Raw genomic sequence first — 55,702 nt, forward strand, 5'->3', positions numbered from 1 at the left:
TTTCGTGGTGGCTGGCAATCAGCGCCAGCGATTCCGGGTTCCAGCACCAGTTTTCCAGGAACTGGCTGGGCAGCTCCACCGCATCCCAGGCCACGCCGTTAATGCCCGACACGTCCATCACCTCCACCTGGGTGAGCATGTGGTGCAGGCCGTGGCCGAATTCGTGGAACAGCGTGGTGACTTCGTCGTGGGTCAGCAGCGACGGCTTGCCGTCCACCGGCGGGGTAAAGTTACAGGTCAGGAACGCCACCGGCAGCTGCAGCTTGCCGCGCATATCGCGCCAGCGCACCCGGCAGTCGGCCATCCAGGCACCGCCGCGCTTGCCTTGGCGGGCGAACAGGTCCAGATAGAACCAGGCAATGGGCTGGCCGTTACGGCTGATGCAGTAAGCTTTGGCGTCTTCGTGCCAGGTTTCTACGTCTGCGTGCTCTTCAATTTGCACATCAAACAACTTCTCCGCCACCCGAAACAGGCCCGGCACCACTTTATCCACCGGGAACCAAGGGCGCAGGGTTTCCGGGGAGATGTCGTACTGCTTCTGGCGCAGCTTTTCGCTGTAGTAGCCGATATCCCAGGCCTGCAGGTCGTCTACACCGTATTCATCTTTCACAAACGCCTTCAACTCGGCAAACTCTTTCTCTGCCTGGGGCTTGGACTTGGCCGCCAGCTGGTTCAGGAACGCCAGCACCTCGTCGACACTCCGGGCCATCTTGGTGGCCAGGGAACGCTCGGCGTAGTTATCAAAACCCAGCAGCTGGGCCAGCGCATGACGCCGCTTGAGGATCTCTGCCATTACCGGTGTGTTGTCCCAGGTAGCCGCATCCGGGCCCTGGTCTGAGGCGCGGGTCACAAACGCCTCGTAAACCTCCCGGCGCAGTTCCCGGTTGTTGCAGTAGGTCATCACCGGGTAGAAACTGGGGAAATCCAGGGTGATCACGTAGCCATCCAGGTCCTTCTGCCGCGCCGCCTGCCTGGCGCCCTCAATGGCGGTTTCCGGCAGGCCGGACAGCTCGTCTACGTCGGTAATCTGCTTGAACCAGTGCTGAGTGGCATCCAGCACGTTATCACTGAACTTGTTGGACAACTCCGCCAGCTCCCGGGACAGGTCCGCGTAACGCTTCTTCTTGTCTTCCGGCAAGTCGACCCCGCCCAGGCGGAAATCCCGCAGCACGTTCTCGATGGATTTACGCTGAGGTTCACTCAGATCTTTGAAGTCGTCCCTTGTGGCCAGTTTCTTGTATGCCTCACACAGGGCACCGTTCTGGCTGACTTCGGTACTGTACTCGGTCAGCTTCTCCAGACAGTTCTTGTACACCTTGCGCAGGTCGTCGTTGTTCATCACGCCGTTCAGGTGTGAAATGACTGACCAGGCGTTGCTGAGCTTGTTCTCTAACGCTTGCATCGGCTGGGCCAGGGTGTCCCAGGTGGGATCTTCCTGCTGGGACAGCTCGGCAATTTTCATTCGATTCTCGCTGAGAATCTGGTCAATCGCCGTTTCCATGTGCTCGGTGCGAATGTGGCCGAACTTCGGCAGCAGATCGTCAGTCAGTAGCGGGTTATTCATAAGTCCCCTTCTCAGCTGTTCGTGAATAAGATAGCTTGCACCAAGCTACGGGGTGCCGGTGGGGGATGGCTTTCAGAAACTGTGCGGAGCCATGGATGGCGGAGCCCAAGCGCCACATGGATGTGCCGAAGGAGCGTGTTTCTGAAAGCCATCCCCCACCGGCGCCTTGCACCGTATTTGGACAGCATTGAGGTATATGTAATGGCAAATGTACGAACTCACAAGGGTATCACACCACAATTTGGTGAACGGACCTGGGTAGATGAGAGCGCCGTGGTCATCGGTGATGTGGTCATGGGCGAAGACTGCTCGGTCTGGCCCATGACCGTCATCCGCGGTGACATGCACAAAATCCGCATCGGCGACCGCTGCAGCATTCAGGATGGCTCCGTTCTGCATATCACCCATGCCAGCGACTTCAACCCTGGCGGCTGGCCGTTGATCATTGGTGATGACGTGACCGTTGGCCATAAAGCCCTTTTGCATGGCTGCACCATTGGCAGCCGGGTGCTGGTGGGTATGGGCTGCACCGTTATGGACGGCGCAGTGGTGGAGGACGACGTGATTATCGGGGCCGGCACCCTGGTGCCACCGGGCAAACGGTTGGAATCCGGCTACCTTTACGTGGGCTCGCCTTGTAAGCAGGCCCGGGCACTGTCAGACAAGGAACGCACGTTCTTCAAATACACCGCAGCCAACTACGTTAAGCTCAAGGACCAGTATCTTAATGACGCGTCATAAAGTGGTCTGAATACCGGGACGCTTCCGTATGTTTCCGAGCCGTTACAAGCCGGGAGACAACCGTGGATCTGACAGACACCACCCATCAACGTGCATTGCTTTATCTTCATGCCATGCGGCACGACGCCTGCCCCGTTGGTCTGTCCCGCCTGCAACACGTGGTTGACCGGTACTGTTACGGGGCAGGCAATGCAAATCTGAGCCATGTTCTGCCTGCCATTCAGCGTTCTCTTTCGACAGACACTGACAAGCACCAGGCTACCCCGCCGAAACTTACCCGCAGCCGGATCGGGTACCAGGGTGACTGAACCCCGTTGGCAGACTGTCGCCTACAAGCGGCGCGCTTTGCTCGCACTGCTGGTGCTGGGGCAGACAACTTTCGGCGTTTGGCTGCTTTCCCATAGCCTGTCCATGACCCAGCAGGGGTGGCCCGCGGTACTGTTGGTTGTTCTGTTTTCCATTCTGTTTACCTGGATAGGCCTCGGGTTCTGGACCGCGGTGTTCGGCTTTGCAATGCTCAGGCGCGGGGGCGATCCCCACAGCCTCAGCCGCCGGTTCTCAGGGTGTGCGGGCGCCGGGTCGTTCAAAGGCCGGCTGGCGTTGGTGATGCCAGTCTGTCACGAACCGGTGCAACGTTCCCTCGGTAATCTTCAGGCTGTGTATCAAGAGCTTGAAGACAAGGGCTGGCACAACCAACTTGATGTCTATGTGTTGTCCGACAGTCAGGACCCGGAAGTCTGGCTTGAGGAGCAGGCAACCTGCGCTGAATTGAGCGCCGGTATGGCTGCCGGCAACCGGCTTTTTTACCGCCGCCGGCGAGTGAACCTGAACTTTAAAAGCGGCAACATCGCCGATTTCCTCCGACGATGGGGTGCCCGATACCGTTACATGGTGGTGCTGGACGCCGACAGCCTGCTCACAGCCTCAGCGATTGAAAAACTCGTTCAGTTGATGGAACAGCGTCCCCGGGCCGGCATTATCCAGACCGCACCCAGGCTGGTACGGGCAGATACCCGCTTTGCCCGGCTGCAACAGTTCGCCAATCGGTGCTATGGCCGAATCCACAGTGCCGGCCTGGCAGCCATTCAACTGGGTGATGCCAATTACTGGGGCCACAATGCCATTATCCGGGTAGCACCGTTCATGGCCCACTGCGGTTTGCGAAAGTTACGGGGTTGGGGGCTTTTTCGTGGCCCGATATTGAGTCACGACTATCTCGAATCTGCGCTTATGGGCCGCGCCGGTTTCGAGGTGTGGCTGGAACCGGCCATCGCCGGCAGCTATGAGGAATCACCGCCCACCCTCGGAGACGACCTGATTCGCGACCGTCGCTGGTGCCGGGGCAACCTGCAGCACCTGGTCCCCTTGCTCACGATGACCAAGCTGCGTTTTGCCCACCGCCTGGCGCTACTCACCGGCATTCTGGCTTATCTGGCCTCACCCCTGTGGTTGGCGTTTCTTGCCTTGTCTGGCTACCTCGCCATGGCGGGAACACCGGTTAGCCAACCGTTGCCCGGGCTGATCGGGGTGTCGTCCACAGGCTGGAACCTGGCTGGTGCCTGCCTGATCGGGCTCACCGTAACAACGCTGCTGGGCCCGCGGATTCTGGCACTGGTAGACCAGTGCCTTGCCCGGCGCGAGAGGCTGTTTGGTGGCCGGTGGCGGATGGCAGCCAGCACGGTCATTGAAACCCTGATATCACTGATACTGGCACCCATCCGAATGATCGCCCATAGCGGCCATGTCGCCGGTGCAGTCGTGAATAGCAGCTTGCGTTGGCAGGGGCAGAATCGAACCGGTGCCGGTGGGCTGGAGGAAGCGCTTCAGCACTTTGCCCGGCCCGCACTGGTGTGCGCCGGCGTACTGATTTTGATCCAGTGGTTCAGCCCGAACCTGACGCTCTGGGCCCTGCCGGTCACGATTCCGGTGCTGATTGCGCCGTTACTCACGGTGTGGCTAGCGGGCAAGCGCACCGGCCAACAAATGGTCATTCCCGAACAGGCATCCCCTGTGCCAGTCATCGCTCGCGCTTCGATGGACCACCCGCAGAACAATCGCCTGCCATCACTGAGCTGGTTCGAACAGACAGTGCTATCTCCCCGTTACCACTGTTGGCGGCAACGCCAACCCGGCCCCTCCGGGGGGAGCAAGCAACGGGTGTTGAATGCCCTGGTCAACCAGTGTGCAGCACAAGGCCCCGACGCACTCACCAGCAGCCAGATCAGCCTGCTCTGCGACCACCCTAAAGCCATGCAATCTCTGCATCTCAAGGCTTGGCAGTCTGAGCCCGACTCACCTTGGGGTAGGGCACTTGCCCGACTGAGCCTGAACCTGAGCCCGATACAAACCGCTACTCACACCCACAGAAACCAACCGGAGCACTCCCCATGGATCGGCGTCGCCTCCTGAAATTCGGACTGGCACTGGCCGCTGGTGCCCCCCTTGCCCTGTCCGGCACCGGGCGAGTACTGGCCAGCGTTGCCGGCTCCGACGGGCAGGTTTTTAGTGCCCGTTGGCTCCGGGAACACGCCCGGATATTGGCGGCCCAACCTTATCGCGCCCCCCAGAGCCCCCTGCCGCCAAGCCTGCAATCCCTCAATTGGGACCAATATCAAGCCATACGCTACCGGCCAGAACAGGCACTTTGGCGGGAACGAGACAGCGCCTTTCAGCTCCAGTTCTTTCATTTGGGCCTCTACTTCCAGGAGCCCGTGCACTTCTACGAAGTGGTCAATGGCAGGGCCCACGCCTTGCCCTACCGGAACGAAAACTTCGACTATGGCGACAACGACGCGTTTGATGACCTGCCAGACAGCCTCGGCTATGCCGGATTCCGCGTGCATTTTCACCAGGACTTCAGCCGAGACATCGCCGCATTCCTGGGAGCTAGCTATTTCCGGGCAGTAGGCGAGTCCCGCCAATACGGCTTGTCTGCCCGGGGCCTGGCGATCAATACCGGGCTGCCGCAGCCAGAGGAGTTTCCTCGCTTCACCACCTTCTGGCTGGAGCGCCCCGGCGCAGGCGACCTGTCACTGACGGTCCATGCCCTGCTGGATTCGCCGAGTGTGACCGGCGCCTACCGGTTTGTGATTCATCCCGGTGCCAACCTGAACATGGACGTGGAGGCCACCCTGTACCCGCGCAGGGAGCTGACACGCTTCGGGCTTGCGCCGCTCACCAGCATGTACCAGACCGGTGAGAATGATCGGCGCATGGCCAATGACTGGCGCCCGGAAATCCACGATTCCGATGGCCTGGCCATCTGGACCGGCGACGGTGAGCGCATCTGGCGCCCGCTGACCAACCCGGAGCAGGTGACGGTCAGCCATTTTATCGATAACCAACCCCGGGGCTTTGGCCTGCTTCAACGGGATCGGGATTTCAGCAACTACCAGGATGACGGTGTGTTTTACGAATTGCGGCCCAGTCTTTGGGTAACCCCCCGAGGTAACTGGGGCGAGGGCGCCGTGATGCTGGTGGAGATCCCGACGCTCGATGAAACCTTTGACAACATCGTGGCCTTCTGGAATCCGAAGGAGTCCTGGCGGCCCGGAGAAGCCTATCCCATAGGGTACCGCCTCACCTGGGGCGAAACCATGCCGGATCAAAATCCGGAGCTTGGCGCGGTGGTCGCCACGCGCACCGGTATTGGAGGTGTTATTGGCCAGCCCCGAACCTACTTTTCCCGGCGCTTTGCGGTGGACTTTACCGGCGGGAGCCTTTCAATGATGGACCGTCATGCCGGGGTCGAGGCAGTCGTGAGTGCCAGCCGGGGCAAAGTAGAACTGGTATCGGCCAGGCCGCTGCACGCCATCAACGGCTTCCGCGCCATGTTTGATCTAATTCCGGATGATGACACCAGCCCGATAGACCTGCGCCTTTACCTGAGAATAGGCTCCCAGGCACTGACTGAAACCTGGCTGTACCAGTACGCGCCACCGCCGCCAGAGGCCCGATCGCTTTGATGCTGGCCGCCTTTGTATTGCTTAACGGGCTGTTGCTGCTACCCGCCCTGGCACTTCCGGGCCCGGCGCCCTGGCTGGCGCTGGAAGCCCTGATTATCTGGTGGCTGTTACACCAACTACCCAACCAACGTGACCGACTGGCGATGCTGTTTTCAGGCATTTACGCCCTGATGGTCTGGCTGATTGCGGCCGATGCGCTGGTCCGTCAGAGCCTGGGGCGGGGCCTGAATCTGTATCTGGAAGTGAGCTTGCTGGATGCCGCCTGGCATCTGCTCCGCACCAACCTGGGTATCCCGGGGGCCGTACTGGTTGTGGTCGCGCTGATCCTGACGGCGGCGCTCGTGGCCTGGGTGTTTCGCCGGCTCGGACTGCACCTCGCCCGAACGCTGCCGTTACGGGGGCGGGCCCTGGGGCTCAGCGCCACGGCATTGCTCACGCTGGCCATACTGACCCCTTGGGTAGGGAGCCCGGCCCTGGCCTTCGTCGCCAATCAGGGATCGTTGATCAAACACACGCATCAGGCCACCTCGGCTTTTCGTGCCGGCCTGGAACAACAACCAACCGCCAGCCGGCAACCGCGCGCACTGCCGGGCCTGGCCAATACCGATGTGGTATTGGCCTTCGTGGAATCCTACGGCATCTCCGGGCTTACCGATGAACGTTACCGGCCGGTATTGGGCCCCAGGCTGGCCACCTTGGCCGAACAGCTGGATAGTGCCGGCCTGACCGTCGCCACCGGCCGCCTGAAAGCACCCATCCAGGGCGGGCAATCCTGGCTCGGCCATCTCTCGGTGCTCAGTGGGCAGTGGATCAACACCCAGATTGCCTATGAAGCGCTGCTGAGCAGCAACTACGCCACGTTGATCGATGATTTCCGGGTGACCGGGCATCAGACCATGGCGGTGATGCCCGCCATCACCCGGGAATGGCCGGAAGGTCAGCTATTTGGCTACCACCGCATTTATGATCAAGACGCGCTCGGTTACCAGGGGCCAGCGTTCAACTGGGTCACCATGCCCGATCAGTATACCTGGCACCGGTTCGAACAGCTGCGACAGGCAACGCCGTCCCCGGTGTTCGCGGAGCTGGCACTGATCAGCAGCCACGCTCCCTGGGTGCCGATACTGCCAGTGCTGGACGATTGGGACAGCATTGGAGATGGCCAGATTTTCCAGCAATGGGAAGGCGCTGGCGAGGCGCCCGCCTCGCTCTGGCGGGATCCGGAGCGGGTTCGGGAACATTATATTCAGGCCATCGATTACGCCCTGGCCGTTGCCGGAGACTACGCGGCTCGCTATCTCACTGACGGGTCACTGCTGTTCATACTGGGTGATCACCAGCCGGCGCCACTGATCACTGGAGACGATGCCAGCAGAGATGTGATCATCCATGTGATCAGCCGCAACCCGACACTGGTAAAGCCTTTTCTGAACGGAGACCTGCCAGGATTCCGGCCAGGTACCCTGCCGGATGAGCACACCGATGGCGCCCCCATGAGCCGATTTCGGGCATTTCTGCTCGCGCAGTTTGGCGAACCCTCAAGGCCCTTGATGCAGGTCAAAAAGTAAACAGAGGGGTGCTTGAAAACAAACCGGGCGATCCTATATTCGTGAATAGCAGAAGTTCACGGAGTCCATCCGGCTGGCGCCACCGGTATGGAGCTGTTCCGCGAGCGAAGCTGATGAAAATCTCAGGTTCGACATCGTTAAAGGAGGAGTTCCCTATGAGCAATCTGACCCGCTGGAATCCGATCGGCGAATTCGAAGACATGATGAACCGCTACAACCGGGTGTTCGGGCTCGCACGCACCAATGGCGAACGGGAAGGTAAAGACCTGTTCAGTCGCAGCGACTGGGCCCCGGCTGTGGATATCAAGGAAACGGCCGAAGCCTTCACTGTGGAAGCCGAATTACCCGGCATGAACAAGGACGATGTGAAGGTGACAGTGCACGATGGCGTGCTCACCATTCAGGGCGAGCGCAAGCACGAGGAAGAGACCAGTGACAAGAAGCACCACCGCATCGAGCGGGTCTACGGTAGCTTCCTGCGCCGGTTCACGTTGCCGGACAATGTGGACGAGAACAGTGTGAAAGCCAACTTCAAGGACGGCCTGCTGACTTTGAGCATCCAAAAGGCCGAACCCAAAGAGCCCAAAGCCATCGAAGTAGAAGTGCAGTAAGGCGATGTTCGGGCCGGGGCTCAGTTCCCGGCCGTTGCCTTTTGTTTTGCGCCGGCTTTTTCCAGAGCCCGGGCGTAGTCGCTGCTGCGACGGTGCTGTGACACCCGGTCCAGGATGGTCTGGCCGTGCTCATCTTCGGCGTTTAGATCGCGTCCGGCTTCCACAAAGAACGCCAAAAACCGTTCGAAATCACCTGCCCGCATGGACTCATAGGCGCGAATCAGCACGAAATGATCCGGGTTCAGGTTCTTGTCCCAGGGTGACAGATCGAGAAAGCTTTTAACCCGCTCGTCACTCCACTCTTCTCCAATAACCTTCGGTTTATCTGGTCCGCTCATGCTGAAAACTCCCGTTATCTGCCAAGGTTTGAGCGGCACAGTATAAGGCTTTGAATCTGCATCACTTATATAAATGCACTATGAGAATCTGCACTCAGGCTATAAGCGTTCAGGGGATGATTTCCACAGGCAAGTCGCGGGTGGGCACGGCATCGTCACACTCGGGATTACGAACCGATATTTCAACCCGCCGGTTCACCGCCCGGTTCTCCGCGCTATCATTGGCCACCAACGGCCGGGTTTCGGCACGGCCGGCCGCCACAACCCGCTCAGCCGGTACCTGGCGGTTCAGCACCAGTTCGTGGACGACAGATACCGCCCGGGCAGCAGACAAATCCCAGTTTGAGCGATACACGCTGCTGGATATGGGCACATCGTCGGTGTGGCCAGACACCACCACATCCCCGGTACAGGCCGACAGCACGGTAACCACCCGTTCGATGATCGGAATCATACCCGGCATGATGGCGGCATCGCCAGAACGAAAGGTGGCTTCTTCGGAGAAACGGATAACCACCTGGTCTTCATCGTAATTGATGTGCAAGGTATCGGAGGCAACTTCGGTTTCCAGCTCCTGGATCAACCGGCTGGCCAAGTCCAGGACACCACCGGGAATCTGTCGGGTTTCCGAGCGCTCGGTTCGCTCGTCAATGAACTCCGGCTGATCCTGCAGGTTTTCAGAAGGCTCCGGCAGCGATACGGTATCGGCTTCAATCAGGGTCAGAGGTGTACCGCCGATGTCCTCGGCCACCACATTGCTGGAGCCAAACGCCAGGGACATGGAGTTCGCCATGGCCCGGTACTTCTCGATATCCATCTCGGCGAACGACAACAGCAGGATAAAAAACGTCAGCAACAGGGTTGCCAGATCCGCGAAGGTGACAATCCAGTCGGGCGTACGCTTTTTGAGTGCGTTTTTTTTCAGTGGCCGCGCCGGTTGCAAACCTCAGGCCTCCCGCTCCGGTTCCAGGTTGGTCCGGTGCTCTGGTGTTACGTAAGACGACAGCAGCTCCGTCATAACCCGGGGGTTCTCGCCACGCATGATGCTCTTGATGGAGGTGATAATGAGCATCTGGTTGCGGGAATCGTCTTCCGCCTTGAGTTGCAGTTTATCGGCCAGGGGCAAGGCAATGAGCTGGGCAATAAAGGCGCCGTAGAGTGTGGTCAGCAGGGCAATGGCCATGGCCGGGCCAATGGACGAAGGGTCATCCAGAGTGTTCAGCATCTGCACCAGCCCCACCAGCGTACCCAGCATACCGATGGCCGGCGCGGATTCACCAATACCCCGAAACACTCGCTCAGCCACTTCATAGCGCTCTGCGGTTTGCTGGGTTTCCTGAAGCAGGGCTTCCTCCACCAATTCCGGCGGGTGGCCATCTACACACAGGTTGATGGCTTTTTGCAGAAATTCATCGTCGGTTTCGTGGTTTTCCAGGCCCAGGATGCCCTCTTTGCGAACCACCCGAGCCAGTACACCCACTTCCCGGATCAGTTCCGCCGGACGGGGCAACCGGTCAGTAAAAGCCGAACGAAAAGCCAACCGGAAGGCGCTGACTACCGAGGGCATTCGGAACTTGATCAGTGTCACTGCGAAGGTGCCACCCAGAACAATCGCCAGTCCGGGCAGATTCAGGAAGGTGATGACCGTGGCGTTGGCCAGCATCGCCAGGACAACAATCAGGATTCCGGCAAGCAATCCGACAAGCGTGAGAATGTCCATGAACAACCCTTATGAAACGGCCGGAACCCGCGGCCTCAATCGGTTCGCAATTCTTCAATCACCGGCGCGGTTTCCGGACGCACACCCCGCCACACAAAAAACGATTCTGCGGCCTGTTCCACCAGCATTCCCAGGCCGTCATGCACCCGACGGGCACCGTTATCCAGGGCCCACTGATTGAAGGTGGTGGTCTGCAGAGAATACATCATGTCGTACACCACCGTAGCCGGCCCGATCACATTTGCAGACACCGGGGGCAAGTCTCCCTGCAGGCTGGCGCTGGTGCCATTGATGATCAGGTCAAACGGTTGATCCGGTGCCTCGAATCCACAGGCACTCAACACCGTTGTGCCGGCTTCTTTCGCAAACAGCCTGACCAGTGCCTCCGCCTTGGCCACCGTCCGGTTGGCGATGGTGAGCGCTGCCGGCTGTTCGGCCAGTATCGGGCCAATGACGCCCCGAACGGCACCGCCAGCGCCAAGTACCAGTACCTTCAAGCCTTTCAGCGCCACCCCGTGATTGTTCTGCAGATCACGGACTATACCGACGCCATCTGTATTATCGGCCACCAGCTCGTTTTCTTGATCCAGGTAAAGGGTATTGGCGGCACCGGCTTTCTCTGCCCGAGGCGTCCGGTGGTCCGCCAGGGTCCAGGCCTGCTCCTTGAAGGGCACCGTTACATTCAGGCCCTTACCGCCCCGTTCAAAAAAATGCCGCACGGTGCCGGAAAACTCATCAATCGGAGCCTGAATGGCGGTGTACTCCACCGGTTCGCCAGTCTGGCAGGCAAACAGGCTGTGAATCCTGGGCGACTTGCTATGGCTGATGGGGTTACCCACCACCGCGTAGAGTTCATTGGTCATTGGCGCCCTCCAGCCAGTTATGGCCCGTCAGGAAGTAGTCTGTCAGCCTGGCTTCTTCGCTGCCGGGCTCCGGCTGCCGGTCATAATCCCAGCGCACCAGCGGCGGCAGTGACATCAGAATGGACTCCGTGCGACCACCAGACTGCAGGCCAAACAGGGTGCCCCGGTCATATACGAGGTTGAACTCCACATACCGACCGCGGCGGTAGAGTTGGAATTCCCGTTCCCGCTCGCCCCAGGGCTGGGCCATCCGGCGCCGCACAATCGGCTCGTAGGCTTCTATGTAACTGTCGCCTACCGCCTGCATAAAGGCAAAGTCCCGGGCAAAATCACCGGTATTGAGATCGTCAAAGAACAATCCACCCACACCCCGGGGCTCCTGTCGGTGTTTCAGATAAAAATAGTCGTCACACCATTGCTTGAACCGGGGGTAAACGTCATCACCAAACGGGGCACAGGCGTTGCGGGCGGTCTGGTGCCAGTGCACGCAGTCTTCCTCGTTGCCGTAGTAGGGCGTCAGGTCATAGCCACCGCCAAACCAGTACACCGGCTCGGCATCTTTTGGCGTGGCGATGAAGAATCTCACATTGGCGTGCGAGGTCGGCACGTAGGGGTTTTCCGGATGGATCACCAGTGACACGCCCATGGCCTGCCAGGGTGCCCCGGCCAGCTGGGGCCGATGCGCGGTGGCGGAAGCCGGCATGGTGTCGCCCATCACATGGGAGAAATTCACACCCCCCTTCTCGATCACCTTGCCACCGCTGATCACCCGGCTGATACCGCCACCGCCTTCCGGTCGCTGCCAGCTGTCACGGATAAACGTTGCCCCGCCATCGACCGCCTCAAGCCGCTGACAGATGCGTTCCTGAAGCCCAATCAGATAGTCTTTGACGGCTTGGGTATCCGGCTGCTGTGACATGCACTCTCCTAGCGAAACTGTTTTCCAGTGACAATATCGATGATTCGGCTGGGCTTGCGGTTGCCACCCAGTGCTCCGGGCACAATGCGGTCCAGCTCATCACCGAAGTAACGGCGTACGTGCCAGATGCTGCGGGCCGGCGCCCGGCCAGCGGGGTTGCAGGACGTGGACACCAGCGGCATACCGGTGGCATTACACAGAGCCTGAACAACCGGATGGTCACTGACACGAACCGCAATGGTGCGGTGCTTGCCGCGCACCCAGTCCGGTACCTGCTCGAGCACATCCGGTACCAGGCAGGTGATTGGGCCCGGCCAGTGCTGCTCGGCTTCCCATTGCAGCACCCGGGGCAAAGGGTCCAGCAGAAAGCGCACCTGATCAATAGACGCAGCCACCAGAATCATGCCCTTGTGCATCGGGCGCTGCTTTAATTCGAGGATGCGCTCAACCGCCTCGCGGTTCCAGGGATCACATCCCAGCCCCCAGACGGCCTCGGTGGGATAGGCAATAACGCCGCCGGCCAGAACGGTGCGGCGGGCACAATGGAGCTGCCATGAATGCAGGGGAGACGTCGCTGACATAACGAAATTGTACTATCCGGTTGGTCGAACCCAAATAATGCACCGTCAGCCCGCCCGGAGATAACCACCGGGAGCGGAATTAGCCAGCCCTTCCAGCTCCAGCAGCAACAAAGACTGCATCAGCTGATCGGCTGGCAGGCCCGTGGCCTGGCTCAGTGCATCGGTAGATTGTGGATCATACCCCAAAGCCTCAAGCACCGCGATTTCCCGACTGTCCAACCCGGACAAATCCCGCTCTGCAGGGCCGGTTTGATCACATTCCGATGCGGGCTGCATCGACCACCAGGTGCCCAGTTCCTCCAGAACGTCATCAGCGGTCTCCACCAGCCTTGCGCCCTGTTTGATCAACTGGTGACAACCCCGAGCCACCGGGCTGTGCACCGAGCCGGGAATGGCGAACACCTCGCGCCCCTGTTCCAGCGCGGTTCTCGCGGTGATCAGCGAGCCACTGCGCAGGCTGGCCTCAACCACCAGCACGCCACGGCTCAGGCCACTGATAATCCGGTTCCGTTGCGGAAAGTGGGCGGCCCGTGCCTGTGTTCCGGGCGGGTATTCCGAGACAATAAGCCCCTGCTCAATGATGCGCCCCGCCAGCTTTCGGTGTTGTGCGGGATACAACCTGTCGAGACCGCAGCCCACCACGGCAATGGTCGGAAAACCGGCATCCAGGGCGCCGGCATGGGCGGCACCGTCAATCCCCAGGGCAAGGCCACTGGTGATCAGAAGCCCGCGCCGGCTCAGTTCGGCGGCAAACTGCCGGGCGTGCTCCAGGCCAGCCCGGGTGGCATTGCGACTGCCGACAACGCCAAGCTGGTCCTTGTGTAGTAAGTCGGGATCACCCCGACCGTACAGCAACAACGGGGCGTTATGAATATGCCTGAGTGCATCCGGATATCCGGCTTCACCATACCCCATCAGGAAAATTCCGGACGCCCGGCAGGCCGAGCGTATCCGGTCTGCCTCCACCAACACTGGGTGGCCGGCATCGTCAGCCTGCCAGGCCATCACCGCATCGATGGCATCGGTGGCCAACCCCAGGGCTTTCAGGGTGGCGGCGTTCATTTCGAGGATATCAGTCAGCTGGTCGGTGTTGGCGAGTACCCGCTCACGCAGGCGAAGGCCAAACCGGGGCAGTAGAGACAACAGGAGCCAGCGGTCGCTGGCCGAATCCAGACAGTTACGTACAGACATCTTTTTTCATCCTTGAAAACGACAATGGCCGGGCGCTCCGGCCCGGCCATTCTACCTCATTACAGACAAGCCCATGCAGGGGTGATCAGGGGTTCTTGACCCGATCACCCACCGCCAGCGGGCGAGTCGCCTGAAGAATCAGGCCATAGCTCATCTTTTCGTAAGACTGGAACACCATCAGCAGGCCAGCCCGCTCGGACGGCAGCTCAATGGTTTCACCGGTGACCGGGTCACGGACCAGGTTACCGCTCTTCATAACTGCCAGCACGTGGCCCGGCATCAAGCCCTCACGTTCGCCGCGGTTGATGGCCACCACGTTGTACTGACCGATCTGGTTAACACCACCATCCACGGAAATCATCCGGCCCTCAATCTCCTCGTCCGGAGAGCTGGGCACGAAGTTCGTGGTCAGGCGACGATCTTCGTTGACCAGCAGGCGGTCACCGATGCGCACTTCCTCGCTGGAACGGGTCAGGGTCATGGTCAGTACATCACCGTTTTCCGCGGTAATGTTACCCTTGGCGATGCTGCGCGCTTCCAGCCCCAGGAATTCACCGGTTTCAGGATCCACAAATTCCTTGCTGCGACGGAAAACGCCAACCCGGTCAGCCGGCTTCTGGCCACGGGCATAAACCCGGTCACCGGCACCGGTGATGATGCGACCATCTTCGCCTTCCAGCACGTAAGGTGCGCCGTTGATTTCAGCCGGAGAGACAATGCGGGTGTCGGTCAGGAAGCTGCTGATGGCATCCAGCGGGATGGCTGGAATCGGGGTATCGATCGCTTCGGAACGGATTTGCGGTGACAGCTTGACGACATCGCTGGTAGACACCTTGGTAATACGGGGCTTGCCATCGATGTACACCAGCGCCAGGCGATCACCCGGGTAAATCAGGTGGGGGTTGGCAACCTGCGGATTAACGTGCCAGATTTCCGGCCAGTACCAGGGGTTGTTCAGGAATCGCGCTGAAATGTCCCAGAGGGTGTCCCCTTTGACGACAGTGTAACGCTCAGGATGATCAGACCTGAGCTCGGGTTGTGCCTGGGCCCAGGAGGTAAACAGCAGCGCCGTCGCTGCCAGAGCGTACAACAATTTCCTCATTGTCTATATCCTTGATCGCGTGCCTTGAATCTTTGCGTTGGGTAACGTCGCAGCGGTATCCCCGCAGCTTATTACGTTGTTATTCCCGTTACTATAGAAGATGTTCGGGTATTTGTGATGTTATCTTTTGTTCTTCCAGTAAATTCTTCAGTATGGCTGAAAGATTTTAACTATTAACTGATCAGTTTGTACTCAATCGACAATTTATCGGATAATAGAGCCATTACGTTCTCCCCATCATAGATTCGTGGAGAAAATTTGCGCAGACCGCCGTCGCATTTCAGAGAAGCCAAAGCATTATGATTTTAGAGATTCTTGAGTACCCGGACCCGCGCCTTCGCACCATCGCCAAGCCGGTGGACGAGGTGACCGACGACATCCGCAAGCTGATCGACGACATGTTCGAGACCATGTACGATGCCCCCGGCATTGGCCTGGCGGCTACTCAGGTCAACGTGCACAAACAGATCATCGTGATGGACCTGTCGGAAGACAAGAGCGAGCCCCGGGTGTTCATCAACCCGAAAGTGGAAGTACTGGATGGCGAACTGGAAGCCATGCAGGAAGGCTGCCTGTCGGTACCCGGCTTTTATGAAGACGTAAAGCGCATCGAGCACTGCCGGATTACCGCCAAAGACCGTAACGGCGAAGAATTCGTGCTCGAGGCTACCGGCCTGCTGGCGGTGTGCATCCAGCATGAAATGGACCACCTGAACGGCAAGCTGTTCGTGGATTACCTCAGCTCGCTCAAGCGTAACCGCATTCGCAAGAAGCTGGAAAAGCTCCACAAGCAAAGCGCCTGAGGCGCCAACAGCACAGAACCGAATTCAGACCGGGTTACGACCCGGTTTTTTCGTATCAACGACACAGAGAAGCAACCACCGTGCGCATTGTTTTTGCCGGAACGCCGGATTTTGCCGCCACTGCCCTGAAAGCCCTTCTGGAAGCCGGCTATAACCTGGTGGGCGTGTACAGCCAGCCAGACCGCCCCGCCGGCCGGGGCCGCAAACTGATGCCCAGCCCGGTCAAACAGGTCGCCCTGGACGCCGGCATTCCTGTATTCCAACCGGTCAGCCTGAAACCGGAAGACGCCCAGCGGGAACTGGCTGCGTTAAAGCCAGATGTGATGATTGTGGCCGCTTACGGCCTGATCCTGCCCAAAGCCGTGCTGGATATCCCCACCCACGGCTGCCTGAACATCCATGCCTCCTTACTGCCACGGTGGCGCGGTGCCGCTCCAATTCAACGGTCTATTGCCGCCGGCGATGCCGAAACCGGCATTACCATCATGCAGATGGACGAAGGCCTGGATACAGGCGATATGCTGTTGAAAACCAGCACCCCGATCCACGCCGACGACACCGGCGGCAGCCTGCATGACCGCCTGGCGGACATGGGCGGCAAAGCGATTGTGGAAGCCCTGGTGCAACTGGCAAACAGCGAACTGGCCCCTGAGCCACAGAATGATGCCGACGCCAACTACGCCCACAAACTGTCCAAGGAAGAAGGCCACATCGACTGGTCCCGCAGCGCCATCGAGATCGAACGCTTGATTCGTGCCTTTAACCCCTGGCCCGGCACCTTTACCGATCTCGGCGAACAACGCATCCGCCTTCATCACGCCACCGCACTGGAGCATAGCAGTGACAAGGAGCCAGGCACCGTGATCAGTCGCGAGAGAGAAGGCGTTGACGTCGCCTGCGGCACCGGTACCCTGAAGATTACCTCGGTGCAGTTACCCGGCAGCAAAGCCCAGAGCATCAGCGACCTGATCAACGGCGGCAAGCAGGTGCTGCTGCCCGGCCAGGAGCTGAACTGACCATGGCCTACCAGCCCCTGCCATTCCGTGCCGTCGCTGCCAATGTGTTGCTGGCAGTGGAAAGCGGCCAGTCATTGACCCAATGCCTGCCGCCAGCCCTGAACCAGTTACCCCCGGAACAACGGCCGCAGCTACAAGCGATCTGCTACGGCACCTGCCGCTGGTTTCACCGGCTTGAGGGTGAGCTGAACCAGCGCCTGAAAAAGCCCCTGCGCAAACCGGACCGCGTTGTTCATCACCTGATGCTGGTGGCCCTGTTCCAACTGCGGTTCAGTGAACAGGCCACCTACGCCGTGCTGAACGAAACCGTGGAAGCCTGCCGGGCGCTGGACAAACCGCACCTCACCGGCCTGGTCAACGGCGTGTTGCGGGCTGCGGAAAGGGAAGGTGCGCCGGAGCCGAAAGACGACAGCAGCCGCTACAGCCATCCGGTGTGGATGGTGGAAAAGCTGCGCCACAACTGGCCGGAAGACTGGCAGGCCATTCTTGGCGCCAACAACACCCAGGCGCCCATGACCCTGCGGGTAAACGCGCTGCGTTTCAGCCGTGATGAGTACCTGAAGCTACTGTCTGAGGCAGGTATCGAGGCCAAACCTACCCGTTTCGCCCCCCACGGCATCCAACTGGATCGCCCGGTGCCGGTAGAACGTCTGCCCTGGTTTGAAGACGGCGGCGCCAGCGTTCAGGACGAAGCCGCGCAACTGTGCACCACTCTGCTGGACCTGCAACCAGGCCAACGTGTACTGGACGCCTGCGCAGCTCCCGGCGGCAAAACCTGCGCCATTCTGGAGGCCTGTGGCGAACTGGACGAAGTGATTGCCATCGACGAATCCGCCGAGCGCCTGCCCCGGGTGCAGGAGAACCTGGACCGGCTCGACCTGCACGCCACCCTGACACAGGCCGACGCCGCCGATATCGACAGCTGGTGGGATGGCAACCCGTTTGACCGCATCCTGCTGGACGTACCCTGCAGCGCCACCGGCGTGATCCGCCGGCACCCGGACATCAAGCTGCTGCGCCGCGAATCCGACATCGTACCGTTGGCCAGCATCCAGCTTGGCCTGCTGGACGCCATGTGGTCTATCCTGAAACCCGGCGGCAGGCTGGTGTACGCCACCTGCTCGGTGTTTCCTCAAGAGAACCACCGTATAATCCAGCGATTCCTGAAACAACAGACTCAGGCAAAGCTGATCAGCATCGACGCAGACTGGGGCAGGGATATGACCACCGGGCGCCAATTGCTGCCAGACCCGGACAGCCACGACGGCTTTTTCTATGCCGTGCTGGAGAAACCTGAACTATGAAAATCCTGATACTCGGTGCGGGCCAGGTAGGCGGCACCCTGGCGGAAAACCTCGCCAATGAAGCCAACGACATCACGGTGATTGACAGCGACAGCGCCCGCCTTCGTGAGCTTCAGGACCGGCTGGACATTCGCACCATGCACGGCCGCGCCTCCTACCCCACGGTACTGCGCCAGGCCGGCGCCGAAGACGCCGACATGGTGATCGCCGTAACCAACAGCGACGAAACCAATATGGTGGCCTGCCAGGTGTCCAAGCTGTTGTACAAGACACCCACCACCATCTGCCGAGTGCGGGCCAATGCCTATCTGGCCAAATCCGAGCTGTTCTACCGTCGTGACATGGACAAAGACCTGGACAGCCTCCGGGGCTTTCCCATCGACGTACTGATCAGCCCCGAACACCTGGTCACCAAACACATTACCCGGCTGATCGAGTACCCGGGCACCCTGCAGGTGCTCGAGTTCTCCAAGGGCCTGGTCAGGCTGGTGGCCATACGGGCGACCAAAGGCGGGCCACTGGTCGGCCATGAGCTGTCCTACCTGCGCACCCACATGCCCAAGATCGATACCCGGGTGGCCGCGATTTTCCGGAAAGACCGGGCCATCATGCCCCAGGGCGACACCGTCATCGAAGACGGCGACGAGGTGTTCTTTATTGCCGCCTCCGATCACATTCGCTCGGTCATGAGCGAGCTTCAACCCCTGTCCAAACCCTACAAACGCATTTTTATCTGCGGTGGCGGCAACATTGGTTACCGGCTGGCCAACACCCTGGAAAGCCGATACCAGGTGAAGATTCTTGAGCGTGACCATGACCGCTGCGTGATGTTGTCCGAACGTTTACGCAAAACCGTGGTGCTGGAAGGCAACGCCGCCGACAAGGACATCCTGCTGGAAGAGAACATCGAAAACACCGATGTGTTCTGCGCCGTCACCAACGACGACGAAGCCAACATCATGGCATCCCTGCTCGCCAAGCGGCTGGGTGCCCGCAAGGTGCTGACCCTGATCAACAACCCGGACTACGTCGACCTGATCCAGGGCGGTGATATCGATGTCGCCATCTCGCCCCAGCAGACCACCATCGGCAGCCTGCTCACCCACGTGCGCCGGGGCGATGTGGTGAACGTTCACTCGCTGCGCCGGGGCGCCGCGGAAGCCATTGAGGCCATCGCCCATGGTGATCACCGGTCATCCAAGGTGGTCGGCAAGCGCCTGGACGAAATCAATCTGCCACCAGGCACCACCATCGGCGCCATCGTTCGCCACAACGAGGTACTGATTGCCCACGACCATATCCGGGTGCAGCCCGATGACCACGTGATCCTGTTCCTGGTGGACAAAACCCGTATCCGGGACGTGGAAAAGCTGTTCCAGGTGGGCCTCACCTTCTTCTGATTGATCTCAAGCAAAACAACACCCTGGCTGGCACTTAGAAATGCAACGCCAGCCAGCGTATAATGCGCGTTTTCAAATTTCGGAGTGCCCCGCAAACCGGGGCGCCACACACAGACTGACCAGCAGGCAAACGTCGTGACAGACAAGGCAACCAACAACTCCGCGCCGGACATCAAGACCTTCCAGGGTCTGATCCTGGCACTGCAGAATTTCTGGGCGCAGCACGGCTGCGTGGTTCTCCAGCCCCTGGACATGGAAGTGGGCGCCGGTACTTTTCACCCGGCCACCTTCCTGCGTTCCATCGGCCCGGAAACCTGGAACTCCGCCTACGTCCAGCCCAGCCGCCGACCCACAGACGGACGCTACGGCGAGAACCCGAACCGCCTGCAGCACTACTATCAGTTCCAGGTGGTTCTGAAACCGTCACCGGACAACATCCAGGAGCTGTACCTGGATTCCCTGCGCGCCCTGGGCCTGGACCCGCTGGTACACGACATCCGCTTTGTCGAAGACAACTGGGAATCCCCCACGCTCGGCGCCTGGGGCCTGGGTTGGGAAATCTGGCTGAACGGCATGGAAGTGACCCAGTTCACCTACTTCCAGCAGGTGGGCGGCCTGGAATGCTACCCGGTCACCGGCGAGCTGACCTACGGGCTTGAGCGTATCGCCATGTACCTGCAAGGCGTGGACAGCGTGTACGACCTGGTGTGGACCAAAGGCCCGGACGGCGTGGTCACCTACGGCGACGTGTTCCATCAGAATGAGGTGGAGCAATCCACCTACAACTTCGAACACGCCGACACCGAATTCCTGTTCCACAGCTTCGACGTGTACGAGCGGGAAAGCGCCCGCCTGATCGAAGCCGGCCTGCCACTGCCTGCCTACGAACAGGTACTCAAGGCCTCTCACACCTTTAACCTGCTGGACGCCCGCCACGCCATTTCCGTGACCGAGCGCCAGCGTTTCATCCTGCGTGTACGTACCCTGGCTCGCTCCGTTGCCCAGGCCTACTTCGAGAGCCGTCGCAAACTTGGCTTCCCGCTGGCACCCGAGCATCTTCGCAAGGAAGTGCTGGCCGCCGCCGAGGCTGCTGACGCCAAAGCCAACAAGAAGGGCAAGAAAGCCAACAAGGCACCGCAGGAACAGGGGAACGCATAATGGCAACACAGGATTTTCTGGTCGAACTGGGCACCGAAGAGCTGCCTCCGAAAGCCCTCAAACCGCTGTCTGACGCCTTCACCCAGGGCATCGTCAAAGGCCTGGAAGAGGCGGGCGTGGCCTTCGGCAAGGTCGAAGCCTTCGCCGCCCCCCGTCGCCTGGCTGTGCGCATTCGCGACCTGGCCGATGCCCAGCCAGACAAGCCGGTAGAGAAGCGTGGCCCGGCGGTGAAAGCCGCCTTTGATGACGCCGGCAACCCCACCCGGGCCCTGACCGGCTTTGCCACCTCACTGGGCATCACCCCGGACCAGCTTGATACCCTGGAAACCGACAAGGGTGCCTGGCTGGTGTATCGCACCGTGGAGCAGGGCAAGCCAACCGTAGAGCTGATGCCCGAACTGGTGGATAAATCCCTGGCGGCGCTGCCGATTCCCAAGCGCATGCGCTGGGGCGCCCACAAAACCGAATTCGTGCGCCCGGTACACTGGCTGATCCTGCTGTTCGGCAACAAAGTGATCGACACCCCAGTCATGAACCTGAAGCCCGGCAACAAAACCCGTGGCCACCGCTTCCACTGCCCGAAAGAGCTGATAGTGCCGACCCCGGCCGACTACGAAGTGGTGCTGAAGCAGGAAGGCTACGTACTGGCCGACTTCGCCGAACGCCGCGAACAGATCCGCCAGGGCGTTGCCCAACTGGCAGAGAAAGAAGCCAGCGGCAAAGCCGTGATCGACGAAGACCTGCTGGACGAAGTTACCGCCCTGAACGAGTGGCCGGTGCCACTGATGGGCCGCTTCGAGGAGCGCTTCCTGGATGTGCCCGCCGAGGCGCTGATTTCCTCCATGAAGGAGCACCAGAAGTACTTCCATGTGGTGGACGCCAGCGACAACATGCTGCCGCTGTTCATCACCGTGGCCAATCTGGAAAGCAAAGACCCGGCCCAGGTGATTTCCGGTAATGAGAAGGTGATTCGCCCGCGCCTGTCCGACGCCGCGTTCTTCTACGAGACGGATCGCAAGACCAAGCTGGAAGACCGCATCGAGGCCCTCAAGCCCATCGTGTTCCAGGACAAACTCGGCAGTATTTACGACAAATCCGTGCGGGTGGCTGCGCTGGCGAAGAAGATCGCCGACGCCATCAACAGCGACCCGGCCCTGGCCGAGCGTGCGGCCATGCTGGCCAAGACCGACCTGGTCACCGAGATGGTGCTGGAGTTCACCGATCTGCAGGGCATCATGGGCCAGTACTACGCCACCAATGACGGCGAACACGCCGACGTGGCCAAGGCCTTGAACGAGCAGTACATGCCACGCTTTGCCGGCGACGACCTGCCCACCACCCTGACCGGCTGCGCCGTGGCCATCGCCGACCGCATTGATTCCCTGGTGGGCCTGTTCGGCATCAACCAACCGCCGTCCGGCACCCGGGATCCGTTCGCCCTGCGCCGGGCATCCCTGGGTGTGCTGCGTATCATCATCGAGCGCCAGCTGCCCCTGGACCTGCAAACCGTGTGTGAGTGGGCCGAGCAGAACTTCACCGTGCTGACCGAGAAGAATACCGCCAGCACCGTGGTGGACTACATGCTAGAGCGCTTCCGTGCCCACTACGACGAGCAGGGCATCGGCGCCGAAGTGTACCTGGCCGTACACGCCCGCCGCCCAACCCGCCCGCTGGACTTCGACCGCCGGGTGAAGGCCGTGGAAGCCTTCCGCCAGCTGCCGGAAGCCCTGGCCCTGGCCGGCGCCAACAAACGGGTGTCCAACATCCTCACCAAGCAGGGTGGCGACAGCATCGGCGAGACGGTGGATAACACACTGTTGCAGGATACCGCCGAGAAGACCCTGGCCGCGAAAGTAGAAGAGCAGGCGCAGAAAGTACTGCCGCTGTTCGAGCAGGGCGACTACGCCAGCGCGTTGACCTCCCTGGCCAGCCTGCGCGAGCCGGTCGACACCTTCTTTGACGACGTGATGGTGATGGCAGACGACGAAGCCGTGCGCGATAACCGCCTGGCACTGCTCAACCGCCTGCGCAACCTGTTCCTGCGAGTGGCCGATATCTCCCTGCTGCCAACGGCCAGCTGAAGAACCGCTCCGCAGTTATACGGATAAATTTCCCCAGGGACGGGGGTAGTAAAACGGCCGGCAATCCGTATAATACCGGCCGTTGATCGGCGTGTAGCGCAGCTTGGTAGCGCACTTCGTTCGGGACGAAGGGGTCGGAGGTTCGAATCCTCTCACGCCGACCATTTTCCCTCCTAAAAGCTCGTGCCCGTTATTTCTCTTTCGCCTGTAGCGGATCTTGACAACATCACTCACTCGGCATACATTTCGCGAAAAGGCGAAGTGAATGGTATGACCCTCTCAAACGATATACAGAAGTTCTTACAGGCACTGAGCAACCCGAACCGCCAGCGCATCATGCTGCTGTTCGCGGAGCAACCCGTACTCACGGTGGGCGACGTCGCATCTCGCACCGACCTGGGTATGTCGACGGTGTCTGAACACCTGAAGCAACTACGGGAAGCGGGCTTGCTCAACGCCGAAAAGGTCGGAAAGGAAGTGGAGTATCGGGTAAACGTTGCCCGGATTCAGGATCTGCTTAACCAACTGAACGGATTTCTTGGCCAGTGCTGTTAATAGGACATTGTTTTTGACATTACATTTCGTAATTTCCCGAATTAAAGGATTAATAACAGGAGAAGCAGCATGTATGACGTTATCGTGGTTGGCGCAGGACAAGCCGGGCTAGCCGCCGGTTATGCCCTTGATCGCACCAGTCTTGATTATCTTATTGTCGAGGCCAGCCAAAAGGCCTCGGGCTCCTGGCCCCATTATTACAACAGTCTGAAACTGTTCTCACCGGCCAGGTATTCCAGCTTGCCTGGCCTGCCTTTCCCGGGTAACCCGGCACGATACCCCAGTCGAGACGAGGTGGTAAGTTACCTGCAAAGCTACGCCCGCCATTTCGATTTTCCGATACGTTTCAATACCTCGGTCACCCGGGTTGAACGGCAGGGCAATGGCTTCAAACTGCACACTTCAACCGGTGATTGCCTGGCAACCCGGGCAGTGATCGTCGCCAGCGGCCCCTACAGCCAGCCCAATATCCCGGACTTCCCGGGGCTCGAGCACTACCACGGCAAGCTTCTGCATTCCTCGGCCTATCACTCGCCGTCCGATATCGCAGGGGAGCGGGTCGCCGTTATCGGGGCGGGAAACTCAGCCGTGCAAATTGCCCATGAACTGTCGGCGACCCACAAGGTGACCCTGATATCACGCAACCCGCCCAGGTTCCTGTCCCAGCGACCATTGGGTGTTGATATACATACATGGATGACCTATAGCGGCATCGATACGCTGCCAGTAGGGCGTTGGCTGAACCGGCAACCGGCAACGCCGGTGCTGGACAACGGCGAATACCGCGCGGCACTGACCAGCGGGCGGCTGGCCCAGCGGAGTCTGTTTGATGCGGTGACAAACCACGGATTGCGCTGGCAAGACGACATCGTCCCGTTCGATACCTTGTTGCTGGCCACCGGTTTTCATTCCGCACCCCGGTTTCTGGAAGGACTGGACGGCCTCGACCGAGCAACGGCCAGCAGGCACAAAGGTGGCGTGGCCACCCACATTTCCGGCCTCTATTTCGTGGGCCAGCCCTGGCAACGATCACATGCCTCCGCCACGCTTCGGGGAGTTGGTGCCGATGCCGCCTTTGTCGTAAAAAACATTCTATCGAGCCTTGAACAACCCATACGGGGCGCCAAGCAAGCCAAGGGATGCTGCGCATGAGCGCGTTGTCAGAGTACTGGGCAATGGTCAACACCGCCGTGATCATGCTCGCGCTGGGCATGCGAGCACCAGCGCCTGTTAATATTCCCGTTGCTGGCTTGTTGCGTGCCGTCGTGCTCTACAACATTGCACTACCGTCGGTGGCCCTGGCCGTATTCTATGCATACGGAATATTCGGCACGAATACCCTGGCAGCCCTGTCACTTTGCGTTGCTGCCGCGGGCGGCACGTCTGCAGGTGCGTTTGTCGGTGCTGTTCAAGGTATGCCCGGGCTCGCCGTTCGGCTGTTCATCCTATTACTGATCGCAAGCCTGATAATGATTGGCGCGTTCACCCAACTCGGTTTGGTTCCGCTCGGCAACGGGTCATTGGCATCACTCGGCTTCATTCTGTTCGCACTAACCCTGTTACCCCTGTTAACCGGTAAAGCCCTGCTTTTTCTGTTGCCAAACGTCACCGCAACCTGGCAACCCAAGATAGAAACGCTGGGCAGCCTTTTGGTAATACTGCTGGTGATTTCATTGGCGGCCCGCTACGGAGCAGGCATCCTCAGCGGCCCGGGTGAGCCTCTTCTGGCGGGCGTGATACTGACACTGATCCTGGTGCTGCCACCATTACTTGAGCCAGACTGGCGCTTTCGACGAACCATAACCCTGATCACCGTGGTTCGAAACCTGAGCCTGGCGCTGAGTTTGTTGGCACTCACGTCATCATCAACCGCTGGTCTGAACACCCTGTTGGCATTTGGCTTGTTCATGTACCTTGCTGCGGGGTTGCTGGTTTGGCGTTGGAAGACATCTCTGCTGACGTCCAAACCCTTTCCTCCTCCTGAGCCTTGACTCTGTCCAGTAGATCAGCGAGCACTTGATTCCCTTCGAATAGCGCCCGGCCTGAGCGGAGTGCCTGAAAAGAGCGTCTGCGGGAACGAGGTTTATCATATCGACACTGACCCAGGCTATGTCGATTTTAGTCAACTTTTTCGACATAGATACTTGCTATGTTTACCGCATAAACATAGACTGCCCAGAATGCGCACCTGTGTCGAAATTTTAAAGGAATTTGAACATGGCCTGGCGACCGGATCAGCCATACAACCAGTTACCGCCACTTCCACCTGCCAAAGAAGCAACAGAAACTCTGGATATTCTCAGAGCCTGCATCCCCGCCCGGGCCGCACTGGCTGAGCTTAAACAGGCAGGTGAACTGATTCCGAACCAATCACTGCTTGTAAACCTCCTGCCACTGCTGGAAGCCAAAGACAGTTCTGAAATCGAGAACATTGTCACCACCACCGACAAGCTGTTTCAGTATTCGCAGGAAGATCAGGGTGCCGACCCGGCTACCAAAGAAGCGCTCCGATATCGCTCCGCACTATACGATGGCTTCGTCCATCTTCAGCGTAAACCGCTATGCGCCAGTACAGCCATTGACGTGTGCAGCACTTTGAAGGGCGTAGATATGGATGTGCGTATGGTGCCCGGGACCATTATTGGTAATCAGGCGACCGGTGAAACCATCTACACCCCTCCTGTTGGCGAGACGGTTATTCGCAACCTGCTCACCAACTGGGAAAACTATCTGCATGAAGACGATGGCACCGACCCACTGATCAAGATGGCCATCAGCCATTACCAGTTTGAAGCCATTCACCCGTTCCACGATGGAAATGGCAGGACCGGCCGTATCGTCAACGTGCTTTACCTGATTGAACAGCAGCTACTCACACTGCCCATTCTGTACCTGAGCCGTTACATTGTTCAGCACAAGAATGATTACTACCGGTTACTGACACAAGTTACACGCACCGGAGACTGGCAGGAGTGGATCATCTTTATGCTTAACGGTGTAGAACATGTATCGTCCTGGACCTGCGCGAAAATCGCCGCCATGCGGAAGCTAATTACCGAAACAGAAGACCATGTCAGGCGGGCACTGCCCAAGATATACAGCCACGAGCTGGTCCAGACGATCTTTGAGCAGCCCTATTGCCGCATCAGCCACCTGGTAGAGAAGGACATTGCCAAACGGCAGACCGCTTCCAATTACCTGAAGCAGCTGGTTGAAATTGGCGTACTGCAGGAGAAAACGGCAGGCAACGAAAAGCTTTTTCTTAACCCGCGCCTGCTAAGCCTGATGACCAACGATAGCAACGAGCTACAGCCTTACCGCTGAATTCGGCAACACTGAGACCACCCATGACCAACAACGACATCGTCCAGGAACTCTGGAATCTCTGTGACGTTCTGCGGGACGACGGCATCAAATAATCGGACTACATCACCGAACTGGTGCTACTGCTGTCCATCAAAATGGTGCACGAGAACAAATGCTTCGGCACCCTCGTAAGACCTCCCTCACCCCCGGGCGAGTGTGATGATCTTTCTGCGCCAGGTAGCGGCCCTGGTCGAAGCCGGTGACCGGTTCGATGCCTTTGGGTAATCCGGTGCAACCGGTCAGTAACAGGAGTAGGGTGGTCAGCAGGGCAAAGGATTTCATCAGGCGCTGTCCTTAAGTCAGGGAGATGCAGCGACAACCATAACAAAGCGCCGGCGAAAACACTGCTGTGATTGCCTAAGCTCTGAAATGCGAAAAGCGACGTATACTGAACCTCAACCAACCAAGGAGAACAGGCATGATCGGATACGTAACCATCGGTGTCAGCGACATGGGCAAGGCCAAGCAGTTTTACGGCGATTTGCTGGGAGAGCTGGGTGGCAAGGTGTTGCTGGATATGGAGCGCATTACGTTCATTGGCGAGAGCATGGCCAAGCCCATGTTGGCGGTGTGCGTACCGTTCAACGGTGAGCCCAACCATCCGGGCAATGGCAACATGGTGGCGATCCCGGCGGGGTCCAAAGCAGCTGTCGATAAGTTTTATCACAAAGCCATTGAGCTGGGCGCAACCTGCGATGGCGAGCCTGGGCAACGAATTCCGGATATGTTCTACGGCGCCTATGTGCGGGACCCGGACGGTAACAAGCTGGCGTTCTTCGAGTTCGGCTAAACAATAAAAAGGCCTCACATCGGGGCCTTTTTATTGTTTACCCCGTATCGCTGGAAAACCACCAGCCGGGCAGTAAACGCTTTACCGGAGGCTGCAGAAATCGGTCATCAATCAGCCAGATCACGCCCTGGTCGTCCGGGGTGCGGATCACCCGGCCGGCGGCCTGGGCCACTTTCTGCAAGCCGGGGATCAGGTAGGTGTAGTTGTAACCTTCGCCAAAGCGTTGCTGCAGGCGGTCTTTGAGGATTTCGTGCCAGGCATCGAAGGGCGGCAGGCCCAGGGTAGCCACAAAGGCGCCGATCAGCTGGTCGCCAGGCAGGTCGATGCCTTCACTGAACACGCCGCCGAGCACCGCAAAGGCGACACTGCCTTCGGGGTTCTGAAATTCCGCGAGGAACTGCCTGCGTTGGTCCGGGCTCATGCCCGGCTGCTGGGAACGCTGGGGGGTATCCGGTGCCTGGTCCGCCAGCTCATCACTCACTTCTTTGGCGTATTTGAAGCTGCTGAAAAACGCCAGGTAATGGCCCGGCCGCTCCCGGTACTGTCTGGCGATCAGTTCGGCGATGGGTTGCAGGCTGGCCTGCCGATGCACCTGTCGGGTGCTGATGCCGGGGGTGAACTGCACCTGCAATTGCTCGGCGCTGAACGGGCTGGGCAGGGAGGTGAAGCGGGCGTCTTCCGGCAGGCCAAGTAGATCCCGGTAATAAACGCCGGGGCTGAGGGTAGCGGAGAACAGCAGTACCGAGTGCGGGGTCTTGAAGCGTTCGGTGAGGAAATCCGCCGGGATCAGGTTCTGGATGGTCAGGCTGGCCCGGCCACGACCGCTGCGCGCGAACTCGCAGAGCGAGTGATCCCCGAAGCTGTCCGCCAGTTTCATAAACGCCACACTTTCAAACATCACTTCCTGCAGGGCCAGGTCTGGCGGGTTGTCGGCCAGGTAGTCAGTGATCACGGAAACCATGGCCTGCAACGCGCCCAGCAATTGCGGCGGCAGGGTGGCCAGAAATACCGGCTGCGCCTGCTCACCGTGATCCCGAATCAGCGCCTGCCAGGCCCGGGCGGTGCGGTCCAGGGCTGCTTTTACCGGTTTCGGGGCGGTCTTCTTCAATTTCAGTAAGCGCTGTTGCTCCAGCTGCACTGAATACATGCCACGGGCCCGATCCACCAGGTTGTGGGCTTCGTCCACCAGCACGCTGGCTCGCCAGTTGTTCTGGCGGATCAGGCCATGCAGCAGGGCCGACTGGTCGAACAGCCGGTTCACATCGCCAATCACCAGATCGCTCCAACGGGCCATTTCCTGGGCCAGAAAGTAGGGGCATATGTCGTGACCTGCCGCGATTGTCGCCAAATTCTGCTGATCCAGCGGCTCCTTGCTCTGCACCGCCTCGGCCCGGGCATCAGGCAAGCGATCAAAAAAACCTTTGGCGAGGGGGCAAGACTCGCCGTGGCAGGCTTTGTCCGGGTGTTCGCAGGCGTCGTCTTTCGATACCAACTCCAGGGTGCGCAGCGGCCAGGGTTGTAGCTCATCCTGGGCGTGTCGCAACTTATCCACAGCCTCCAGCGCCAGTTGCCGGGCGGTGTTGCGGCAGGTGAGGTAGAACAGCCGGTCCTGCCGCGCCGCGGGCATCGCCATCAGGGCCGGGAACAGGGTGCCCAGGGTTTTGCCCAGGCCGGTAGGCGCCTCCAGCAGCAGGGTGCCGGCTTTCACCGAGTTCTTGTACACCGTCTCCGCCAGTTGCCGTTGCCGGGGGCGAAAATCCGGGAAAGGGAAAGTGAGATTGGCCAACAGGGCGTCGCGCTGTTCCCGGTGGTGTTCTTCCTGTTCAGCCCAGGCCTTGTAAAGGCCACACAGGGTTTCCAGTTCCTGCCAGAGCTCGTCGGCTTTGGCGGTTTCGGTGAGCACGGTTTCCTTGTCCCGGCCGGTGTCGTAATAAACCAGAGCCAGTTCCACGCTTTTACGGTTTTCCTGCCGGCACAACAAAGCGCCGTAGGCCCGCAACTGGGCCCGGTGCAGGGCGCGCTGGTGGGGGCGAATTCGGGACACATCACCCCGGTGGGTCTTGATTTCTTCCAGTCGGTTCTTATGGGGGTGGTAGCCATCGGCCCGGCCGGATAGCTCCATCCCCAGCACGTTGCCGGTAAGTGAATACTCGCTTTTATAGCCGTAACCGCGTTTTTCCTGGATCGCCTGATGGCCGGCAATGCCCTCCTCGGCACTTGGCGCCGGGGTGTAGCGGAAGTCCAGGTCGCCGTGGCGGGCCGCGAATTCACACAGGGTGCGGACGGCGACTTTCACAGGCTTGCCTCATCGCCCTGCCAGCGCACATAGCACACGCTGGCGGGAATGCCTTCACGGGCGAAGAACTCCAGCCAGCGAACCTGGTGGTCCTGCAGCCGATCGCCGGGGCCTTTTACCTCGATCATTTCATAGCGCTGTTCCGGTTGCTCAGCGTCCGGCACCAGCCGGATCAGGTCGGGGAAGCCGCTGCGGTGTTCCTTGATGTTGGTGAGCAGGCGGCGGAACAGGGCCTCCAGGTGGCGCGGGGGAATGCAGTGCAGGGCCAGCTCCAACAGCTCTTCATCGAGTACCGGCCAGAACACGAAGGGATTGGCGATGCCCTGCTTGGTCTGGAAGGTGTCGAGAATGTGCTGTTTATAGGCATGGGTTTTCAGCAGGCCGAAATGCTCTTCAAAAGCCTGCTGGCGCCGGGCCACAAAGTCTTCCCGGGTCAGGTCTGCCGGGCCGATATGGAACGGATGGAAGAAGGCGCCAGGCAAGGGCTTGAAGATCACCGGCCAGCACAGCAGCCCGAACAGCGCGTTGATCAGGGTGTTCTCCACATAGAACACCGGCGCGTCATCGGTGCCCAAATGACGCAGGGCCGCCAGCTCCACGGTGCCGGTGTCTGGCTTGGGCAAGGTCAGGGTGAATTCCCTGAGAGTGGGGTTATCCACAGGCTCGGGCTTGTCCGCCCCCACCTTGGGCGCCAGCCGTTTCAGCAGGCGGTTCAGGCCCTGGGCTTCGGCGTCGGTCAGCTCACTGGTCCGCCACTGACAGGCAATGGCCCAGGCTTCATCAAAACGCTTCATACGCTCCAGCAACCGCAGCTGTTTCAGTCGCGCTTCCCGGTGGCCACTGGCCGCCCATACCTGCAATGCCAGTTCCTGCTCGCCCTGGCGCTCCGCCTGCCGGCCCAGCTCCAGCAACAGCCGGTCCCGGCGGCTGGTGAGCCAGGGGTTATCCACAGGGCCGGGTACATCCGCCCAGACCTCTGTAGCTGGCTCACCCCGATCAAGCCGTTCCCGGCACTGATGCATTTGCAGGTAACCATCCACTTCCGAGCGATGCTGAAAGGCGCGAGATTCCGGGGTAAAGGGCACCGGCTCGAACTGCTGCACGCCCAGTTCCACCAGCACAAAGTCCGTCCAGCTCTGGCGCAGGTTGCCGAAAAACATCAGGCGGATGCGGTCGAACAGGGCCATGTCCTGGAGCTGGACCACTTCCGGGGCCTGTTCACCGACTGCCTCTGCCAGCCAGTGCTGCAGGGGCTTTGGTTCACTGAACGCTTCCGCCAGCAACTCCCGCATCTGAGCTTTTCCCAGCGTTTTCGGGTGGCCCTGTTGGTGCAGCCAACCGCCAAAGACCGGCCTTAGTTCAGCCAGGGTAAACAGCCGGAACAAATCATCCAGGCTCAGCTCCGGCGAGTTATCCAGCCAGCCCTCCTGCACCAATAACTTGAGCGCTTCGGCCTCCGGCACCGGCAGCTCCGGATAGAGCAGCTTGTCGGCCCGGAAAAGCTCACCGGTGCGCATCACCATGCGCGTAAGTAGCGCCCTTGGTCCGGTCGCCAGGTCGGCAAACGCCACCAGCCGGGTTCGCTCCCGTTCGGTCAGCAAATCTGCGTGATGATCGGCCACCCAGGACACGATGGTGTCCATGTTGCTCAAATAGTACAGGGGGTCTTCAAGGTTTGCTGTTTGCGGGCGCTGGCCCGTGAATTCTGTCGTCATAGGGCTGGAACTGTAATCCATGCACAAAAATTAATCATCACACGCCTTGCCAACCCCTCTAATGATAACTATTATCATTTGCATCAAGACAAGGAGGACGCCATGAAATTTCTCTGCCCGCGCCATCGCCAAATGTTTGCCCGCCTCTCCATCAACGAACAGAACGATCTATGGCTGTTCTGGATGGAATATGCCTTCACCTACTGCGAAACAGACGAGACCGAGAAGATGATCGCCGCCACTGGCAGTGCCTTTGACCTGGCCTGCCTGGCCAGGGCGGACCACCCGGAATGCATGCATGTGGAGCTCACACTTTCCGCCATTCTGGTGTGCCGTGCCCTTCGGGACCGTGGTGATCACAACGCCGCAGACTACGTGCTGTTCAGTGCCCTGGAAAGCCTGCAGTCTTCCGAGCCCTGCTATGGCAGTCCCAGCGGCGGCTGCAGCACCGATCAGTGTATTGAAGTGCTGCTGGATACCTCTCGGCAAGCCAGCTTTTTTGCAGAATACCTGAACTGGCCCGCCACGCCACTGGCACCTCGGGCACAACGTTCGGCAATGGTCGCTCACTAACGCAAAGGAGGGACTATGGGAATGCTATTCAATATCCCGGACGCTTCCCGGAAGAAGCAGGCGGAACAGATATCTTGGCTGGACTGGAAGCCTGGTGGTCAGGTTTGTATCAGTATCGATGCTGACTGCCTGGCCAGACTGTTGGCAAAAAACCAGCTGCATGTTCAGGACTTCTCCTGCACCGATGAGGCCTCAAAACAGATTGTCAGGGGCCTGCTGCTGGATTGTCTCCGGGTACGCTGAGATCGTCAGATACCCAGGTCCGCAGGCTGCAAGCGAACTCCGGCAATTTTCCAGGCTCCGTCCGCCATCTCCATGCGGTAATAGGCATCCCAGCGTTTGCCTTCGGGCCCTTGCAATCGAACCACCTGAATATCAAACCCATCATGGGGTACCCGCTGGGCAAACTCGATGGCGGTCGCACTGTGAACGGCGGGGTAGGCTTCGCGCACCATGGCCAGAAACCATTCAGAGGTCCCGAATCGCCGTTTGATCCCTTCCGAGGCATACTCCCAGGCCCGAACCTCATCGTCATTAGCGAAAGCTTCAATTTGGCTGAGGATGGCATCCCGGATATCGGCATCCGCGTCATCGTCCGCCAGCGGTCTGGAAGACCAGGCTAGGGCAAGCACCAACGCCATCGTAAGGGTCAGGATAACGCCAGTTTTGATGTTAATGATGTTAAGCCCCATGACAACCACCCGCAGTCTGTTCAACTTTTAACCAATACGCTACCACTGCGGCTGCGGATTGATCCATCACTGTTGCTGTTCAGGCCAAATCAATCGCATCAGCGAACGGCGCCTGGGATCAGGAAACGGGATGGTGTTGTCTGAACGCTGGATGGCAATCACTGCTCCCAACATCTGGAAAAGCCCAACCTGATTGTGGATACAACGGGGGATCGACTGCTCTTTGAGCGATCCTAGATAACGGTCGAGATTGTCCTGATCGGTACGCCAGTGATCGGTAAAACCGTGGTTGAACAGCGCTCTGGTAGCGATCGATGTCCACTCATGCCGGTAACTTGTCTCCAGCCGTTCCGGATACACGAACAAATCCTTGATCTCCTTGTCGATCGGCACCACCACCCGATCCGGTGGAAAAAGCAGCCGCATCGCCAGAAGGTCGTAGATATCAGTCAAGTGCTGCTCCACTACCGATCGAACCAACTCAACTCTGTTCATTTCTGCTCACTAATTGACCTACCAGACGCCTGCTGTCGTATTCCTTTTTACGACAACAAAGACAATGGAGACTGCCATGCAGATGACCGAGCTTGAACTCAGATCCCACAAGCACGACACAATTTCTTCGCTGGAGCTTGTCTCCATGGAGGGGCGTTATTACATGGCAAGGTTCTATCTGGACGGTCAGGGCTATGTACTGAGCGATCCGTACGAAAAAGCGGTTCTGTTCACCGGTGCCGCTGCGGCACGGGATTTTTTCCGGGATTTCCATGTGGAGAATGTGGAAATCATTCCGCCAACCGGCACCGACGAGATGATCGGCATGCCGGACTGCCATGGTGAAACCATGCGGGTGCCATTGTAAGCGGGCAAATTCGGCCAACCGAGCACCCTCACTGACCTCCCGACAACCTGCGACGCAGGTTGTCGCCCCCGCCGTCTATAATTCCTTGCGTTCTGCCGTGACAGACGGTCCGCATCTGCGGTCACATACGGTAACCTGTACCCTCAGGATTGACTCGGACACCAGACAAGGAATCCCATGGCGGCCTCACCCTCCATCGAACCCGGCTTTCATGCCATCCACGCCAACCACCTGGAAGACCTGCGCCGCGCCGTGGTCTATATCTGCCGGCAGAACCCCATGCCGCCGCTGCAGAGCGAGACCTTTCTTGTTCAGAGTAACGGCATTGCCCAGTGGCTGAAGCTGGCGCTTGCGGAGAAGCGCACCGACGATGGTGTGGAAGGCGGTCTTGGCATTGCCGCGGGTATGGAATTCCTGTTTCCGGCCCGCTTTATCTGGCAGGCCTACCGGGCGGTACTGCCCGACGGTGAGGTTCCGGAACAGTCCCCCTTCGACAAATCCCGGCTAGTCTGGCGGCTTTATCGCTTGCTGCCGACGCTGGTGGGGCAGGACGACGCCTTCACCCCCCTGGCGCGATTCCTGGACGGCAGCGATACCGACCTGCGCAACTTCCAGTTAGCCGAGAAAGTGGCGGACCTGTTCGACCAGTACCAGGTGTTCCGTGCCGACTGGCTGGCTGCGTGGGAGCAGGGCAAGGATGTGGTGATCACCGCCCGGGGCGAAGAAAAGGCCCTGGATGCGGAAACCCTCTGGCAGCCGATGCTCTGGCGGGCGCTGGTCGAAGACGTCGGCAGTGAAGCCCACACCAGCCGCTCGCAAATCCACACCCGCTTTATGGAGCAGGGCCAGCGCATCAGCCAACCCGCCAATCCGGGGCGCCTGCCCAAACGGATCGTGGTGTTTGGGGTGTCGTCACTGCCCCGGCAAGCGCTGGAAGCCCTGTACGTCCTGAGCCGGTTCAGCCAGGTGGTGCTGTGCGTACACAACCCCTGTCAGTTTTACTGGGCCGACATCATCAGCGACCGGGAGCTGCTGAAAGCCGAACGCAAACGGGGCGCCGCGCACCCGGTGTTGTCGCAGATTGACGATCCGGACCAGCTGCACCAGCACGCCAACCCGCTGCTGGCGGCCTGGGGCAAGCAGGGCCGGGACTACATTCGCCTGCTGGACGAGTTCGACAACCCGGACGACTACCGCGCCAGCTTCCAGACCCCGGGGCAGAAAATCGACATCTTCACCGACCATGGCGATGTGGATAACCCCTGCCTGCTGCACCAGTTGCAGAACGATATCCACAACCTGACACCGCTGCAGGAAATCCGCCAGCAGCAACGCACGGTGGATCTGTCCCGTGACCATTCCGTAGTGTTCCACGACGCCCACGGCCCCCAGCGGGAAGTGGAAATCCTGCACGATCAGCTGCTGGCCGCCTTCAATGCCGACCCCACGCTGCGGCCCCGGGATGTGATCGTGATGGTGCCGGATATCAATGTGTATGCGCCCCATATCCAGGCGGTGTTCGGCCGCTATTCACCCGGCCGCAAGCGCCACATTCCGTTCACCATTTCCGACCAGGGCCAGCGCCACCACGAACCGGTGCTGATTGCCCTGGAAACCCTGATGTCGCTGCCCCGCAGCCGCTTTGGCGTGAGTGAGATCATCAGCCTGCTGGAAGTGCCCGGCATTCGCGACCGCTTTGATATCAGTGAGGATGAAATTCCCCTGGCCCGGCGCTGGGTGGAAGGCGCCAACATCCGCTGGGGCCTGCACGGCCAGCACCGGGCAAGCCTGGACCTGCCGGCAGAGCTGGACCGCAACACCTGGCAGGCCGGCCTTCGGTCCATGCTGCTGGGCTACGGCATGGGCGATGACGAGCCCTGGGGTGGGGTGGAACCCTATGGCGAAATTGGCGGCCTACAAGCCAGCCTGGCGGGGCGTCTGGGCGAGTTCGTGCACCAGCTGGAAACCCTGTGGCATGCACTGCAAACCACCCGCACTCCGGAGCAATGGGAAGCCCTGTTCTCCGCCATGCTCGAGCAGTTTTTCCACAAGGTGGAAGGCCAGGACCTGCTGTTGCTGAACCGCTTCCGCCGCCAACTGGAGCAGTGGCTGGAAGATGCCCTCGCCGCAGGCCTTGGTGATCAGCCACTGCCCCTGAACATCGTCAAGGATGTGCTGCTGCAGGGCCTGGACGAAGGCGGTCTGAACCAGCGCTTCCTGGCCGGCAAGGTCAACTTCGCCACCCTGATGCCGATGCGGGCCATTCCGTTCCGCAAGGTGTGCCTGCTGGGTATGAACGACGGCGACTACCCCCGCTCCCGGCCACCGGTGGATTTCGACCTGATGGCCCAGGACTATCGCCCCGGCGACCGTTCCCGCCGGGAAGACGACCGATATCTGTTCCTGGAAGCCCTGCTGTCCGCCCGGGAACAGCTGTACATCAGCTGGGTAGGGCGCAGTATCAAAGACGACTCTGAACGGCCACCCTCGGTACTCATCGGCCAGTTGCAGGATCACCTGGACAGCCTGTGGGCCGTGGCAGGCAAAACGGACAGCTCGGTTACCCAAGCCCTGACCACCCAGCACCCGCTGCAACCCTTCAGCCGGGACTACTTCCCGAAAGCCAATGGCGTCGGCGAAGGCGAAGAGGCCCGGCCCAGGCCGCTGGCCGAGGTGCTGCAGGCCCGTGGATTGTTCACCTACGAACGGGAATGGCGCAGCGCCCACGCTGTGGATAACTCTGAGCAGAGCCGGGAAGCCCTGCCATACCAGGCTCCGGAAGAACCCATCAGCCTGAACGATCTGGCAAACTTTCTGAAAACGCCCATCGACACCTTCTATCAGCGCCGGCTGCAGGTGCGCTTTGAAGACGTGGAAGACGAAGACACCGACAACGAAAACTTCGACCTGAACGGTCTGGACCGCTGGCGCCTGGATAACGAGCTGATTCAGCACAGTGTGCTGAAAGCCGCCAGCGAGGAAGAGCTGCACGAACGGCTGGCAACCAGCCTGGACCGCATGGCCCGGCGGGGTGACCTGGGTATGGGCGTCACCGAACATCGCCTGCGCACGGAACTGGCCGGCCGGTTGCCGGACCTGTTCGAACGCTATCGGGGCGCCCTGGCGGAATGGCCGGAAGTGGTGGCCGAGCCTTTACCCTTCGAGTTTCGCTATTCAGGGGATCCTGGCTCGGTTGAGGTGGCGGATTTAATCGACAACCTGCGTTGTAATCCACAAGGGCAGTTGTGCCGGCTGGTGATTGCCAGTTCCGGCCTGCTCACCGGCTCCGGTTACTCGAAGAAAGTGCGCTACGCCAACCTGCTGAGGGACTGGCTGATTCACCTGGCCGGCCAACTCAGCGACCAGCCCTTTGAAACCCTGATCCTCGGTAAGGAAGAAGGCCGTAAATTCTACTTCCCGGTCATGGCCCCGGAGCAGGCAAGAAAACATTTCGAAGCCATTCTGGGCCGCTGGATGGAAGCCACCACCCGAGCCTTGCCGCTGCACTGCGAGGCCGGCTTCGCCTGGATCACCAGCTACTACGGTGGCAAGAAATTTGTCGGCGACCACGAACGGGCCATCAGTGAAGCGGAACAGGCCTATACCACTGCCCTGGACCGGGACACCGGTTACCTGCTGGGCGCCTTCGAAAGCCCCGAGGCGCTGATGGCCAGTGGTGAGTTTGAAGCCCTGCTGCACCAGCTTTATGTCCCCTTGTGGGAAGCCGAACAGGGCAAGTCGGCGGCGGATCAAATCGGGAGCATGGAATGACCGACCAGATGACCAATCGAAACCCGAACCTGGACCCGCTGGCCCTGCCCCTGAACGGCAGTGCGCTGATCGAAGCCAGCGCCGGCACCGGCAAAACCTTCACCATCGCCATCCTGTATGTGCGCCTGGTGCTGGGCCATGGCCAGGCAGCAGACAGCCCGCTGCAGAACCTGCTGCCGCCGAACCTGCTGGTGGTGACCTTTACCGACGCCGCCACCAAGGAGCTGCGAGACCGCATCCGCACCCGGCTGACCCAGGCCGCCGAGGTATTTTCCGAAGCCGCTGACCACCTCGAACCCACCCCGGAAACCGCACTTATCCACAAGCTGCGGGATGACAGCTACCCGGACCCGGCCAGTTGGCCCGACTGCCGCAAGAAGCTGCTGCTGGCCGCGGAATGGATGGACGAAGCCGCGGTATCCACCATTCACGGTTTCTGCAATCGTATGCTCAGCGAACACGCCTTCGACAGCGGCAGCCTGTTCAAGCTCACCCTGGAAACCGACCAGAGCGAACTGCTGGACGACGTGGCCCGGGACTACTGGCGTACCTTTGTCTACCCGCTGCCGCCGGCGCTGATGGACGAAGCCCTGAGCCACTGGAAAACCCCCCCCGACCTGCGCAAGGCGGTGCGTAACCTGATTGACGACCCGGCCGCCCTGGGCACACCGCCAGAGAGTGTCCACCAGGCCATCAACCAGGTGGTCAGCGAACGGCTGGCACGGGCCGATGAATTGAAGGCACACCCCTGGGCCCAATGGCAGCAGGAAGTCACCGACTTGCTGAACGACCTGAACAAAGGCAAGCGTCTGCACGGTGGCAGCAAGAACGCCATGCTCAAGGTGTGGGAGTTCCTGATCGCCTGGGCCGAATCCGACGAGCTGCTGCCGGAGAAGCTGGACAGCGCCGCCGGTTACAAAAACCAGACCCCCGAAGGCCTGGATAACATCCTGAAAGGGGACGAGCCCGGCCCCCATCACCCGGCCTTTGACGCCATCGAAGCCTTGCTGGAATTCGGCCAGAACCCGCCCAGCGCCAAGTCCGACATCCTGCGCCACGCCAGCCACTGGATTGCCGAGCGGCTGGAAGCGGAAAAGCAGCAGCGCTCGGAAATGGGCTTTGATGACCTGCTCACCCGCCTGGATGACGCCCTGCATGGCCCCCGGGGCGACCAGCTGGCGGCCACCATCCGCCGCCAGTTCCCGGTGGCGCTGATCGACGAATTCCAGGATACCGACCCGGTGCAGTACCGCATCTTCAACCGGGTCTACAACGTGGAAGCCAACAGCCCGGACACTTGCCTTCTGATGATCGGTGACCCGAAACAGGCCATCTACGGCTTCCGGGGCGCCGATATCCACACCTACCTGCAGGCCCGGCTGGGTGTGCAGGCCCGCACTTACACCCTGGGCACCAACTTCCGCTCCGCCAAGACCATGGTCAGCGCCGTCAACCGGGTGTTCGAGCACAGCGACCAGCACAGCCCGAAAGGGGCCTTCCTGTTCGGCAAGGGCGACAGCACCCCGCTGCCATTCCAGGGCGTAAAGGCCAACGGCACCAAGCGGCTGTGGGCCGTTAACGGAGAGGTTCAACCCAGCCTGGCGTTCTGGACCCACGAGTCCGATGAAACCGACAAGGAAGGCAACCCCAAAGGCCTGGCCAAGGGCACCGCCACCGCCGAGGTGGCCGAAACCTGCGCCAGTGAAATTGCCCGGCTGCTGACTCTGGGCCAGGCCGGACAGGCGGGCTTTGTGCTGGCGGATAACCCGACGGATCTCGAGCCGGTGAAGCCCAAAGACATCGCCGTGCTGGTGAACAACCGCAACGAAGCGGCCGCGGTGCGGGATTCCCTGGGCCGCCGGCGCATCAAAAGTGTGTACCTGTCGGACCGGGATTCGGTGCTGACCTCCCGGGAAGCCAAAGAAGTGCTGTGTTGGCTCCGGGCCTTCGCCGAACCCCGGCAACTGGCGTTCATCCGCACCGCCCTGGCCACACCCACCCTGGGTCAGAGCTGGCAGGCACTGGATCGGCTGCTCACCGACGAGCTGATACTGGAGCGGGAAATCGAGCGCTTCCAGTGCTACCAGCAACAGTGGCAGAGCCAGGGCGTGTTGCCTATGCTGCGCAGCTTTTTGATGGACTTCGAGGTGCCGGGCCGCCTGCTTCAGCGCCCGGACGGTGAGCGAAGACTGACTGACATCCTGCACATTGCCGAACTGCTGCAGCAAGACAGCCTGCAACTGGATGGCGAACATGCACTGGTGCACCACTTCACCCAGATCCTGCGGGCAGCGGATGAGGAAGACGAACACCGTACCCTGCGTCTGGAAAGTGACGCCGGGCTGGTGAAGGTGATCACCGTGCACAAATCCAAGGGCCTGGAATACCCGCTGGTGTTCCTGCCCTTTGGCACCGCCTTCCGGGCAGAAAGCCAGAAGCAGGCGTACGTTCGCTACCACGACGACACCGGCAAGCTGGTGACGGTGTTCGACCCAACGCCGGAAGACATCGAACAAGCCGACCAGGAACGCCTGGGCGAAGACATCCGCAAACTCTACGTGGCCCTGACCCGGGCCCGGTTTACCACCTGGGTGGGCGCAGCGGCTGTGGATAACTGGCACCAGAGTGGCCTGGGCTATGCGATTGCCGGAACACCGGAGCAGCCCATCAGCCAGGCCCTGGCCCCGCTGGCGCAAGGCCGCCCGGACATCCGGATTACCCCACTGCCGGAGGCCGAAAGCACGATATTCACCGAAACCGCCCCGGAAGCCCTGGGGCCAGCCCTGGTCTCCACCCGGGAAGCGAAGGAAGACTGGTGGATTGCCAGTTACTCCACCATCGAATACACCGGCATGGCAGGTACCGGCATTACGTTCACCGGCGAGGTGGAAGACGCCCAGACCCAGAACCTGCTGGAAGAAAGCGCCCAGGAGCATGTGGAAGAGGCACCCGCCGTGCCCGCCATACGCAACCACCACCATTTCCCCAAGGGCGCCGGCCCCGGCACCTTCCTGCACGAATTGCTGGAGTGGTGCACAGCCCAGGGCTTCCAGCGGGTTGTGGATAACCCCGAGCTTCTACACGAGCAGCTGGCCCGCCGTTGTGGCACCCGGGGCTGGGGCGACTGGGTGGAACCCCTGCAACAGTGGCTGCTGGCGCTGATCCGGAAACCGCTGAAGCTGGACCGGGAAGGGCAACAAAGCGCCAGCCTGGCGCAACTGGACAGCCTGCGCCCGGAACTGGAATTCTGGTTTGAAAGCCGCAACGTCAGCATCCGGCAACTGGATGCGCTGGTCACCCGTTATACCCTGAACGGTGCCGATCGGCCCAGGGCCGAGGTAAACCGCTTTAACGGCATGCTCAAGGGCTTTATCGACCTGGTGTTTGAACACAAGGGGCAGTATTACGTGCTGGACTACAAATCCAATGCTCTGGGCGAGGACGACGACGCCTACACCGACCAGGCCATGGGCCAGGCGATTCTGGATAAACGCTATGACCTGCAATACATCCTCTACCTGCTGGCCCTGCACCGGCTGCTGAAGGCCCGACTGCCCGGCTATGACTACGACCAGCACATCGGCGGCGCGGTGTACCTGTTCCTGCGCGGGGTGAATTCCGCCAGCGGCGGGGCGTTTACCGACAAGCCACCCAGAGCGCTGATTGAACAACTGGATGCCCTGTTCGATGGCGAGCCGGTGTCCGGGGAGGTGGCCGCATGAGCCGTACCCGCCATACTGAAAACCAGTTTGCCCTGGACCTGGGCGACGACACACCGGTGAACACAACGGCAACGGAACCGCGTGAGCCTGTGGATAACTCACACCTCCTGGCCAGCCTGAACGAAACCGAGGCCCTGTTAGGGCAATGGCAAAAGGCCGGCTGGATTCGCCCGCTGGATACCGGCTTTGCCCGGCTGATCCGGGAACTCAGCGTAGAGCAGGGCGAAAGCCCGCAGCCGCTGGTGCTGCTGTTGGCGGCGCTGACCTCCCATCAGGTGGGCCGGGGCCACGTGTGCATCGACCTGGCCACGCTACTGGACGATGCCGGCCATACTCTGGCGCTGCCGCCGGAAGAACCGACCCATACCGGTTTGTCCGAAGCCGAGGCGGCCCACCTGCAAGGGATTTATCCACAGGAGCTGCTGGCTCGTTTTCAACTGGCTGATTGCCTGGCAGCCCTTCAGGGTTCCCTCGCCGTGAGCGATGGCTCGGTACCGACCCCGCTGGTGCTGAACGGCACCCGGCTGTACCTGCGACGGTTCTGGCGTTATGAACAACGCATTGCCGACGGCATCCGGCAACGACTGGCCTTGCCATCGCCGCTGGCAGACCCGCAATCAGTGGCCGCGAAAACCTTATCCACAGCCCTCAACACGCTGTTCCAATCCACCGAACCGGTGGATTACCAGAAACTGGCCTGCGCCCTGGCTGCCCGGAACCGCTTTGCAGTGATCACCGGCGGCCCGGGTACCGGCAAGACCACCACGGTAGTGAATCTTCTGGCGGCCCTGCAGGCGGTGGCCGGGGAAAGCCCGGAACGGGCAGGGCGTAAGTTCCGTATTCGCCTGGCCGCACCCACCGGCAAGGCCGCCGCCCGCCTGAATGAATCCATTGGCGGCGCCGTCAGCAAGCTGCCGCTGGCAGACCTGCCCGGCACCGTGCAACTGGACGACATTCCCACCAAGGTCACCACACTGCACCGGTTGCTGGGTAGCCGGCCCGACACCCGCCAGTTCCGCCACAACCGGGACAACCCGCTGCTGGTGGATATCCTGGTGATCGACGAAGCCTCCATGGTGGATGTCGACCTGATGGCCTCGGTGTTCGACGCCCTGCCCGCCAGCGCCCAACTCATCCTGCTGGGCGACAAAGACCAGTTGGCCTCGGTGGATGCCGGCGCGGTGCTGGGCGAGCTGTGCCAGCGGGCCTTCGACGCCCACTACACCCCGGACACCGCCAGCTGGCTGGCCGCCATCACCGGTGCCCAGGTACCGGCCAGCCTTGTGGATAACTCGGGCCAGCCACTCGACCAGGCCGTGGCCATGCTGCGCAAGAGCTATCGTTTCGGGCAGGACAGCGGTATCCGGCAGTTAGCAGAAGCCGTTAATACCAGCGCTCTGACGAGCACCGTGCTCAAGCAAATTCGTGACGCCGAGTTTGAGGATGTCATCTGGCTGAACGGCCACACCCCGAAACCCGCCCCGGAACAGACGCTTGAGCTGATCTGCCGCCACGCCATCACCGGCACCCCGGAGAGCTTCCGCAATGCCGGGCAGGGGCGGGTGGTCAATGGCAAAACACTGCCTTCGCCGGTGGGCTATCGACATTACCTGGAAGTTATCCACAGCTCCAGTTTAACCGCCGAAAGTCCGCGGGAAGCCTGGGATGCCCACGCCTCAAACGTGCTGGAAGCCTTCAACGACTTCCAGGTACTGTGTGCGTTACGAAGAGGGCCCTGGGGCGTGGAGGGCTTAAACCAGCAAATCGCTCAAAAGCTGCTGGCTGAAAAACTGATCGACAAAACCGAAGGCTGGTACGCCGGCCGCCCGGTGCTGGTGACTGGTAACGACTACAACCTGGGCCTGATGAACGGAGATATCGGCATCACCTTCAGTGTGCCCTGGGACAGGACCGCCACTGGTGAGCCAAAAGACACCTTGCGGGTGGCCTTCCCGAGTGGTGACAGCACCGGCGGAATCCGCTGGATTTCCCCCAGCCGTCTACAGCAACTGGAAACCGTTTACGCCATGACGGTGCATAAGTCCCAGGGTTCGGAGTTCAACCACACCTGCCTGGTACTACCAGATCGCCTGAGCCCGGTGCTCACCAAGGAACTGGTGTATACCGGCATCACCCGGGCCAAGAACTGGTTTAGTCTGATTACCGGCGACGCTCAGGTGTTCAAAGACAGTGTGGGGCAACAGGTGGTGCGGGCGTCTGGTCTGGCGCTTCGGCTAACGGAGTAAGGGTCCCGGGGTTCAGCGGGGGAGGCCTTTCCAAAACACTGAACACCCAAGTCAGATGCGACAGTGAGGGGGAAGGCCCTTCCAAAACCTTGCGGAGCCATGGATGGCGGAGCAGAGCGTACACGGACGTATTCACAGCGTGTTTTGGAAGGGCCTTCCCCCTTACTGTTCGCCACTGCGATGTTGCTGCTCCCAAAGATGCGCATAGTGCCCACCTGCAGCCAACAGCTCATTATGACTTCCGCTTTCCACAATCCGGCCGCCATCCATCACCAAGATGGTATTAGCATCTCGAATAGTAGAGAGGCGATGGGCAATCACCAAGGTGGTTCTCTGCTGACTGACTTCTTTCAAGGCTCCAAGTATCGCCTGCTCGGATAACGAATCCAGCGACGACGTGGCTTCGTCCAGAATCAATAACGGCGGGTTCTTCAGAATCACCCGGGCAATCGCAACCCGCTGTTTTTCGCCACCGGACAACTTCAACCCCCGCTCGCCCACTTTAGTTTCGTAACCTTCCGGAAGGCTGTGGATAAAGTCTTCCAGGTGGGCCATGCGCGCGGCCCGGTGTACTTCTTCCTCGGTCGCTTCGGGGCGGCCGTAGGCCAGGTTTCGGTAAAGCGTGTCATTGAACAATACGGTGTCTTGGGGAACCACCCCGATAGCGGAGCGTAAGGAGTCCTGGGTGACCTCACGGATGTCCTGACCATCAATCCGTATGGAACCGTTATCCACCTCATAGAACCGGAACAGCAAGCGGGCGAGGGTAGACTTGCCTGCACCGCTGGCGCCGACCACTGCCACGGTATGGCCGGCGGGAATGGTGAAGTTCACATCCTGCAGAATGGGGCGGTCTGGCCGGTAGGCGAAATGGATGTGCTCGAACCGTACCTCGCCGTTATCCACAGTCAGGGGCTTGGCATCCGGGGCATCCTGGATGGCTGGTTGATCGCCCAGCAGTTTGAACAGGCGCTCCACGTTCACCAGGGCCTGGCGGATTTCCCGGTAAACGAAGCCCAATGCGTTCAGGGGGATGAACAGCTGGATCAGGTAGGCGTTGATCATGGTGAAATCGCCCAGGGTAATCTCGCCACTTGCCACTTCGCCCACCGCCATGGCCATGATGACAATTAATGCCACGCCGATGATCAGCGCCTGACCGGCGTTCAGGGTGGCCAGAGACAATCGGTTCTTCAGCCGGGCCTTTTCCCACTCGTCCAGGTCCTGGTCGTACAGCTTGGCTTCGTAGCGTTCGTTGTTGAAGTATTTGACGGTTTCATAGTTCAGGAGGCTGTCGATGGCCCGGGAGTTGGACTGGTTGTCCCTTGCGTTGGCTTCCCGCACGAACTTGGTTCGCCACTCGGTGATTTTGATGGAGAACACCACATACACCACCACCGCCACCAGAATGGCCAGCACGTAACCCACATTGAACACCACCAGCAAGATGGCCGCTACTAGCAGGATTTCCAGGATGGTGGGCACAATGTTGAACAGGGTAAAGCGCAGCAGGAAGCTGATGCCGTTGGTACCCCGTTCAATGTCACGGGCCAGGCCACCGGTTTTTCGGTCCAGGTGAAAACCCAGCTCGCGCTGATGCAGGTGTTCAAACACTCGCAAAGACACCCGCCGCATGGCCCTTTCCGCCACCCGGGCAAACACGGCATCCCGCAGTTCGCTGAACAGGGTGGCACCAAAGCGCAGGCTACCGTAGGCCACGACCAGCACAACCGGAATCCACAGCAGCATGTCGGCGCCGCGATTCTGGTCCAGATAATCGACGATGTATTTCAGGGCGACCGGCGTGGCGACGGTGGCCAGCTTGGCCAGTACCAACATCGCCACAGCCAGCGCGACCCGACCCCTGAATTCCAGAAGGTAAGGCCACAGACCAGAAATGATCGACCAGTCGGGCTTATGATCGGCAGGGTAGTCGTTGTCGGCGTAGGCGCGCACTCTGTCTTCCTTCGGTTTCGGAGAAGTCGAACGCACGGGTGGGTGGGCCTGCCAGGACACGCTGTAAATACATCCATGTACGCTCGGCAAAAGCCATCCCTGGCTTTTGACGGTCCTGGCAGGCCCACCCACCCGCGCGCTCTTACGTAGCTGTATGATAGGTCTTGTCAGGAGAACAAACCGTATTGAAGCTGGAGTCTACAGCAGCTAACACCTTGGAGGCACATTATTAACACTCGTCACCGTAAGGCCCTGAAACTCGTCATAGAGTTTATCAGCCCCTACCGCCGCGCCGTGGCCGGGGCACTGCTGGCACTGGTTATCACTGCCGGCATAACCCTGGGTCTGGGCCAGGGCCTGCGCATTCTGGTCGATCAGGGCCTCGCCACGCAATCACCGGAAAACCTGGCCAAGGCCATTGGTCTGTTTTTTGTTCTGGTGCTCGGCCTGGCCTTTGGTTCGTTTGCCCGATTCTACCTGGTGTCCTGGATTGGCGAACGGGTGGTGGCGGATATTCGCAAGAAGGTGTTCAACCACCTGATTGATCTGCACCCTGGCTTTTTCGAGCAGAACCGGGCGTTGGAAATCCAGTCCCGGTTTACCGCCGACACCACGGTGCTGCAATCAGTGATCGGCTCCACGGTGTCCATTGCCCTGCGCAATACGCTGATGCTTATCGGCGGGCTGATTTTGCTGTTTGTCACCAACGCCAAGCTGGCGGCCATCATTCTGCTGGGGTTCCCCCTGGTGATTGCGCCGATCCTGTTCTTCGGCCGCCGGGTTCGGCAGTTGTCGCGGCTGAGCCAGGATCGGGTGGCGGATGTAGGCAGTTACGTGGGGGAGAACCTTTCCCAGATCAAAACCGTTCAGGCCTTCAATCACCAGCCCCACGACCGGCGGTTTTTCTCGGAGGTGTCCGAGAAGGCGTTCGACATTGCCCGCGAGCGCATCCGGCAGCGGGCGTGGCTGACTACTCTGGCGATTTCCCTGGTGATGGGGGCGGTCGGCATTGTGATCTGGATTGGCGGGCTGGATGTGATTCACGGCCGGATAAGCCCCGGTGAACTGGCGGCATTCGTATTCTACAGCCTGCTGGTTGGCGTTGCGGCGGGGGCTATCAGTGAGGTGATTGGTGAACTGCAACGGGCAGCCGGGTCTGCGGCCCGTCTGTTTGAGCTGCTGCAGACCGAGCCGGCGTTTGTTCGGGAAGGGGAGAACCGGTCTTTTGCCGGCCCGGTCACCGGCGAGATCACCATCGAGCATCTGGGCTTCAGTTATCCTGGCCGACAGGCCCAGCCGGCGATCTCGGATCTGTCGCTGCATATTCGCCCCGGGGAAACCCTGGCCCTGGTTGGTCCTTCCGGTGCCGGCAAGTCCACCCTTTTTGACCTGTTGCTGCATTTCTACCAACCGGACTCCGGGCGAATTCTGATCGACGGGTTAGACACCGCCGAGCTGTCTTTGGAAGCGCTAAGACGCTGCTTTGCCCTGGTGCCCCAGAACCCGGCGTTGTTCCACGGCACCGTCGCGGACAACATTCGCTATGCCCGCCCCGGCGCTGAGCAATCCGAGGTGGAGCAGGCAGCGAGGATTGCCCATGCCGACGAGTTTATCCAGGCACTGCCACAGGGCTACGACACGCCGTTGGGCGATGCCGGGCTGGGGCTGTCAGGCGGGCAGAAGCAGCGCCTGGCCATCGCCCGTGCGCTGCTGGCGGACGCCCCGATTCTGTTGCTGGATGAAGCCACCAGTGCCCTGGATGCCCAGAGCGAGCATCTGATCCAGCAAGCCATGCCGGCGCTCACCGCTGGGCGTACCACACTGGTGATTGCCCACCGGCTGGCCACCGTCAGAGACGCTGACCGCATCGCCGTACTGGAACAGGGTCGGCTGCTGGCGGTCGGCAGCCACGATGAACTGATGCGCGATAACGAACTGTACCGGCGCCTGGCCAGCCTGCAGTTCCGAGACGAAGCCGCAGACACGGACAATGGTCGGTTTGTGTGTTGAGTGCGTACTCCCTACACTGTTAAGAGAATTTCTCAATCCTGAACCAGGGAGAACAGCAAAGTGAGCAATAAAGAATTGCAGGCACTCAAAGAGCGATACGTCGCTGCGGGCGCGGCAAGCCCCAATGATCAATTTGCAGATCACGCCCTGAACGCAGAAGTCTGGGACGCAGACGGCAAGCGCATGATCGACTTCGCTGGCGGTATCGGCGTGTTGAACATCGGCCATCGGCACCCGAAAGTGGTCGAGGCTGTTAAAGCCCAGCTCGACAAGCTGATGCACACCTGCCAGACGGTGATGCCCTATGAGGGCTACGTGAAACTGGCGCAAAAACTGAGTGAAGCCGTACCCGTCAAAGGCCACGGCAAAGTAATGCTGGCCAACTCCGGGGCCGAGGCGCTGGAAAACGCGGTCAAGATTGCCCGTGCAGCCACCGGCAAGAACAACGTGATCTGCTTCGATGGCGGCTACCACGGCCGTACCTTCTTCACCATGGCCATGAACGGTAAGGCTGCCCCTTACCAGACCTCATTCGGCCCCATGCCCGGCCTGGTGTACCGCGCGCCTTACCCGGTGCCTTACCACGGTATCACCGAGGAAGACGCCCTGCGTGGCCTGGCAATGACCATGAAAGCCGATTCCCCGGCCCACGAAACTGCCGCCATCGTACTGGAGCCGGTTCTGGGCGAGGGTGGTTTTTATCCCGCCCCGACCAGTTTCCTGAAAGCCCTGCGCAAAATCTGCGATGACAATGACATTCTGCTGATTGTCGACGAAGTGCAAAGTGGCTTTGGCCGCACCGGCAAACTGTTCGCCATCGAACACAGCGGCGTTGAGCCGGACATCATGACCATGGCCAAATCCATGGCTGATGGCATGCCGATCTCTGCCATTGTCGGCACCGACAAAGTGATGGACTCCTCTGGCCCGAATTCCCTCGGCGGCACCTATACCGGTAGCCCCACTGCCTGTGCAGCAGCTCTGGCGGTGTTTGATGTCATCGAAGAGGAAGATATCCTCGGCAAAAGTCAGCGCCTGGGCGACAAGCTGAGGGCCCGGTTCGACCAGTGGCAGGAGCAGTTCACTCACGTGGATAATGCCCGCAACATGGGGCCGATGGCCGCGTTTGAGCTGGTGGAAAGCAAGGAATCCCGCAAGCCCATGCCGGAGCTGGTAGCGGCAATAACCAAGAAAGCCAAGGAGAAGGGCCTGATACTGCTCAGCTGCGGTATGTACGGCAACACTCTGCGGTTCCTGATGCCTGTCACCATCGAAGATGAGGTGCTGGAAGAGGGCCTGAACATTGTTGAGGAATGCCTGAAGGAGGTGGGCGCCTGATCAGGGCGCTTTCTTTCAGTTCCAGAGAGCCGGGCTTTTGCCCGGCTTTTTTATGCCACTCTGAAGATCACTCTTATTGATACCTGCACAATGACCGGGCCGTTGTGAGGTAGTGCTCTCCAAAACTGTGCGGAGCCATGGATGGCGGAGCCCAAGCGCCACATGGATGTGCCGCAAGGAGCGTGTTTTGGAGAGCACTACCTCACAACGGGCCTTGCACAGTTTCAGAAGGGCTTCCCCCACCCACGCTCTTCACATCATTCAATGTGACCAAAAAATATACCCTCCTAAGCTCTACGCCCCTTTTATCTGCTCTGAGGATGTGTTGGCTAATCATTGATCATTGCATGTTGTGAATATCAGCCCGCTTGAACAAAAAACCGACAACCGAGGCTGATCCCAAATGCACCACAACAATGACAACACAGGAGCATGCAATGATCTCACTCTCCCGATTGGCAACCGGTGCCGCGCTCGGACTGGCACTGACATTGCCAACCCAACAAGCCGAGGCCGGTGCCTTTGTGCATCTGTTTGAATGGAAATGGAGCGACGTCGCCCAGGAATGCGAAAACTTCCTGGGCCCCAAAGGGTTCAGTGCGGTTCAGGTATCGCCGCCCCAGGAGCATATCCAGGGCAGTGCCTGGTGGACCCGCTATCAGCCGGTAAGTTATCAGCTGAACAGCCGCAGTGGCGACGCCAGCGCATTTGCTGACATGGTCCAGCGTTGTAACGCCGCCGGCGTGGATGTGTACGCCGATGCGGTCATCAACCATATGGCCAATGGCAGTGGTACCGGCACGGCGGGTTCAGCGTACAGCTCAACCTCCCTCAGTTATCCTATCTACAGTAGCAATGATTTTCATACACCCTGCGGTATCAATCCGGAAGATTACGGCACCGATGCCTGGCGGGTTCGGAATTGCCAGTTGGTGGGGCTGCCCGATCTCAATACCTCAGACAATTACGTTCAGAACACCATTGCCGGGTATCTGAACCAGCTGACAGCGCTTGGGGTTAAAGGTATCCGAATCGACGCCGCCAAGCATATGTCGCCCTCGGATATCAGTGGCATCCTGAACCGGGTGAACAATCCACTGTATGTATTCCAGGAAGTGATAGACCTGGGCGGGGAGGCGGTGAGTGCCGGCGAGTACACCGGGCTTTCCGATGTTACCGAGTTCCGCTACAGCGCGGCTATAGGTGACGTGTTCAAGAATCAGCGCCTGGCCAATCTCAACGGGTTTGGTGAGAGCTGGGGTTTCCTGGCCGGTGGTGATGCAGTGGTGTTTACCGACAACCACGACAACCAGCGGGGCCATGGCGCCGGTGGCAGCAATATCGTTACCTACAAGGATGGCGGCCTGTATAACCTCGCCAATGTGTTCATGCTGGCCTGGCCCTATGGGTATCCGAAGGTGATGTCGAGTTACAGCTTCTCGGATGGCGACCAGGGACCACCCGCCCAGGCGGTTTACCAGAATGGTAGCCCACAATGTGGCAGCGCCTGGATTTGTGAGCACCGTTGGGATTCGATTGCCAACATGGTGGCTTTCCGCAACGTGACGGATGGTTCCGGCGTCAGCCATTGGTGGGATAACGGTAATAACCAGATCGCCTTCAGCCGTGGCAACAAGGGCTTTGTGGCCATCAACCGGGAAGGGGGTACCCTGGCTCGAACCTTCAGTACCGGCCTGCCCGATGGCAACTATCGTAACGTAGCCGGTGACGGTAGCTGCGTCACCGTGCAGGGTGGGCAGGTGAGCCTGTCGGTGGCGCCGATGGAAGCGGCGGCCCTCCATGTTAGCGCTGACTGTGATGGCGATGACGGCTCCGATGAAGGAAACAACGGCAACGGTTCAGACGGGGAACAGGCCAGTGTCACCTTCCAGTGCAGCAACGGCACAACGGACTGGGGACAAAGTGTCTACGTTACCGGCAATCATGCCAGCCTGGGTAACTGGTCACCTGCGAATGCACTGAAACTGGATCCAGGTAATTATCCAACCTGGTCCGGGAGCTTCGACATGCCTGCGAACACGCAGGTAGAGTGGAAGTGCATCAAACGCAGCGAGTCAGACCCGGATGCTCAATTGGTGTGGCAAAGCGGTGCCAATAACCAGGTGCAAACCGGCGCGGCTGGCTCATCCATCAGCTCGTCCGGTAGCTTCTGAGTCCGGTTACGTTCGGCCTTCAATTCGTCGTATACTGCCGGAAGCTCTTTCCGGCAGTGCCTCTTCAGGCGCCTGCCGTCGATTCATCGATAGGCGGTAACCATGACGTCCCAGACCAACTCTTCCATTCCCGACCACAAGCCCAGACCCTGGATTGACCTTCTGGTCAGTATCATCATTCCCTCTGTTATTCTGATGAAGTTCAGTGGTGACGAACACCTCGGCAGTGTCAACGCGCTGGTCATTGGCCTGGCGTTTCCCCTTGGCTGGGGGCTGTTTGAACTGATTCGTTACCGCAAGAAAAACTTCATCGCCCTGCTGGGCCTGATCAGCGTTGGCCTGACCGGCGGCATCGGGCTACTGGAGCTGGACGCCGGCTGGCTGGCCATCAAGGAGGCGGCGGTACCTGCAGTGATTGGTCTTGCGGTATTGATATCCACCCGCACCAAGTACCCACTGGTACGAACGCTGCTGTACAACCCGAACATTCTGGATGTGGATAAGATCCACGCCTCGCTGGAAGAGAAGGGCTGTGTTGACCAGTTCGAGGCGCGGCTGCTCAATGCCAGCTATTTCTTTGCCGGTACCTTCCTGTTCTCTTCAATCATGAACTATGTACTGGCCAAGTGGATTGTGGTGAGCCCCTCGGGCACTCAGGCGTTCAATGAAGAGTTGGGGCGGATGACCCTGGTGAGCTATCCGATGATCGCCATTCCTTCAATGATCATGATGATGCTGATTTTCTACTACCTGTGGCGCACCATTCGCCGGCTTACCGGATACACGCTGGAAGAGGTGATGGCTCAGCACCTGGTGGAGAAGGAGAAAGAGAAGGAACAGAAACGCGCGGAATCCTCGAAGTAATCTATCGGAATAAAAATTCCCGGCTGATAACAAAAAAACGGTGGCACCTGTCGGGGCCACCGTTTTTTTATGCCAGTCTGTCGGTGTGATTACACGTCCAGATTGGTCACTTCCAGAGCATTGGTCTGGATAAAGATCCGGCGCGGCTCCACGTCATCACCCATCAGGGTGGTGAAGATCTGGTCGGCAGCGATGGCGTCTTCAATGGTGACCTTCATCATGCGGCGGCTTTCCGGGTCCATGGTGGTTTCCCACAGCTGTTCCGGGTTCATCTCACCCAATCCCTTATAGCGCTGGATGTTCAGACCACGCTGGGCCTCTTTCATCAACCAGTCCAGAGCACCCTCAAACGACAACACCACCTGCTTGCGCTCGCCACGCTGTACGTAGGCACCTTCATCAATCAACCCCTCCAGCGTCTCACCCAGGCGGGCAATCGCCTTGTAGGAGGATGATTCGAAGAAGTCATGGCTGAAGATGTGCTCATGGGGAATACCGTGCACATAGATGGTAACCATCGGCAGATACAGGCCACGCTCTTCGTCGCGGGTCACCGAGAATACGTATTTGGTGCCGGTGCGGGTATCCAGTTCAAGGCCATCACCCAGGTGTGCAACCCACTTGGCAACCGCCGCCTCATCTTTCAGCTGCTCCGGCTTGAGGGTGGTGTTGTACACCATCTGCTGCAATACCTTCGCGGGGTAGGCCCGGGACAGGCGTTCGATCATCGCCATCACCGCCTGGTAGTCCTTGACCATGGTTTCCAGGGCGGAATCCTTGATGGCGGGCGCCTCCGGGTTCACGTACAGCTGAGCGCCGTCCAGGGCAGTCTGGGTGAGGTAGGCTTCTTTCGCCTTCTCATCTTTCAGATACTGTTCCTGCTTGCCGCGCTTGACCTTATACAGGGGCGGCATGGCAATGAACACGTGACCGCGCTCGATGATTTCCCGCATCTGGCGGAACAGGAACGTAAGCAGCAGGGTACGGATGTGCGAACCATCCACGTCCGCATCGGTCATGATGATGATCGAATGGTAGCGTAGCTTGTCCGGATTGAACTCTTCCCGGCCGATGCCGCAACCCAGTGCGGTAATCAGCGTACCCACTTCCGCAGACGACAGCATCTTGTCGAAACGGGCTTTCTCCACGTTCAGGATCTTACCTTTCAGGGGCAGGATGGCCTGGGTTTTACGATCACGACCCTGCTTGGCACTGCCACCCGCAGAATCACCCTCCACTATGAACAGTTCGGACAGGGCGGGGTCTTTTTCCTGGCAGTCAGCCAGCTTGCCGGGCAGGCCTGCGATGTCCAGGGCGCCTTTGCGGCGGGTCATGTCCCGAGCCTTTCGGGCGGCTTCCCGAGCCCGGGCTGCTTCGACCATCTTGTTGACGATTAGCTTGGCCTCGTTGGGCTGCTCCTGCAGGTACTCGGCAAAGCTCTGGTACAGCTCCTGCTCAACGGCGGTTTTCACCTCAGAGGAGACCAGTTTGTCTTTGGTCTGAGAGGAGAATTTCGGGTCGGGTACTTTCACACTGATGATGGCGGTGAGGCCTTCACGGGCATCGTCACCCGTGGTGGCTACCTTGGCCTTTTTCCCCAGACCTTCATGATCGATATAGTTATTCAGGGAACGGGTCAGGGCGGCACGGAAGCCCGCCAGGTGCGTACCACCATCCCGCTGAGGGATATTGTTGGTAAAGCAGTAAAGGTTCTCCTGGAACGCGTCATTCCACTGCATCGCCACTTCAACCGAGATGCCGTCTTCTCGATCACGGGTGAAATGGAACACCCGGTTAATTGGCGTCTTGTTGGTGTTCAGGTGTTCTACGAAGGCCCGCAAACCACCCTCATACTCGAACACTTCTTCCTTGCCGCTGCGTTCATCGGTCAGGCGAATACGCACGCCGCTGTTCAGGAACGCCAGTTCCCGCAGGCGCTTGGCCAGGATATCGTAGTGAAACTCAATGTGCGTGAAGGTTTCCGGTGAGGGAATAAAGTGCACCTTGGTGCCGGACGCTTCTGTTTCACCCACTTCTGCCAGCGGTGCATTGGGCACGCCATGGGTGTAGGTCTGCTCATAGACCTTGCCCTCACGCCGGATGGTCAGAGTCAGGGTAGAGGACAGGGCGTTAACCACCGAAACACCCACACCGTGCAGACCGCCGGAGACCTTGTAGGAGTTGTCATCAAACTTACCGCCTGCGTGCAGGACGGTCATGATCACTTCGGCGGCAGAGACACCCTCTTCTTCGTGGAGATCCACCGGAATACCGCGGCCGTTATCTTTTACGCTGACGGATTCGTCAGGGTGAATGATGACCCCGATCTCGGAACAGTAGCCAGCCAGAGCCTCATCGATGGAGTTATCCACCAACTCAAAGACCATGTGGTGCAGGCCGGTGCCGTCATCGGTATCACCGATGTACATGCCCGGGCGCTTACGCACCGCATCCAGTCCTTTCAGGACCTTGATACTGGAGGAATTGTAGTTCGATTCACTCATTAATGAGACTCCTGAAGGTGATACCGGCCAGGTTCAGCGGAAAACGGTACACGCCGCCTATGCCAGTCTATTCTTCCGTCAATTTTCCATGTTCCACGTGGAACATTCTGTATTCCGGTGCATCACGGTCGCCCCAGAGCACGTCAGGTTCCGGATGCTCGATAGAGGTGATAAACACCTGACAACGCAAATCCTGGAGCTTATGCGCCAGCATGATCCGATGGCGCACATCCAATTCGGCATTGATGTCGTCCAGCAGGAAAGTCACCTGCTTACCAAGATCACTCAACACCTTTCCCTGGGCAATCTTCATCAGAATAACCAGTGTCTTCTGCTGCCCCCGGGAAAAGGTTTCCGCAACCGGCCGACCACCTAACTTGAGACGGATATCTGCACGATTAGGGCCATACAACGTGTGCCCCATCCGGCGTTCCTGCTCCCGGTGGCTCGCCAATATGTCCACAAGCGAGCGGGACCGATCCCAGCCCGGATAGAACTCAAGTTTGAGACCTTCCGTCCAGCTGGCATCCAGCTCCTGCAGCACCGCATCGAAGGCCGCTTTGAACTGCCTGAAAACCTGCTCTCTGACATCGCTCAGGGTTTCCGCCAGGGCACCGAACTGACTGTCCCAGACCCGGAGCAACGATTCGTCCAGTCTACCATTTCTGAGCGTTTGATTCCGCTGTGATGTCACTCTCTGGCACTGTTGCCACATTACCGAAAAGGAAGGTTCCACGTGGAACACTAACCAGTCGAGAAACTGTCGACGTTTTCCGGGGCCACCGGCCACAATGTCGAATACCCCCGGATCAATCACCGACACAGGCAGATGCATGGCCAGGGATGACAAACTACGTACAGCTTCGCCATCCACCCTTAGCGCTGTTTCCTTGGCAGATACATCCCGGGATATTCCCAGACGATGGGCGATGCCGGTGGTGCCTTCCGCTGCACCACTTTGGTCCTCATTATTGCTGAGCCCACTGTCCAGAGCGCCAAATACCGTTAACTTGCTGTGACCATGGCTGACCACCGCCTGATGCCGACTCACCCGAAAGGACCGCCCCAATCCCAGATAAGCAATCGCTTCCAGGGCACTGGACTTACCGCTGCCATTAGCGCCATACAACAAATTAAAGGAAGGTGAAAAACCGACAGGGTCCGGCGCCAGGTTTCGGAAATTCTGGGTCTGGAGTTTCACAAGCGCCATAAAGGAGGAATTCTCATCACCGGAGTCGGAGCAATCGAGTAGGAGGGGGAGTTGCCTCCCCCGTCCTCTCACACCACCGGGCATACGGTTCCGTACCACGGCGGTTCACGGTTGGCTCTGAAGCCGAACCATC

The 55,702-nt window shown here is 59.7% G+C and carries 43 protein-coding genes and 1 tRNA gene (1 of these 44 cut by a window edge); 28 read left to right on the forward strand and 16 right to left on the reverse strand.

Going from position 1 to position 55,702, the window contains the following annotated elements; all coding sequences use genetic code 11:
* Positions 1-1,564 carry the 5' portion of an oligopeptidase A gene (prlC, locus tag J122_RS04650; RefSeq protein ID WP_061331386.1) on the reverse strand. It extends 482 nt beyond the left edge of the window, so 1,564 of the gene's 2,046 nt are visible here — the first part of the coding sequence; its start codon is at positions 1,562-1,564; its stop codon lies beyond the left edge, outside the window.
* Positions 1,565-1,765: 201 nt separating this feature from the next.
* Between prlC and J122_RS04655 the strand changes: the two genes are divergently transcribed.
* From J122_RS04655 to J122_RS04680, 6 genes are all read left to right on the forward strand, one after another.
* Positions 1,766-2,305, forward strand: a complete 540-nt coding sequence (locus tag J122_RS04655) for a gamma carbonic anhydrase family protein (protein WP_061331438.1) — start codon at positions 1,766-1,768, stop codon at positions 2,303-2,305.
* Positions 2,306-2,367: 62 nt separating this feature from the next.
* Entirely contained in the window at positions 2,368-2,613 is a 246-nt protein-coding gene (locus J122_RS22615) for a hypothetical protein (protein WP_061331387.1), read from the forward strand.
* Positions 2,606-4,714: a glucans biosynthesis glucosyltransferase MdoH gene (gene mdoH / locus J122_RS04665; RefSeq protein ID WP_061331388.1), complete on the forward strand. Its 2,109-nt coding sequence runs from the start codon at positions 2,606-2,608 to the stop codon at positions 4,712-4,714. Before J122_RS22615 ends, mdoH begins: the two co-directional genes overlap by 8 nt.
* Positions 4,693-6,270: a glucan biosynthesis protein gene (locus J122_RS04670; protein WP_061331389.1), complete on the forward strand. Its 1,578-nt coding sequence runs from the start codon at positions 4,693-4,695 to the stop codon at positions 6,268-6,270. The genes mdoH and J122_RS04670 overlap by 22 nt, the downstream gene beginning before the upstream one ends.
* Positions 6,270-7,838 (forward strand): hypothetical protein, encoded by a 1,569-nt coding sequence (locus J122_RS04675; RefSeq protein ID WP_061331390.1) that lies wholly within the window; start codon positions 6,270-6,272, stop codon positions 7,836-7,838. The genes J122_RS04670 and J122_RS04675 overlap by 1 nt, the downstream gene beginning before the upstream one ends.
* Before the next feature lie 155 nt (positions 7,839-7,993).
* Positions 7,994-8,449, forward strand: coding sequence for an Hsp20/alpha crystallin family protein (locus J122_RS04680; RefSeq protein ID WP_061331391.1), 456 nt, complete (start codon positions 7,994-7,996; stop codon positions 8,447-8,449).
* A gap of 20 nt (positions 8,450-8,469) precedes the next feature.
* On the opposite strand, the gene J122_RS04685 is transcribed toward J122_RS04680, so the two are convergent.
* From J122_RS04685 to J122_RS04720, 8 genes are all read right to left on the reverse strand, one after another.
* Complete coding sequence (locus J122_RS04685) at positions 8,470-8,787, reverse strand: PA4642 family protein (protein ID WP_058091841.1); 318 nt, start codon at positions 8,785-8,787, stop codon at positions 8,470-8,472.
* 109 nt (positions 8,788-8,896) lie between these two features.
* Entirely contained in the window at positions 8,897-9,730 is an 834-nt protein-coding gene (locus J122_RS04690) for a flagellar motor protein MotB (RefSeq protein ID WP_058091840.1), read from the reverse strand.
* A gap of 3 nt (positions 9,731-9,733) precedes the next feature.
* A complete protein-coding gene (locus J122_RS04695) occupies positions 9,734-10,507 on the reverse strand; it encodes a motility protein A (RefSeq protein WP_061331392.1) in 774 nt (257 codons plus the stop codon).
* A 35-nt stretch (positions 10,508-10,542) separates the two neighbouring features.
* A complete protein-coding gene (aroE, locus tag J122_RS04700) occupies positions 10,543-11,370 on the reverse strand; it encodes a shikimate dehydrogenase (protein ID WP_061331393.1) in 828 nt (275 codons plus the stop codon).
* Positions 11,360-12,289, reverse strand: a complete 930-nt coding sequence (gene hemF / locus J122_RS04705) for an oxygen-dependent coproporphyrinogen oxidase (protein ID WP_061331394.1) — start codon at positions 12,287-12,289, stop codon at positions 11,360-11,362. Before hemF ends, aroE begins: the two co-directional genes overlap by 11 nt.
* Before the next feature lie 8 nt (positions 12,290-12,297).
* On the reverse strand, positions 12,298-12,870 hold the full coding sequence (locus J122_RS04710) for an L-threonylcarbamoyladenylate synthase (RefSeq protein ID WP_058091836.1): 573 nt from the start codon (positions 12,868-12,870) through the stop codon (positions 12,298-12,300).
* A gap of 45 nt (positions 12,871-12,915) precedes the next feature.
* Positions 12,916-14,061: a DNA-processing protein DprA gene (dprA, locus tag J122_RS04715; protein WP_061331395.1), complete on the reverse strand. Its 1,146-nt coding sequence runs from the start codon at positions 14,059-14,061 to the stop codon at positions 12,916-12,918.
* 85 nt (positions 14,062-14,146) lie between these two features.
* Positions 14,147-15,163 (reverse strand): LysM peptidoglycan-binding domain-containing protein, encoded by a 1,017-nt coding sequence (locus J122_RS04720; RefSeq protein WP_061331396.1) that lies wholly within the window; start codon positions 15,161-15,163, stop codon positions 14,147-14,149.
* A 296-nt stretch (positions 15,164-15,459) separates the two neighbouring features.
* On the opposite strand from J122_RS04720, the gene def reads away from it, so the two are divergent.
* The 12 genes from def to J122_RS04785 all read left to right on the forward strand — a co-directional run bounded on the left by def (position 15,460) and on the right by J122_RS04785 (position 27,636).
* Complete coding sequence (gene def / locus J122_RS04725; protein WP_082780516.1) at positions 15,460-15,966, forward strand: peptide deformylase; 507 nt, start codon at positions 15,460-15,462, stop codon at positions 15,964-15,966.
* Between the two features lie 80 nt (positions 15,967-16,046).
* Entirely contained in the window at positions 16,047-16,982 is a 936-nt protein-coding gene (gene fmt / locus J122_RS04730; RefSeq protein WP_061331398.1) for a methionyl-tRNA formyltransferase, read from the forward strand.
* Positions 16,983-16,984: 2 nt separating this feature from the next.
* Positions 16,985-18,286 (forward strand): 16S rRNA (cytosine(967)-C(5))-methyltransferase RsmB, encoded by a 1,302-nt coding sequence (gene rsmB / locus J122_RS04735; RefSeq protein ID WP_061331399.1) that lies wholly within the window; start codon positions 16,985-16,987, stop codon positions 18,284-18,286.
* Positions 18,283-19,686, forward strand: coding sequence for a Trk system potassium transporter TrkA (gene trkA, locus J122_RS04740; protein ID WP_061331400.1), 1,404 nt, complete (start codon positions 18,283-18,285; stop codon positions 19,684-19,686). Before rsmB ends, trkA begins: the two co-directional genes overlap by 4 nt.
* 135 nt (positions 19,687-19,821) lie before the next feature.
* Entirely contained in the window at positions 19,822-20,844 is a 1,023-nt protein-coding gene (glyQ, locus tag J122_RS04745; RefSeq protein ID WP_058091829.1) for a glycine--tRNA ligase subunit alpha, read from the forward strand.
* Positions 20,844-22,925 (forward strand): glycine--tRNA ligase subunit beta, encoded by a 2,082-nt coding sequence (gene glyS, locus J122_RS04750; protein WP_061331401.1) that lies wholly within the window; start codon positions 20,844-20,846, stop codon positions 22,923-22,925. The genes glyQ and glyS overlap by 1 nt, the downstream gene beginning before the upstream one ends.
* An 87-nt stretch (positions 22,926-23,012) precedes the next feature.
* Positions 23,013-23,089 (forward strand) — tRNA-Pro (locus tag J122_RS04755).
* A 106-nt stretch (positions 23,090-23,195) separates the two neighbouring features.
* Positions 23,196-23,480 carry an ArsR/SmtB family transcription factor gene (locus J122_RS04760; RefSeq protein ID WP_061331402.1) on the forward strand — a complete coding sequence of 95 codons (285 nt, stop codon included), beginning with the start codon at positions 23,196-23,198 and terminating at the stop codon, positions 23,478-23,480.
* Positions 23,481-23,549: 69 nt separating this feature from the next.
* Positions 23,550-24,632, forward strand: a complete 1,083-nt coding sequence (locus tag J122_RS04765) for a flavin-containing monooxygenase (protein ID WP_061331403.1) — start codon at positions 23,550-23,552, stop codon at positions 24,630-24,632.
* The gene (locus J122_RS04770; protein ID WP_061331404.1) at positions 24,629-25,471 is read left to right on the forward strand and encodes a hypothetical protein; all 843 of its coding nucleotides are present in this window, start codon (positions 24,629-24,631) and stop codon (positions 25,469-25,471) included. The genes J122_RS04765 and J122_RS04770 overlap by 4 nt, the downstream gene beginning before the upstream one ends.
* A gap of 226 nt (positions 25,472-25,697) precedes the next feature.
* Complete coding sequence (fic, locus tag J122_RS04775; protein WP_061331405.1) at positions 25,698-26,804, forward strand: protein adenylyltransferase Fic; 1,107 nt, start codon at positions 25,698-25,700, stop codon at positions 26,802-26,804.
* A 460-nt stretch (positions 26,805-27,264) separates the two neighbouring features.
* Positions 27,265-27,636 carry a VOC family protein gene (locus J122_RS04785; protein WP_061331407.1) on the forward strand — a complete coding sequence of 124 codons (372 nt, stop codon included), beginning with the start codon at positions 27,265-27,267 and terminating at the stop codon, positions 27,634-27,636.
* Positions 27,637-27,673: 37 nt separating this feature from the next.
* On the opposite strand, the gene J122_RS04790 is transcribed toward J122_RS04785, so the two are convergent.
* Entirely contained in the window at positions 27,674-29,932 is a 2,259-nt protein-coding gene (locus J122_RS04790) for an ATP-dependent DNA helicase (protein ID WP_061331408.1), read from the reverse strand.
* Positions 29,929-31,647 (reverse strand): VRR-NUC domain-containing protein, encoded by a 1,719-nt coding sequence (locus J122_RS04795; RefSeq protein WP_061331439.1) that lies wholly within the window; start codon positions 31,645-31,647, stop codon positions 29,929-29,931. Before J122_RS04795 ends, J122_RS04790 begins: the two co-directional genes overlap by 4 nt.
* 102 nt (positions 31,648-31,749) lie before the next feature.
* Between J122_RS04795 and J122_RS04800 the strand changes: the two genes are divergently transcribed.
* Positions 31,750-32,220, forward strand: coding sequence for a hypothetical protein (locus J122_RS04800; RefSeq protein ID WP_061331409.1), 471 nt, complete (start codon positions 31,750-31,752; stop codon positions 32,218-32,220).
* A gap of 21 nt (positions 32,221-32,241) precedes the next feature.
* The gene (locus J122_RS04805) at positions 32,242-32,463 is read left to right on the forward strand and encodes a hypothetical protein (RefSeq protein ID WP_061331410.1); all 222 of its coding nucleotides are present in this window, start codon (positions 32,242-32,244) and stop codon (positions 32,461-32,463) included.
* A 5-nt stretch (positions 32,464-32,468) separates the two neighbouring features.
* Here J122_RS04805 and J122_RS04810 read toward each other — a convergent pair whose 3' ends face one another.
* Together J122_RS04810 and J122_RS04815 are read right to left on the reverse strand one after the other, a co-directional pair.
* The gene (locus J122_RS04810) at positions 32,469-32,912 is read right to left on the reverse strand and encodes a DUF4864 domain-containing protein (protein WP_082780517.1); all 444 of its coding nucleotides are present in this window, start codon (positions 32,910-32,912) and stop codon (positions 32,469-32,471) included.
* A 66-nt stretch (positions 32,913-32,978) separates the two neighbouring features.
* Positions 32,979-33,365 (reverse strand): hypothetical protein, encoded by a 387-nt coding sequence (locus J122_RS04815; protein WP_227510095.1) that lies wholly within the window; start codon positions 33,363-33,365, stop codon positions 32,979-32,981.
* A gap of 118 nt (positions 33,366-33,483) precedes the next feature.
* Between J122_RS04815 and J122_RS04820 the strand changes: the two genes are divergently transcribed.
* From J122_RS04820 to recD, 4 genes are all read left to right on the forward strand, one after another.
* Positions 33,484-33,774, forward strand: coding sequence for a DUF6482 family protein (locus J122_RS04820; protein WP_061331412.1), 291 nt, complete (start codon positions 33,484-33,486; stop codon positions 33,772-33,774).
* Positions 33,775-33,951: 177 nt separating this feature from the next.
* Positions 33,952-37,545 (forward strand): exodeoxyribonuclease V subunit gamma, encoded by a 3,594-nt coding sequence (recC, locus tag J122_RS04825; RefSeq protein ID WP_061331413.1) that lies wholly within the window; start codon positions 33,952-33,954, stop codon positions 37,543-37,545.
* Positions 37,542-41,267: an exodeoxyribonuclease V subunit beta gene (recB, locus tag J122_RS04830; protein WP_061331414.1), complete on the forward strand. Its 3,726-nt coding sequence runs from the start codon at positions 37,542-37,544 to the stop codon at positions 41,265-41,267. The genes recC and recB overlap by 4 nt, the downstream gene beginning before the upstream one ends.
* Positions 41,264-43,513 carry an exodeoxyribonuclease V subunit alpha gene (recD, locus tag J122_RS04835; protein ID WP_061331415.1) on the forward strand — a complete coding sequence of 750 codons (2,250 nt, stop codon included), beginning with the start codon at positions 41,264-41,266 and terminating at the stop codon, positions 43,511-43,513. The genes recB and recD overlap by 4 nt, the downstream gene beginning before the upstream one ends.
* 162 nt (positions 43,514-43,675) lie before the next feature.
* Here recD and J122_RS04840 read toward each other — a convergent pair whose 3' ends face one another.
* Positions 43,676-45,469, reverse strand: coding sequence for an ABCB family ABC transporter ATP-binding protein/permease (locus tag J122_RS04840; protein WP_061331416.1), 1,794 nt, complete (start codon positions 45,467-45,469; stop codon positions 43,676-43,678).
* A gap of 252 nt (positions 45,470-45,721) precedes the next feature.
* On the opposite strand from J122_RS04840, the gene J122_RS04845 reads away from it, so the two are divergent.
* The 4 genes from J122_RS04845 to J122_RS04860 all read left to right on the forward strand — a co-directional run bounded on the left by J122_RS04845 (position 45,722) and on the right by J122_RS04860 (position 51,855).
* Entirely contained in the window at positions 45,722-47,479 is a 1,758-nt protein-coding gene (locus J122_RS04845; protein ID WP_061331417.1) for an ABC transporter transmembrane domain-containing protein, read from the forward strand.
* Between the two features lie 60 nt (positions 47,480-47,539).
* Positions 47,540-48,817 (forward strand): aspartate aminotransferase family protein, encoded by a 1,278-nt coding sequence (locus J122_RS04850; protein WP_061331418.1) that lies wholly within the window; start codon positions 47,540-47,542, stop codon positions 48,815-48,817.
* Positions 48,818-49,254: 437 nt separating this feature from the next.
* On the forward strand, positions 49,255-50,991 hold the full coding sequence (locus tag J122_RS04855) for a carbohydrate-binding module family 20 domain-containing protein (RefSeq protein ID WP_082780518.1): 1,737 nt from the start codon (positions 49,255-49,257) through the stop codon (positions 50,989-50,991).
* Between the two features lie 102 nt (positions 50,992-51,093).
* Positions 51,094-51,855: a VC0807 family protein gene (locus J122_RS04860; protein ID WP_061331419.1), complete on the forward strand. Its 762-nt coding sequence runs from the start codon at positions 51,094-51,096 to the stop codon at positions 51,853-51,855.
* Positions 51,856-51,944: 89 nt separating this feature from the next.
* On the opposite strand, the gene gyrB is transcribed toward J122_RS04860, so the two are convergent.
* Positions 51,945-54,359, reverse strand: coding sequence for a DNA topoisomerase (ATP-hydrolyzing) subunit B (gene gyrB, locus J122_RS04865; RefSeq protein WP_061331420.1), 2,415 nt, complete (start codon positions 54,357-54,359; stop codon positions 51,945-51,947).
* A gap of 67 nt (positions 54,360-54,426) precedes the next feature.
* Entirely contained in the window at positions 54,427-55,569 is a 1,143-nt protein-coding gene (gene recF / locus J122_RS04870; RefSeq protein ID WP_061331421.1) for a DNA replication/repair protein RecF, read from the reverse strand.
* Between the last annotated feature and the right edge of the window lie 133 nt (positions 55,570-55,702).

The sequence above is a fragment of the Marinobacter excellens LAMA 842 genome (assembly GCF_001574445.1).
Lineage (GTDB): Bacteria > Pseudomonadota > Gammaproteobacteria > Pseudomonadales > Oleiphilaceae > Marinobacter > Marinobacter shengliensis.

Bases quoted from the DNA above. Each gene is read 5' to 3' on its own strand.
- J122_RS04655 (WP_061331438.1), top strand. From the start codon at position 1,766: ATGGCAAATGTACGAACTCACAAGGGTATCACACCACAATTTGGTGAA.
- J122_RS04670 (WP_061331389.1), top strand. From the start codon at position 4,693: ATGGATCGGCGTCGCCTCCTGAAATTCGGACTGGCACTGGCCGCTGGT.
- J122_RS04675 (WP_061331390.1), top strand. From the start codon at position 6,270: ATGCTGGCCGCCTTTGTATTGCTTAACGGGCTGTTGCTGCTACCCGCC.
- J122_RS04680 (WP_061331391.1), top strand. From the start codon at position 7,994: ATGAGCAATCTGACCCGCTGGAATCCGATCGGCGAATTCGAAGACATG.
- J122_RS04685 (WP_058091841.1), bottom strand. From the start codon at position 8,787: ATGAGCGGACCAGATAAACCGAAGGTTATTGGAGAAGAGTGGAGTGAC.
- J122_RS04695 (WP_061331392.1), bottom strand. From the start codon at position 10,507: ATGGACATTCTCACGCTTGTCGGATTGCTTGCCGGAATCCTGATTGTT.
- aroE (WP_061331393.1), bottom strand. From the start codon at position 11,370: ATGACCAATGAACTCTACGCGGTGGTGGGTAACCCCATCAGCCATAGC.
- hemF (WP_061331394.1), bottom strand. From the start codon at position 12,289: ATGTCACAGCAGCCGGATACCCAAGCCGTCAAAGACTATCTGATTGGG.
- J122_RS04710 (WP_058091836.1), bottom strand. From the start codon at position 12,870: ATGTCAGCGACGTCTCCCCTGCATTCATGGCAGCTCCATTGTGCCCGC.
- dprA (WP_061331395.1), bottom strand. From the start codon at position 14,061: ATGTCTGTACGTAACTGTCTGGATTCGGCCAGCGACCGCTGGCTCCTG.
- J122_RS04720 (WP_061331396.1), bottom strand. From the start codon at position 15,163: ATGAGGAAATTGTTGTACGCTCTGGCAGCGACGGCGCTGCTGTTTACC.
- rsmB (WP_061331399.1), top strand. From the start codon at position 16,985: ATGGCCTACCAGCCCCTGCCATTCCGTGCCGTCGCTGCCAATGTGTTG.
- trkA (WP_061331400.1), top strand. From the start codon at position 18,283: ATGAAAATCCTGATACTCGGTGCGGGCCAGGTAGGCGGCACCCTGGCG.
- glyS (WP_061331401.1), top strand. From the start codon at position 20,844: ATGGCAACACAGGATTTTCTGGTCGAACTGGGCACCGAAGAGCTGCCT.
- J122_RS04760 (WP_061331402.1), top strand. From the start codon at position 23,196: ATGACCCTCTCAAACGATATACAGAAGTTCTTACAGGCACTGAGCAAC.
- J122_RS04765 (WP_061331403.1), top strand. From the start codon at position 23,550: ATGTATGACGTTATCGTGGTTGGCGCAGGACAAGCCGGGCTAGCCGCC.
- J122_RS04770 (WP_061331404.1), top strand. From the start codon at position 24,629: ATGAGCGCGTTGTCAGAGTACTGGGCAATGGTCAACACCGCCGTGATC.
- fic (WP_061331405.1), top strand. From the start codon at position 25,698: ATGGCCTGGCGACCGGATCAGCCATACAACCAGTTACCGCCACTTCCA.
- J122_RS04785 (WP_061331407.1), top strand. From the start codon at position 27,265: ATGATCGGATACGTAACCATCGGTGTCAGCGACATGGGCAAGGCCAAG.
- J122_RS04795 (WP_061331439.1), bottom strand. From the start codon at position 31,647: ATGACGACAGAATTCACGGGCCAGCGCCCGCAAACAGCAAACCTTGAA.
- J122_RS04800 (WP_061331409.1), top strand. From the start codon at position 31,750: ATGAAATTTCTCTGCCCGCGCCATCGCCAAATGTTTGCCCGCCTCTCC.
- J122_RS04805 (WP_061331410.1), top strand. From the start codon at position 32,242: ATGCTATTCAATATCCCGGACGCTTCCCGGAAGAAGCAGGCGGAACAG.
- J122_RS04810 (WP_082780517.1), bottom strand. From the start codon at position 32,912: ATGGGGCTTAACATCATTAACATCAAAACTGGCGTTATCCTGACCCTT.
- J122_RS04820 (WP_061331412.1), top strand. From the start codon at position 33,484: ATGCAGATGACCGAGCTTGAACTCAGATCCCACAAGCACGACACAATT.
- recC (WP_061331413.1), top strand. From the start codon at position 33,952: ATGGCGGCCTCACCCTCCATCGAACCCGGCTTTCATGCCATCCACGCC.
- recB (WP_061331414.1), top strand. From the start codon at position 37,542: ATGACCGACCAGATGACCAATCGAAACCCGAACCTGGACCCGCTGGCC.
- recD (WP_061331415.1), top strand. From the start codon at position 41,264: ATGAGCCGTACCCGCCATACTGAAAACCAGTTTGCCCTGGACCTGGGC.
- J122_RS04855 (WP_082780518.1), top strand. From the start codon at position 49,255: ATGATCTCACTCTCCCGATTGGCAACCGGTGCCGCGCTCGGACTGGCA.
- J122_RS04860 (WP_061331419.1), top strand. From the start codon at position 51,094: ATGACGTCCCAGACCAACTCTTCCATTCCCGACCACAAGCCCAGACCC.
- gyrB (WP_061331420.1), bottom strand. From the start codon at position 54,359: ATGAGTGAATCGAACTACAATTCCTCCAGTATCAAGGTCCTGAAAGGA.
- recF (WP_061331421.1), bottom strand. From the start codon at position 55,569: ATGGCGCTTGTGAAACTCCAGACCCAGAATTTCCGAAACCTGGCGCCG.